The organism is Streptomyces sp. NPDC058086, from assembly GCF_042885015.1.
Lineage (GTDB): Bacteria > Actinomycetota > Actinomycetes > Streptomycetales > Streptomycetaceae > Streptomyces.
This window is the reverse complement of sequence record NZ_JBHVST010000015.1, coordinates 57,672-115,342: the sequence shown is the minus strand read 5'-3', so window position 1 is coordinate 115,342 and position 57,671 is coordinate 57,672. Positions and strand designations below refer to the sequence as shown.

51 protein-coding genes and 1 riboswitch (1 of these 52 only partly in view) are annotated in these 57,671 nt (G+C 68.0%); of the genes, 27 read left to right on the top strand and 24 right to left on the bottom strand.

Annotated features, from left to right (window positions below; translation table 11 throughout):
- From cydD to hisC, 4 genes are all read right to left on the bottom strand, one after another.
- Positions 1-7, bottom strand: partial view of a thiol reductant ABC exporter subunit CydD gene (cydD, locus tag ACFVWD_RS14800; RefSeq protein WP_389596241.1) — the 5' portion only. The gene continues 3,497 nt to the left of window position 1, outside the view; 7 of the gene's 3,504 nt are visible here — the first part of the coding sequence; it begins with the start codon at positions 5-7; its stop codon lies off the left edge, out of view.
- A gap of 98 nt (positions 8-105) precedes the next feature.
- On the bottom strand, positions 106-1,113 hold the full coding sequence (cydB, locus tag ACFVWD_RS14795; protein WP_389596239.1) for a cytochrome d ubiquinol oxidase subunit II: 1,008 nt from the start codon (positions 1,111-1,113) through the stop codon (positions 106-108).
- Positions 1,114-1,133: 20 nt separating this feature from the next.
- Positions 1,134-2,651 carry a cytochrome ubiquinol oxidase subunit I gene (locus ACFVWD_RS14790; RefSeq protein WP_095853723.1) on the bottom strand — a complete coding sequence of 506 codons (1,518 nt, stop codon included), beginning with the start codon at positions 2,649-2,651 and terminating at the stop codon, positions 1,134-1,136.
- A 308-nt stretch (positions 2,652-2,959) separates the two neighbouring features.
- On the bottom strand, positions 2,960-4,036 hold the full coding sequence (gene hisC / locus ACFVWD_RS14785; protein WP_389596237.1) for a histidinol-phosphate transaminase: 1,077 nt from the start codon (positions 4,034-4,036) through the stop codon (positions 2,960-2,962).
- A 489-nt stretch (positions 4,037-4,525) separates the two neighbouring features.
- Here hisC and ACFVWD_RS14780 point away from each other — a divergent pair, with 489 nt between their 5' ends.
- The 3 genes from ACFVWD_RS14780 to ACFVWD_RS14770 all read left to right on the top strand — a co-directional run bounded on the left by ACFVWD_RS14780 (position 4,526) and on the right by ACFVWD_RS14770 (position 8,019).
- On the top strand, positions 4,526-5,638 hold the full coding sequence (locus tag ACFVWD_RS14780; protein ID WP_389596236.1) for a LacI family DNA-binding transcriptional regulator: 1,113 nt from the start codon (positions 4,526-4,528) through the stop codon (positions 5,636-5,638).
- A 259-nt stretch (positions 5,639-5,897) separates the two neighbouring features.
- Positions 5,898-6,968, top strand: a complete 1,071-nt coding sequence (locus ACFVWD_RS14775) for a metallophosphoesterase (protein WP_168493497.1) — start codon at positions 5,898-5,900, stop codon at positions 6,966-6,968.
- 181 nt (positions 6,969-7,149) lie between these two features.
- The gene (locus ACFVWD_RS14770) at positions 7,150-8,019 is read left to right on the top strand and encodes a hypothetical protein (protein WP_389596234.1); all 870 of its coding nucleotides are present in this window, start codon (positions 7,150-7,152) and stop codon (positions 8,017-8,019) included.
- A 133-nt stretch (positions 8,020-8,152) separates the two neighbouring features.
- Here the strand turns inward: ACFVWD_RS14770 and ACFVWD_RS14765 are convergent, their stop codons facing one another.
- Positions 8,153-9,610: a VWA domain-containing protein gene (locus tag ACFVWD_RS14765; protein WP_389596232.1), complete on the bottom strand. Its 1,458-nt coding sequence runs from the start codon at positions 9,608-9,610 to the stop codon at positions 8,153-8,155.
- A gap of 93 nt (positions 9,611-9,703) precedes the next feature.
- Positions 9,704-11,515 (bottom strand): phosphomethylpyrimidine synthase ThiC, encoded by a 1,812-nt coding sequence (gene thiC, locus ACFVWD_RS14760; RefSeq protein ID WP_389596230.1) that lies wholly within the window; start codon positions 11,513-11,515, stop codon positions 9,704-9,706.
- Positions 11,508-11,685, bottom strand: a riboswitch (TPP riboswitch). Its footprint overlaps the gene before it by 8 nt.
- Positions 11,686-11,756: 71 nt before the next feature.
- Here thiC and ACFVWD_RS14755 point away from each other — a divergent pair.
- Positions 11,757-13,307, top strand: a complete 1,551-nt coding sequence (locus ACFVWD_RS14755) for a YibE/F family protein (protein WP_389596229.1) — start codon at positions 11,757-11,759, stop codon at positions 13,305-13,307.
- 62 nt (positions 13,308-13,369) lie between these two features.
- On the opposite strand, the gene ACFVWD_RS14750 is transcribed toward ACFVWD_RS14755, so the two are convergent.
- The 4 genes from ACFVWD_RS14750 to ACFVWD_RS14735 all read right to left on the bottom strand — a co-directional run bounded on the left by ACFVWD_RS14750 (position 13,370) and on the right by ACFVWD_RS14735 (position 15,741).
- Complete coding sequence (locus ACFVWD_RS14750; RefSeq protein ID WP_067376783.1) at positions 13,370-13,807, bottom strand: SsgA family sporulation/cell division regulator; 438 nt, start codon at positions 13,805-13,807, stop codon at positions 13,370-13,372.
- A gap of 100 nt (positions 13,808-13,907) precedes the next feature.
- Positions 13,908-14,672, bottom strand: a complete 765-nt coding sequence (locus ACFVWD_RS14745; protein ID WP_389596227.1) for an IclR family transcriptional regulator — start codon at positions 14,670-14,672, stop codon at positions 13,908-13,910.
- Positions 14,673-15,045: 373 nt separating this feature from the next.
- Positions 15,046-15,258: a DUF5326 family protein gene (locus tag ACFVWD_RS14740; protein WP_101399033.1), complete on the bottom strand. Its 213-nt coding sequence runs from the start codon at positions 15,256-15,258 to the stop codon at positions 15,046-15,048.
- Between the two features lie 165 nt (positions 15,259-15,423).
- Entirely contained in the window at positions 15,424-15,741 is a 318-nt protein-coding gene (locus ACFVWD_RS14735) for a cupin domain-containing protein (protein WP_054236468.1), read from the bottom strand.
- A 99-nt stretch (positions 15,742-15,840) separates the two neighbouring features.
- On the opposite strand from ACFVWD_RS14735, the gene ACFVWD_RS14730 reads away from it, so the two are divergent.
- From ACFVWD_RS14730 to ACFVWD_RS14710, 5 genes are all read left to right on the top strand, one after another.
- On the top strand, positions 15,841-16,221 hold the full coding sequence (locus ACFVWD_RS14730) for a phage holin family protein (RefSeq protein ID WP_054236467.1): 381 nt from the start codon (positions 15,841-15,843) through the stop codon (positions 16,219-16,221).
- A gap of 9 nt (positions 16,222-16,230) precedes the next feature.
- On the top strand, positions 16,231-16,722 hold the full coding sequence (locus ACFVWD_RS14725) for a low molecular weight protein-tyrosine-phosphatase (protein WP_389596225.1): 492 nt from the start codon (positions 16,231-16,233) through the stop codon (positions 16,720-16,722).
- Complete coding sequence (locus ACFVWD_RS14720; protein WP_389596223.1) at positions 16,719-17,864, top strand: cystathionine gamma-lyase; 1,146 nt, start codon at positions 16,719-16,721, stop codon at positions 17,862-17,864. The genes ACFVWD_RS14725 and ACFVWD_RS14720 overlap by 4 nt, the downstream gene beginning before the upstream one ends.
- A 248-nt stretch (positions 17,865-18,112) precedes the next feature.
- Positions 18,113-19,018, top strand: coding sequence for a LysR family transcriptional regulator (locus tag ACFVWD_RS14715; RefSeq protein WP_389596221.1), 906 nt, complete (start codon positions 18,113-18,115; stop codon positions 19,016-19,018).
- 116 nt (positions 19,019-19,134) lie between these two features.
- Positions 19,135-19,617 (top strand): NUDIX domain-containing protein, encoded by a 483-nt coding sequence (locus ACFVWD_RS14710; RefSeq protein ID WP_054236463.1) that lies wholly within the window; start codon positions 19,135-19,137, stop codon positions 19,615-19,617.
- 46 nt (positions 19,618-19,663) lie between these two features.
- Here the strand turns inward: ACFVWD_RS14710 and ACFVWD_RS14705 are convergent, their stop codons facing one another.
- Together ACFVWD_RS14705 and ACFVWD_RS14700 are read right to left on the bottom strand one after the other, a co-directional pair.
- The gene (locus ACFVWD_RS14705) at positions 19,664-21,151 is read right to left on the bottom strand and encodes a globin domain-containing protein (RefSeq protein ID WP_389596219.1); all 1,488 of its coding nucleotides are present in this window, start codon (positions 21,149-21,151) and stop codon (positions 19,664-19,666) included.
- A 772-nt stretch (positions 21,152-21,923) separates the two neighbouring features.
- Complete coding sequence (locus ACFVWD_RS14700; protein ID WP_389596217.1) at positions 21,924-22,556, bottom strand: HAD family hydrolase; 633 nt, start codon at positions 22,554-22,556, stop codon at positions 21,924-21,926.
- A gap of 178 nt (positions 22,557-22,734) precedes the next feature.
- Here ACFVWD_RS14700 and ACFVWD_RS14695 point away from each other — a divergent pair, with 178 nt between their 5' ends.
- Entirely contained in the window at positions 22,735-23,601 is an 867-nt protein-coding gene (locus ACFVWD_RS14695) for a GNAT family N-acetyltransferase (RefSeq protein WP_389596215.1), read from the top strand.
- 108 nt (positions 23,602-23,709) lie between these two features.
- Here ACFVWD_RS14695 and ACFVWD_RS14690 read toward each other — a convergent pair whose 3' ends face one another.
- Entirely contained in the window at positions 23,710-24,135 is a 426-nt protein-coding gene (locus ACFVWD_RS14690) for a heme-binding protein (protein WP_168509629.1), read from the bottom strand.
- Between the two features lie 87 nt (positions 24,136-24,222).
- The gene (locus ACFVWD_RS14685; RefSeq protein ID WP_389596213.1) at positions 24,223-25,431 is read right to left on the bottom strand and encodes an MFS transporter; all 1,209 of its coding nucleotides are present in this window, start codon (positions 25,429-25,431) and stop codon (positions 24,223-24,225) included.
- Between the two features lie 141 nt (positions 25,432-25,572).
- On the opposite strand from ACFVWD_RS14685, the gene ACFVWD_RS14680 reads away from it, so the two are divergent.
- Both ACFVWD_RS14680 and ACFVWD_RS14675 read left to right on the top strand, forming a co-directional pair.
- A complete protein-coding gene (locus ACFVWD_RS14680; RefSeq protein WP_060901667.1) occupies positions 25,573-26,031 on the top strand; it encodes a MarR family winged helix-turn-helix transcriptional regulator in 459 nt (152 codons plus the stop codon).
- A 70-nt stretch (positions 26,032-26,101) separates the two neighbouring features.
- Positions 26,102-26,554 (top strand): GNAT family N-acetyltransferase, encoded by a 453-nt coding sequence (locus tag ACFVWD_RS14675; RefSeq protein ID WP_389596211.1) that lies wholly within the window; start codon positions 26,102-26,104, stop codon positions 26,552-26,554.
- Positions 26,555-26,615: 61 nt separating this feature from the next.
- Here the strand turns inward: ACFVWD_RS14675 and ACFVWD_RS14670 are convergent, their stop codons facing one another.
- Entirely contained in the window at positions 26,616-28,001 is a 1,386-nt protein-coding gene (locus ACFVWD_RS14670; RefSeq protein WP_389596209.1) for a serine hydrolase domain-containing protein, read from the bottom strand.
- A 92-nt stretch (positions 28,002-28,093) separates the two neighbouring features.
- Positions 28,094-29,569, bottom strand: coding sequence for a replicative DNA helicase (gene dnaB / locus ACFVWD_RS14665; RefSeq protein WP_054236456.1), 1,476 nt, complete (start codon positions 29,567-29,569; stop codon positions 28,094-28,096).
- Positions 29,570-30,028: 459 nt separating this feature from the next.
- Here dnaB and ACFVWD_RS14660 point away from each other — a divergent pair, with 459 nt between their 5' ends.
- Positions 30,029-31,366 (top strand): MATE family efflux transporter, encoded by a 1,338-nt coding sequence (locus ACFVWD_RS14660; RefSeq protein WP_389596207.1) that lies wholly within the window; start codon positions 30,029-30,031, stop codon positions 31,364-31,366.
- Positions 31,367-31,601: 235 nt separating this feature from the next.
- Here the strand turns inward: ACFVWD_RS14660 and rplI are convergent, their stop codons facing one another.
- The 4 genes from rplI to rpsF all read right to left on the bottom strand — a co-directional run bounded on the left by rplI (position 31,602) and on the right by rpsF (position 33,328).
- Positions 31,602-32,048 (bottom strand): 50S ribosomal protein L9, encoded by a 447-nt coding sequence (gene rplI, locus ACFVWD_RS14655; protein WP_054236454.1) that lies wholly within the window; start codon positions 32,046-32,048, stop codon positions 31,602-31,604.
- A gap of 18 nt (positions 32,049-32,066) precedes the next feature.
- Complete coding sequence (rpsR, locus tag ACFVWD_RS14650; RefSeq protein ID WP_003949403.1) at positions 32,067-32,303, bottom strand: 30S ribosomal protein S18; 237 nt, start codon at positions 32,301-32,303, stop codon at positions 32,067-32,069.
- 57 nt (positions 32,304-32,360) lie between these two features.
- Complete coding sequence (locus ACFVWD_RS14645) at positions 32,361-32,960, bottom strand: single-stranded DNA-binding protein (protein WP_095853705.1); 600 nt, start codon at positions 32,958-32,960, stop codon at positions 32,361-32,363.
- 77 nt (positions 32,961-33,037) lie between these two features.
- Complete coding sequence (gene rpsF / locus ACFVWD_RS14640; protein WP_004950685.1) at positions 33,038-33,328, bottom strand: 30S ribosomal protein S6; 291 nt, start codon at positions 33,326-33,328, stop codon at positions 33,038-33,040.
- 312 nt (positions 33,329-33,640) lie between these two features.
- On the opposite strand from rpsF, the gene ACFVWD_RS14635 reads away from it, so the two are divergent.
- The 3 genes from ACFVWD_RS14635 (at position 33,641) to ACFVWD_RS14625 (ending at position 36,518) form a co-directional block, all read left to right on the top strand.
- Positions 33,641-33,952, top strand: a complete 312-nt coding sequence (locus ACFVWD_RS14635; protein ID WP_054236452.1) for a hypothetical protein — start codon at positions 33,641-33,643, stop codon at positions 33,950-33,952.
- A 243-nt stretch (positions 33,953-34,195) separates the two neighbouring features.
- A complete protein-coding gene (gene femX / locus ACFVWD_RS14630) occupies positions 34,196-35,317 on the top strand; it encodes a peptidoglycan bridge formation glycyltransferase FemX (protein ID WP_054236451.1) in 1,122 nt (373 codons plus the stop codon).
- 169 nt (positions 35,318-35,486) lie between these two features.
- Positions 35,487-36,518 (top strand): alanine racemase, encoded by a 1,032-nt coding sequence (locus ACFVWD_RS14625; protein ID WP_054236450.1) that lies wholly within the window; start codon positions 35,487-35,489, stop codon positions 36,516-36,518.
- A gap of 119 nt (positions 36,519-36,637) precedes the next feature.
- Here the strand turns inward: ACFVWD_RS14625 and ACFVWD_RS14620 are convergent, their stop codons facing one another.
- Both ACFVWD_RS14620 and ACFVWD_RS14615 read right to left on the bottom strand, forming a co-directional pair.
- Positions 36,638-38,149, bottom strand: a complete 1,512-nt coding sequence (locus ACFVWD_RS14620; protein WP_389596204.1) for a glycosyltransferase family 87 protein — start codon at positions 38,147-38,149, stop codon at positions 36,638-36,640.
- Positions 38,150-38,349: 200 nt separating this feature from the next.
- Entirely contained in the window at positions 38,350-41,025 is a 2,676-nt protein-coding gene (locus tag ACFVWD_RS14615; RefSeq protein ID WP_389596202.1) for a transglycosylase domain-containing protein, read from the bottom strand.
- A 374-nt stretch (positions 41,026-41,399) separates the two neighbouring features.
- On the opposite strand from ACFVWD_RS14615, the gene ACFVWD_RS14610 reads away from it, so the two are divergent.
- From ACFVWD_RS14610 to ACFVWD_RS14595, 4 genes are all read left to right on the top strand, one after another.
- Positions 41,400-42,131, top strand: coding sequence for a helix-turn-helix transcriptional regulator (locus tag ACFVWD_RS14610; RefSeq protein ID WP_389596200.1), 732 nt, complete (start codon positions 41,400-41,402; stop codon positions 42,129-42,131).
- Between the two features lie 44 nt (positions 42,132-42,175).
- On the top strand, positions 42,176-43,258 hold the full coding sequence (locus ACFVWD_RS14605; protein ID WP_101399067.1) for an inositol-3-phosphate synthase: 1,083 nt from the start codon (positions 42,176-42,178) through the stop codon (positions 43,256-43,258).
- Between the two features lie 126 nt (positions 43,259-43,384).
- A complete protein-coding gene (locus ACFVWD_RS14600) occupies positions 43,385-44,647 on the top strand; it encodes an MFS transporter (RefSeq protein WP_389596198.1) in 1,263 nt (420 codons plus the stop codon).
- A gap of 112 nt (positions 44,648-44,759) precedes the next feature.
- Positions 44,760-45,254 carry a hypothetical protein gene (locus ACFVWD_RS14595; protein ID WP_389596196.1) on the top strand — a complete coding sequence of 165 codons (495 nt, stop codon included), beginning with the start codon at positions 44,760-44,762 and terminating at the stop codon, positions 45,252-45,254.
- 123 nt (positions 45,255-45,377) lie between these two features.
- Here ACFVWD_RS14595 and ACFVWD_RS14590 read toward each other — a convergent pair whose 3' ends face one another.
- Positions 45,378-46,844, bottom strand: coding sequence for a CCA tRNA nucleotidyltransferase (locus ACFVWD_RS14590; RefSeq protein WP_389596194.1), 1,467 nt, complete (start codon positions 46,842-46,844; stop codon positions 45,378-45,380).
- Between the two features lie 222 nt (positions 46,845-47,066).
- Here ACFVWD_RS14590 and ACFVWD_RS14585 point away from each other — a divergent pair, with 222 nt between their 5' ends.
- The 7 genes from ACFVWD_RS14585 (at position 47,067) to trxA (ending at position 56,923) form a co-directional block, all read left to right on the top strand.
- Positions 47,067-49,511 carry a DUF6049 family protein gene (locus ACFVWD_RS14585; RefSeq protein ID WP_389596192.1) on the top strand — a complete coding sequence of 815 codons (2,445 nt, stop codon included), beginning with the start codon at positions 47,067-47,069 and terminating at the stop codon, positions 49,509-49,511.
- Positions 49,512-49,557: 46 nt separating this feature from the next.
- Positions 49,558-51,849: a murein biosynthesis integral membrane protein MurJ gene (gene murJ / locus ACFVWD_RS14580; RefSeq protein WP_389596191.1), complete on the top strand. Its 2,292-nt coding sequence runs from the start codon at positions 49,558-49,560 to the stop codon at positions 51,847-51,849.
- Between the two features lie 118 nt (positions 51,850-51,967).
- Positions 51,968-53,683: a protein kinase family protein gene (locus tag ACFVWD_RS14575; protein WP_389596189.1), complete on the top strand. Its 1,716-nt coding sequence runs from the start codon at positions 51,968-51,970 to the stop codon at positions 53,681-53,683.
- Positions 53,684-53,711: 28 nt separating this feature from the next.
- Positions 53,712-54,443, top strand: coding sequence for an RNA polymerase sigma factor SigM (sigM, locus tag ACFVWD_RS14570; protein WP_389596187.1), 732 nt, complete (start codon positions 53,712-53,714; stop codon positions 54,441-54,443).
- Positions 54,440-55,384 carry an anti-sigma factor family protein gene (locus tag ACFVWD_RS14565; protein ID WP_389596186.1) on the top strand — a complete coding sequence of 315 codons (945 nt, stop codon included), beginning with the start codon at positions 54,440-54,442 and terminating at the stop codon, positions 55,382-55,384. The genes sigM and ACFVWD_RS14565 overlap by 4 nt, the downstream gene beginning before the upstream one ends.
- A 184-nt stretch (positions 55,385-55,568) precedes the next feature.
- Entirely contained in the window at positions 55,569-56,531 is a 963-nt protein-coding gene (gene trxB / locus ACFVWD_RS14560; RefSeq protein ID WP_389596184.1) for a thioredoxin-disulfide reductase, read from the top strand.
- Between the two features lie 41 nt (positions 56,532-56,572).
- Complete coding sequence (gene trxA / locus ACFVWD_RS14555) at positions 56,573-56,923, top strand: thioredoxin (RefSeq protein ID WP_054236436.1); 351 nt, start codon at positions 56,573-56,575, stop codon at positions 56,921-56,923.
- A gap of 116 nt (positions 56,924-57,039) precedes the next feature.
- Here the strand turns inward: trxA and ACFVWD_RS14550 are convergent, their stop codons facing one another.
- On the bottom strand, positions 57,040-57,657 hold the full coding sequence (locus tag ACFVWD_RS14550; protein WP_054236435.1) for a GNAT family N-acetyltransferase: 618 nt from the start codon (positions 57,655-57,657) through the stop codon (positions 57,040-57,042).
- Positions 57,658-57,671: the final 14 nt, after the last annotated feature.

Here is a 57,671-nt window from a genome sequence, read left to right as displayed (position 1 = left end):
GTTTCACGTGAAACACACCCTTGGCTCATCCGGCATGTTTCACGTGAAACATGCCCTTGGGTAGGACTTGATCGATGAGGTCGCATTCAGCCCATAAGGTCGGACTCAGTGCGCAACATCCGCGGCGATGTGATGCGTACCGATCCTCTTGCGGAACACCCAGTACGTCCAAGACTGGTAGAGCAGGACCATCGGGGTGGCGATTCCCGCGCACCAGGTCATGATCCTCAGGGTGTACGGAGACGACGAGGCGTTGGTGACCGTCAGGCTCCAGTCCGCATTGAGCGAGGACGGCATGACGTTCGGGAAGAGCGTCAGGAAGAGCATCGCGACGGCCGCCACGATGGTGAGCCCCGACAGCGCGAACGCCCAGCCCTCACGCCCCGTCTGGGCCACCGCGATCGCGGCGACGAGGGCGACCACGGCCACGATCAACGCGACCAGGGACTTCGCGTCGCCATTGTCGGCCTGGGTCCAGATCAGGAAGACGAGTGCCACCACGGCGGCCACCAGCCCGACCCCGAGCGAAAGCTTGCGGGCCCGCTCCCGGATGTCCCCGACGGTCTTGAGCCCCACGAACACGGTCCCGTGGAAGGTGAACAGCGTCAGCGTGACCAGACCGCCCAGGAGCGCGTACGGGTTGAGCAGGTCACCGAAGTTGCCCACGTACTCGAAGTTCTTGTCGATCTTCACTCCGTGCACGATGTTGCCGAAGGCCACGCCCCACATGAACGCGGGGACGAGCGAGGTCCAGAAGATCGCCGCCTCCCAGTTGCGCTGCCAGTGCTCCTCGGGCCTCTTCACCCGGTACTCGAAGGCGACTCCGCGCACGATCAGGCAGACCAGGATGAGCAGCAGCGGCAGATAGAAGCCGGAGAAGAGCGTGGCGTACCACTCCGGGAAGGCGGCGAAGGTCGCGCCGCCCGCCGAGAGCAGCCACACCTCGTTGCCGTCCCAGACGGGTCCGATGGTGTTGATGAGGACCCGCTTCTCGGTGCGGTCGCGGGCCAGCAGCTTGGTGAGGACGCCGACCCCGAAGTCGAAGCCCTCCAGGAAGAAGTAGCCGGTCCACAGGACCGCGATGATGACGAACCAGACGTCGTGGAGTTCCATGACTCAGCAGCTCCCTGGGCCTAGTAGGAGAAGGCCATCGGCTTGTCGGCGTCATGGGGGTCGCCGCCGATCTTGGTGGGCGGGTTGAGGTCGGCCTCGGTGAGCTCCGGCGGCCCCTGCTTCACGTACTTGAGCATCAGCTTCACCTCGATGACGGCGAGGATCGCGTAGATGAGGGTGAACACGATCAGCGAGGTCAGCACCTCCCCCTGGGAGACCCCGGGCGAGACCGCGTCCCTGGTCCTCAACAGGCCGTACACCACCCAGGGCTGACGCCCCGTCTCGGTGAAGATCCAGCCCCAGGAGATGCCGATGAGCGGGAAGATCAACGTCCACTGGGACAGCCGCCACCACCAGATGCCGAGCTTCGGCGTCAGCTCCATGTTCTTGGTGAGCATGAGCTTCGGGACGTCCTCGTCCCCGGTGCGGTGTTCCGGCGCCAGCCAGAACTTCCGCCTGGTCAGCCAGAGGCCGGCGGTACACAGGGCCATCGAGACCCCGCCGAAGCCGATCATCCAGCGGTACGCCCAGTAGGCGGTGGGGATGTTGGGCCGGTAGTCACCGGGCCCGAACTTCTCCTGTTCGGACTTGTTGATGTCGTTGATGCCGGGAATCTTGGCGTTGAAGTCGTTCTTGGCGAGGAAGGAGAGTATCCCCGGGATCTCGATGGCGACGGTGTTGTGGCCCTTGGCGACATCGCCGTACGCGAAGAGCGAGAAGGGCGCGGGTTGCTGCGAGTCCCACAGGGCTTCGGCGGCCGACATCTTCATCGGCTGCTGCTCGTACATCACCTTGCCCAGGGTGTCGGCGCTGACGACGGTGAGGAGCGTGCCGACCAGAGCGGTGACCAGGCCGAGCCGCAGCGACATCCGCATGGTGCGGACGTGCCGCTTCTTGCGCAGGTGGAAGACGGCGATGCCGGTCATGAAGGCGCCGCCGACCAGGATGGACGCGCTGATCACATGCCAGAAGTTGACGAGCGCCGTCTCCTGGAAGAGCACCTTGGGGAAGTCGGTCAGCTCGGCACGCATCGTGCCGTCCGCCTTCTTCACCAGCCGGTAGCCGACCGGATGCTGCATGAAGGAGTTGGCCGCCATGATGAAGTACGCCGACAAGATCGTGCCGATGGAGACCACCCAGATACAGGCGAGGTGCACCTTCTTCGGAAGCTTGTCCCAGCCGAAGATCCACAGCCCGATGAAGGTGGACTCGAAGAAGAAGGCGATCAGGGCCTCGAAGGCCAGCGGGGCACCGAACACGTCACCGACGAAGCGCGAGTAGTCGGACCAGTTCATGCCGAACTGGAACTCCTGCACGATGCCGGTCACGACACCCATGGCGATGTTGATCAGGAACAGCTTTCCCCAGAACTTGGTCGCCCTGAGGTAGTGCTCCTTGCCCGTCCGCACCCAGGCGGTCTCCAGAATCGCCGTGAGAGCGGCGAGCGAGATCGTCAGAGGGACGAAGAGGAAGTGGTAGACGGTGGTGATGCCGAACTGCCACCGAGCCAGAGTCTCCGGTGCCAAAGCCAGTTCCACGTCATCAGTCTCCTTACGCCACCATGGTTACAGCGGCAGTTTGCCCCTTTTGCTACAGGCATCATGGGACAATCGGGACACGCTTGTGAACGCGTTCACATTCACAAGCAATTATGACGCACCGGCTTTCGACCTTCGAAGGGGGGTCCCCTTTTACGTCAACCCCTCGGAAGGTCTCGAACACACCAAGGCGTCCTCCGGACCGCCGACGGCCCCGGTGCTCCGGCGCCCTGAGACACCGGAGTACCGGGGCCGTGAGACACCGGAGACCCGGGAGTGTGGGGCAGCGCAGCCCCCGGAGTGTGACGTCAGAGCTCCTTGTGGAACCCGTCGGCAGCCTTGAGGAAGATGTCGTTCGCCTCGGTCTCGCCGATCGTCACGCGCAATCCTTCCCCGACGAAGGGCCGCACGACGACCCCGGCCTGCTCGCAGTGGGCGGCGAAGTCGAGCGTGCGCTCCCCCAGCCTGAGCCACACGAAGTTGGCCTGCGTCTCGGGCACCGTCCAGCCCTGACCGCGCAACGCCTCGACCACACGGTTGCGCTCACACACCAGAGAGCCGACCCGGCCGAGCAGCTCGTCCTCGGCACGCAACGAGGCGACCGCCGCGTCCTGCGCGAGCTGGCTCACCCCGAAGGGCACCGCCGTCTTGCGCAGAGCCGCTGCCACCGGCTCGTGCGCGATCGCGAAACCGACCCTCAGACCCGCGAGCCCGTACGCCTTGGAGAAGGTGCGCAGCACACAGACGTTGGGCCGGTCACGGTAGATCGAAACGCCGTCCGGCACCTCGACGTCCCGGATGAACTCGCGGTACGCCTCGTCCAGGACCACCAGGACATCTGCGGGCACCCGGTCGAGGAATCGCTCCAGCTCGGCCCGGCGCACCACGGTGCCGGTCGGGTTGTTCGGGTTGCAGACGAAAATCAGCCGCGTCCTGTCGGTGATCGCGTCGGCCATGGCGTCCAGGTCGTGCACCTCGTCCGAGGTCAGCGGCACTCGTACCGAGGTCGCCCCGCTGATCTGCGTGATGATCGGGTACGCCTCGAAGGACCGCCAGGCGTAGATGACCTCGTCGCCGGGTCCGCTGGTCGCCTGCAGCAGCTGCTGGGCCACCCCGACCGAGCCGGTGCCGGTCGCCAGGTGCGAGAGGGGGACCCCGAAGCGGTCCGACAGCTCGCTCATCAGACCCGTGCACGCCATGTCCGGGTAGCGGTTGAACGTACCGCTCGCGGCGATCACGCTCTCCATGACTCCGGGCAGCGGCGGGTAGGGGTTCTCGTTGGAGGACAGCTTGTACGCCACCGCGCCGGCCGCGGCAGGCTTGCCCGGCTTGTAGGTGGGGATACCCTCCAGCTCGGCACGCAGCTTGGGGCTCGTCTCGCTCACCGCAGTCCTCCTCGTGACCACCGCTGGCTCATGACCACCATCGGCTACCAATGCTTCTCACCTTATGAGGATTCGGCGCCGCTGCGAATGGGCCGGGGACAACCACGCGACGCCCCTGGCACAGGCCGACGACCCGTCGCGTACGCCCTGGTGATCATCGTCATACTCCCCGGCGACCGTCGCCGCGCGGACTCTGTGGTCATCCTCGTACGAAGGCGTACGAATGGGGGGGCGCGTTGCCTTCAGAGCTGTGCGCTGGTGGCTCACGCCGTAGCGCGCATCACCCGTGCAGGTGAGTTGAGACCTCTTCGAAACATGACCCACTTGGCAGGCCCATGCGCGCCGACGCGTCACGTACTGCCATTGGATCGTTCAACTGACTTGGTTTCAAAGACAGTAGGGCATTTTTGATCATGCAGAAACGTGCCTGTCAACGCGTGCATATGCGTCCGCACTACCCCACCGCATGAGCCCTACTATCGGCTCGCCATGACAGCAGCAGGGAAGCACCAGGTGAGCCGGGCGGAGACTACCCGCCGAGGCGGTCGACCGGGCCGGGCGGGAATCAGAGACGTCGCCGCGGCCGCAGGCGTCTCCATCACAACCGTCTCTGACGCCCTCAACGGCAAGGGCCGGCTCCCGGACGCCACCCGACGCCACGTCCGTGAAGTCGCCGACCGGCTGGGCTATCGCCCGTCGGCCGCCGCCCGAACCCTCCGTACCGGCAAGTCCGGCCTCATCGGCCTGACCGTGACCACCTACGGGGATGAACCTTTCACCTTCACCGAATTCGCCTACTTCGCCGAGATGGCCAGAGCCGCCACCTCCGCCGCACTCGCCCGCGGCTACGCCCTGGTCATCCTCCCCGCCACCTCACGCCACGACGTCTGGTCCAACGTCGCCCTCGACGGAACCGTCGTCATCGACCCCTCCGACCAGGACCCCGTGGTCAGCGAACTCGTCCGGCAGGGCTTACCCGTCGTCTCCGACGGCCGCCCCGCCGGCACCCTGCCCGTCACCGCCTGGGTCGACAACGACCACGAAGCCGCCGTCCTGGGCATCCTCGACCACCTCGCCGACGCCGGCGCCCGCCGCATCGGCCTCCTCACCGGCACCTCCACCGACACCTATACCCACCTCTCCACCACCGCGTATCTGCACTGGTGCGAGCGGGTCGGACAGGATCCGGTGTACGAGGCCTACCCGGCCCACGACCCGTGCGCGGGCGCCGTCGCCGCGGACCGGCTGCTGGCCCGGCCCGACCGCCCCGACGCGGTCTACGGCCTCTTCGACCCCAACGGCACCGATCTGCTGGCCGCGGCCCGGCGCTACGGACTGCGCGTCCCGGACGACCTGCTGCTGGTCTGCTGCAGCGAGTCCACCGTCTATGCCAGCACCGAGCCGCCCATCACCACCCTCTCGCTCAAACCCCGCCGCATCGGCACCGCCGTCGTCCAGCTCCTCATCGACGCCATCGAGGGAGCAGAAACCGACAAAACCGTCGAACAGGTCATACCGACGGAGTTGATCGTGCGGACCTCCTCCGAGCGGCGTCCACCCCGCACGACGGTCCACCCGCCCCGGTCACCCGAGAAGGGGTAGTCCGGGTCGGCCGGGGAGGAGTGGCCCGGCGTACGCTGAGGTTGACGTCCGTCATGTCTGTGGCGGGGCATCCACCAGGGAAAGCCCCGCCCAATTCGGGCGAAAACCGTGGTGAACAGGGTTCCTGCTCCGATTCACCACCCCTGGGTCATCACATGGCGCGATCCGCATTCCTATGATGGGCCCACGACACCGCGGGCCGCTGCGACCAGGCAGTCCGATCCGGTGCAGATGCGGCGCGATGGTGGTGGAGGGGTCGATGACTCAGGGGGCCGGTCAGGGACCCGAGGCGGTGCGTACGGAGACGTTGCGCGACTTCCGGGTGCCCGCGTACATCCACGAGACCGGTCCGTACCCGCCGAGCGCAGCTCCCGGCGAGGCGGCCGGAGTCGGCGAGGAGCCCGAGGGCTACACGCCCACCCGGCGCGACCTGCCTGTCATCAACCGGGGCGACACGGTGCAGGTCGTCATGGACCCCGCCGCCGTGGCGGCTCCCCAGCCCGCCGACGGGCCGGGTCCGCTGTACGTCGTCGGCGACGTGCACGGCTACCTCGACCAGCTGGTCGCCGCGCTCCAGGAGCAGGGCCTCCTCGACGCCGCGGGCAACTGGTCCGCCGGGACCTCGCGCCTGTGGTTCCTCGGCGACTTCACCGACCGCGGCCCCGACGGCATCGGCGTGATCGACCTCGTGATGCGGCTGTCCGCCGAGGCGGCCGCGGCCGGCGGCTACTGCAAAGCGCTCATGGGCAACCACGAGCTGCTGCTGCTCGGCGCCAAGCGGTTCGGCGACACCCCCGTCAACTCCGGCGCGGGCACCGCCACCTTCCAGGCCGCCTGGCTGCTCAACGGCGGCCAGAAGACCGACATGGACCGCCTCCAGGACCACCACCTGCAGTGGATGGCCCGCCTGGACGCCATGGAGCAGGTCGACGGGCACCTCCTCGTGCACTCCGACACCACCGCCTACCTCGACTACGGCGACTCGATCGAGGCGGTCAACGACACGATCCGCGAAACCCTCACGCGCAACGACGCGGACGAGTGCTGGGACCTCTTCCGGAAGTTCACCAGACGCTTCGCCTTCCGCGACGACGGAGGCGCCGAGGCGGCGCTGTCCCTGCTGGACACATACGGCGGCACCCGCGTCGTCCATGGCCACAGCCCCATCCCGTACCTCCTGGGCGAGGTCGGCTCGGAGGAGGGCGAGGACGCCGCGGGCCCCGTGGTCGAGGGACCACATCTTTACGCCGACGGACTGGCCATCGCGATGGACGGCGGAGTGACCATGGCCGGAAAACTGCTGGTCCAGCAACTGCCCCTGGATAGCTGAGGGTTCTTCGGGCAGGCGTCCCCCACGGAGGACAGCGCTGGCCAGGGGGCAATTTCTGGAAACCCCCTGTCACGGCGTGCCGTCACCGCTCTACCATCGGCTTATCCGTAGCAGGCTCCCCTCCGTTTCTGCCCGACGGCTCGTCAGCGTGCGAGCCACCAGCCCTACGGAGCATCGGGGGATGCACATGAACAGCGTTCCGCAGCACCTGCTGAGCGAGGACCGCCAGGAATACGAGCGGATCCTCGATGAGGCGCTGCGCTCCGCCCCACACCGCCCGGAACTCGCCGCTGTCGGCCAGCGGCTCAACGCCGAACAACTGCGCACCATGGCGCTCAACGCCACCGCACTCATCACGGCGGCCGCGGCGACCGAGTACGCGCACTACGTGAAGGTCCGCGAGGAACTGCGCCGCCCGGCGCCGTCCACCCCAATCGTGATCGAAGGAGCCGGCTCCGCGGAGCCCGGCGCGACCGCGATGGGGCTCGCCGCCACCATGGGCGAGGTCACCGAGACCGCCGGAGCCGGCGCCATTGCCGTCGTCGCGGTGCTCGCCCCCGTCCTCGCCGGAACAGCCGCGGCGATCTTCCTGCTCGTCGGGTTCGTCCTGAAGCTCCTCACCCCCGAGCTGGCGTTCGCCCAGACCCTCCTGACCACCGGGTGGGTCTTCGGCGCGGTCACGGCGGGCGCGATCCTGGTCGCCGCGGTCGGGCTGCTGCTGACCGCTCTGCGCAACGGCTCGTCCTCGCTCCAGGCCGGAGCGCCCGGCGAGCTCGACACGGAGGTGGCCCGGGCCAGGGAAACCTGGCGCGAGGCCCTGCTGGAGCGCGGCATCATGCCGTTCCTCCGGGAGGCCCTCGCCGATCCGGGCGCGGCGGCACTGACCCGTCCGTCACCGACGCCGACCACCGGCCGTATGCCGCACCTCGGCTACAACCGGCCGGGGTTCAGCAGCCCCGACGGCGGCCCCGCGGCGGGTCCGCGCCCGAGCTTCACCAGCCCGGACTTCACCAGCCCGGACTTCGGGGGGCCCGAGCACCAGCCGGAGTGACACCCGGCGGGCCGACACCGGGGTGACGGGAACGAGGGCCTGCGCCGATACGGCGCGGGCCCTTTTGCCGCTGCCCGCCCCTTCACCTGCGCCCGCCCCGCTCGTCCCTCTCGTACGGTCCCGGCGCGGCCCGTCAGATGATGCCGAGCCCCCGGGCCGCCGTCATCCAGGCCGGGAACTGGGAAAGCAGCCGGTCGTACAACTCCGGGTCCGGCAGGCCGCTGATGTCGTCCACCGCGAAGAACCCCACGTTGTCGACGCGCCGACCGGGCAGCGTGTCGAACCGCTCCAGCACTCCGTAGTTCGACCGCCCCAGGCCCACGAACTGCCAGAAGATCGGCTCCTCCACCGCGCCTCTCAGCTCCTGCTCGATCTCCTTGTTCCGATAGACACCTCCGTCGGAGAAGAACAACACCAGCGTGGGATCGACAGCCGGGTGCTCTCGTACATACGTCCGCACCGCGGTGATCGCCTTCTGCTCCTCGTTCTGGATACCGACCGACCGCATGTCCACCTGTCCCGGCAGCAGGCCCTTGCGTGGCTTCTTGCTCCGCCGAAACAGGCTCAGCTCACCGACCCGGACATGGAGCTCCAGCCACTCGGGCAGCTCGCCCAGAGTCAGGTCCGGCAGCCGGGCGGCATGGGAGGCGAACGTCCACGCCTGCATCACCCCGTCGTCGTCCAGCTGCGCCGCCACCGCGGCCATCCGCTCCACCACGTCGGCCACGACGCCCTTCGAGTACAGGAACGACATGGAACCGGAGGCGTCGAGGATCAACACGACGCGTGCCGTGACCCCCTCCGCACCGTGCTTCCGCAGGCTGACCGCCACCTGCTCCTTGCGCAACGAGAGCCGCTTGCGCATGTCCACGGGCAAGCGTTCCTCGCCCTTGCTGAGACGCGAGGGGGCCGACGGCACCGGGGGTACCGGGGGCGCCGGCGGAGCGCCCGCAGCGGTGGAAGCAGCCGTCCGTGAGCCCGTCGGCGGGAGCGCGGGCGACACCGCCGCAGCGCCCCCGGGCGAAACCGCCGGCTCCGGCCCGGGCGCACCGGCCCCGTCGGACTCCACGCTGATACCGAAGTCGGTGGCGAGACCGGCCAGCCCGGACGCATACCCCTGTCCGACCGCCCGGAACTTCCACTGACCGCCCCGCAGATACAGCTCACCCCCGATGAATGCCGTCTCGGTCGTGGCATCCATCTCGAAGCGCGCGAACTCCTGCCCGGTCTCGGCATCGAGCAGCCGCAGCGTCAGTCCGGACAGCTCGCCGAAGGTACCGCCGTCGGCCGAGGCACCCAGGACGACCCGCTCGATCTCCGGTTCCAGGGCACGCAGGTCCACCTCGACGATGTCCGTCGTGGCAGCGCCGTCCCGCTGCTTCCCGAGGTGCCGTACGGCGCCGGAGGCGTGCTGTGGCTGGTTGTAGAAGACGAAGTCCCCGTCGTCCCGCACGCGTCCGCCCGGGCCGAGCAGCAGCGCCGAGGCATCCGCGTCCGGCACACCGGCCCCTCCTCTCCAGCCGAGCACGGCCCGCACCGCCCCGGCGGCGACGGGAAGGTTGGCGCCCTTGCCCATGGATGTCGATGTCATGCGCCCAGTCTGCCGAGAGAACCCGGCCCGGGAACCGTTCGTTGCGCCTGATTACGCCGCGAACGGCTCCCGGCACGACTGCGTGTGTGCGGCTCAGTCCGCGAGCGGCAGATAGACCCGGTTGCCCGCGTCGGCGAACTCCTTGGACTTCTGCGCCATGCCCTCCTCGATCTCGGCCTTCGTGCCTCCGTGCTCACGGCGAATGTCCTGCGAGATCTTCATGCTGCAGAACTTCGGGCCGCACATGGAGCAGAAGTGCGCCGTCTTGGCGGGTTCGGCCGGCAGGGTCTCGTCGTGGAACTCCCGTGCCGTGTCCGGGTCGAGGGCCAGGTTGAACTGGTCCTCCCACCGGAACTCGAAGCGGGCGTCGGACAGCGCGTCGTCCCATTCCTGCGCACCTGGGTGCCCCTTGGCGAGGTCGGCTGCGTGGGCGGCGATCTTGTAGGTGATGACGCCGGTCTTGACGTCGTCACGATTGGGCAGGCCCAAGTGCTCCTTGGGCGTGACATAGCAGAGCATGGCCGTGCCCCACCAGGCGATCATCGCGGCACCGATGCCGGAGGTGATGTGGTCGTACGCCGGCGCGACGTCCGTCGTCAGCGGGCCGAGCGTATAGAACGGAGCTTCATCGCAGATCTCCTGCTGAAGGTCGATGTTCTCCTTGATCTTGTGCATCGGGACATGTCCCGGGCCCTCGATCATCGTCTGTACATGAAAACGCTTCGCGATCGTGTTGAGTTCCCCGAGCGTCCTCAACTCCGCGAACTGAGCCGCGTCGTTGGCGTCCGCGATCGACCCGGGCCGCAGCCCGTCGCCGAGCGAGTACGTGACGTCGTACGCCGCGAGGATCTCGCAGAGTTCCTCGAAGTTCTCGTAGAGGAACGATTCCTTGTGGTGCGCGAGGCACCAGGCCGCCATGATCGAGCCGCCTCGCGAGACGATGCCGGTCTTGCGGTTCGCGGTGAGCGGCACGTACGGCAGCCGCACGCCCGCGTGGACCGTCATGTAGTCCACGCCCTGCTCGGCCTGCTCGATGACCGTGTCCTTGTAGATCTCCCAGGTCAGCTCCTCGGCGCGGCCGTCCACCTTCTCCAGAGCCTGGTAGAGCGGCACCGTACCGATGGGGACGGGGGAGTTGCGCAGGACCCACTCCCGCGTGGTGTGGATATTGCGGCCGGTGGACAGGTCCATGACCGTGTCCGCGCCCCAGCGGGTCGCCCAGGTCATCTTCTCGACCTCCTCCTCGATGGAGGAGGTGACGGCGGAGTTGCCGATGTTGGCGTTGACCTTCACCAGGAACCGCTTGCCGATGATCATCGGCTCGATCTCCGGGTGGTTGACGTTCGCGGGCAGCACCGCGCGACCGGCGGCGATCTCCTCGCGTACGACCTCGGGGTCGACGTTCTCGCGGACCGCCACGAACTCCATCTCGGGCGTGATCTCGCCCCGCCGGGCGTACGCGAGCTGCGTGACCGCCTCTCCTGGACGGCCTCGACGCGGCTGACGCGGCCGCCCCGGGAAGACCGCGTCGAGGTTGCGCAGGCCCCCTCGCGGCGAGGTGTGCTTGATTCCGTCGTCCTCGGGACGGACGGGACGGCCCGCATACTCCTCGGTGTCACCGCGGGCGATGATCCAGTTCTCGCGCAGTGGCGCGAGACCCCTGCGTACGTCGGTGTCGACGATCGGATCGGTGTACGGGCCAGAGGTGTCGTACAGCGTGACGGACTGCCCGTTGGTGAGGTGCACTTGACGGACCGGCACCCGCAGATCGGGGCGCGAACCCCCGACGTATCCCTTGTGCCAGCCGATGGACTTCCCGGCCTCCCGCGGCTGTTCGCCCTCGGGCGCGGCAGGCGCCTCGCCGATCTGGCTGGAGGCAGGCGTGCGTACGTCCTTGTTGGTCATGAGACCTACTCCCTACGCCGGCATTACCCGGTAACAGGTTCGGCGGTCGACGCAGCGGATTCCGTCTGCCGACGTCCCTTGTGAAACATCACTCGTTCCACGTGAAACATCGCTAAGACGGAGGTCAGCGCCCTCTCAGCCCGGTGCTCCGAGCTCCCGCGTGTGCAAAGGTGACTCCACGCTAGCGTCATATCTGGCGCGGTGAACAGAGGGCCCTCGCCGTTCTTGCGATGATCGGTCGGTGACCACAACGCAGCAGCCCCCGTTCCCGCCGTCCGAGCCGCCGCGCCGACGCGGTCCCGGAGACGGCTATGGACCTGGTTCCGGAGACGGCCGCGGACACGGGCCGGGCGGTGGCCCCGGTCCGAGGGGCGGTCATGGGCACGGCTCCGGGGACGGACATGGGTCTGGGTCTGGGTCTGGGGACGGGCCTGGGAAGGGACCCGGGCCGGGGAATGGGCACAGCCCTGGGGACGGGCACGGGTCTGGGCACTCGCACAGTCACAGCCATGGGCCCGCCACGCCCGTCTCCAAGCATCTGCGCAAGGTCATCGCGGCCATTCTGATCCCCTTCGCCGCCGCGGTGGTTGTGGGTCTCGCGGTGCTCTGGCCCGGTGGCGCCCCGTCCCACGAGCGCACCGGCGTCGGCTTCGACCGGCAGACCCAGCAGGCCACGGTCACCAAGGTCGACAAGGTCAGCTGCAAGTCCGTGAACGCGTCGGGGGAGACCCCGACCGGCGACACGTCCACCGCCGAGGGCTCCTCCGCGCAGCAACAGGCAACGGGCGACTGCAAAAAGGCGACGATCCGGATCGACACCGGCAAGGACAAGGGCCGTACGTTCACGGAGATCATCCAGCCCGACCAGTCACGGCAGTTGCACGAGGGCGAGAAGGTCGTGGCCGCGTACGAGCCCTCCGCGCCCAGGGACCTGCAGTACTCGGTCACCGATGTGAACCGGAAGTTCCCGATGGCCCTGCTCGCCGGGATCTTCGCGCTGGCCGTCGTGGTGGTGGGCCGGATGCGTGGTGTCATGGCGCTGGTCGCACTGGCCATCAGCTTCGTGATCCTGACCTTCTTCATCCTGCCCGCGATCCTGCAGGGCTCGAATCCGCTGGTCGTGGCCGTGGTCGGGGCGAGCGCGATCATGCTGATCGCGCTCTACATGTGTCACGGCCTCTCGGCCCGTACGTCGGTGGCGGTGCTCGGCACCCTGCTCTCCCTGGTGCTGATCGGCATCCTCGGCTCGGAGTTCATCGGCTGGGCGGCGCTGACCGGCAACACGGACGACAACACCGGTCTGATCCACGGCCTGTATCCGTCCATCGACATGAGCGGTCTGCTGCTCGCGGGCGTCATCATCGGTTCGCTCGGTGTGCTCGACGATGTGACGGTGACGCAGACCTCGGCGGTCTGGGAGCTGCACGAGGCCAGCCCGACGATGGGCTGGCGCGATCTGTACCGCGCGGGCATCCGGATCGGCCGTGACCACATCGCATCGGTCGTCAACACGCTCGTCCTGGCGTACGCGGGTGCCGCGCTTCCCCTGCTGCTGCTCTTCTCGATCGCGCAGAGCAGTGTGGGCACGGTCGCCAACAGCGAACTGGTCGCCGAAGAGATCGTGCGCACCCTGGTCGGCTCGATCGGCCTGGTCGCCTCGGTGCCGGTGACCACACTGCTGGCCGCCCTGGTGGTCTCCGCGGACCGTCCGGCAGTCCCGGCCGCCGCCACGGAGCCTGTCGAGAGCAGGGCGCCGGCACGCGGCGGGAAGGGCCGTCGCCGCAAGCGCTGAAGCCTCCCCACCCCCGCGTCACCGGTGAGGAAGCACACGCCACTTGTGGGTTGCTGGGGGCTTCAGCCCGCGCTCTGCTCCTCCGCCAGGATGCGGTCCAGCGCCTCGTCGAGGTGGGCGTCGAAGTCCGCGAGGGAACGCTCCTGCCCCAGCGGCACCAGCTTGTCCGTGCGGTCGAGGAAGGCCACGAGCGGCGCCGCCCCGGACCGGAACAGCGCGTGGTCGCCACCCACCTGGAGCCGGATCAGCACCTCGCCGAACGCCTCCGGGTCGGCGGGCGCGATGTGCACATCCCCGTCACCGCACGGCCGTCCCACGCCGTCGATCAGCAACTCCCGCCCGAACGCCCAGGTCACGGGCGCGTCGCCGGGCAAGTGGAAGGTCAGCCGCACGGCGTAGGGATCACAGGTCTCGTATCGCAGCTCCACCGGAATGCGGAAAGAGAGCTCCTCCGAAACGAGGAAGCTCATCATGACCTCTGCCTGTACCGACTCGCGCATCGCCTACCCCGTCGTTTTGCCGTCGACCGGCCAGGAATCATCCCCCTGACTCTGCTGAAATATTGCTCAACGTGCACAAGAGATCACAAGGAGTGAGTTTTCAGATACTGATAGAGATCGCGAGTGTCCCCAGTAGCCTGCCGATCTCACCTTGCAATTGCCGCGCCGCGGGCAGCAGTCGATCGGCCTGGTGAAGTGGGAGAGAAAAGGCCATTGCGGCGGCAGTTGTGCCGACCGTGATGGGAAGGGCCGCACAGACCGTGCCCAGCGCGTACTCCTGGCGCTCAATAACGGGCTCCATCCGCCCCGTCCGCTCCAGCCGCCGCAGCAGACTGGCGTTGTCACGCACCGTATAGGGAGTGATCGACTGCACGGGGTAGCGGTCGAGATGATCCCGGCGGGCCTTCTCGTCGAGCTGCGACAGCAGACACTGGCCGATCGCATGGGCGTGTCCGGTCTCCCGGAAGTCCGCCCACTCCTCCACCGCCGGATTCCCTGGAGTGTCGGCGACGCACATGACCTCGATCTCGCCCTCACGGTAGACCGCGTAGTACACGGGCGCACCGATCGAATCGCGCCACTGGGCAAGCGTCTCGCTCACCGCGCTGCGACGTTTCTGCTGCGCTCCGCTACTGCCCAACCGCTCGGCGGCCTCACCGAGGAAGAACAGCCCCCTGTCGCGGCAGAGATAGCCCTCGTGGACCAGGGTCCGCAGCAGGTGGTAGGCCGTCGGCAGCGCGAGCCCGGCCTCCCGGGCGAGCTGCTTCGCCGGGGCGCCGTGCTGGCGCGCGGCAACGGCCTCCAGGAGACGCATCGCCCGCTGCACGGAGCCGATCAGCGTCGTGGGATGCGGCTCCGACGACACGGCTTCCAGGGGAGGAGTGCGCGCATCCGGCAGGGGGGTGCGCGCCTCGGCAGGTGAGGTGCGCGGTTGGGCGGGCGGGAGACGTGTCCCCGCGGAAGCGCTGGACCGCTGGAGGGGTGGGGCGGGTGATTGTGCGGGTGCGGTGTCAACCGTGGCCAAGGGGCACTCCCGAAGCGCGAGGGGAACCGCCCGTGCGGGGAAACACGGGAGGGGGCTGTGCGCTGCCCGCGGGGGTCGGCCCCGCGTCGAATTCCGGACTGTAACCGCCCATCACCGCATGCAGACGGCCTCGCCGGAAAACTTCCCTCGGCCGAGGGAACCTTGAGTTCCCTTTCCCGACCTGCCCGTTACCCCTCGCTCACCCGGTTGTGTCTCACCAGTCGCTGCGCGACGACGAACTCGACATGAACTTCCGTACTACGTAGATCAATCCGCCGACGAGGGCGACGAAGACCAGGATCTTGAAAAGCAGGCCGATCAACACACTGAGCACGCTGACTATCACCGTGCCGAACACGACCAGAGCGATGACCGGCACCGCGATCCACTTCACCCACCACGGCATCCCGCTGAAGATCTCTCGCATCGCCCTTGTCCTTAGCCTCTCTACGCCCGTCGCCCCAAGTCCGGGACTCTGATTCCGGGTTCTGTGATGTCCTGCATTCGATGCTAGGGCCGCGAAGGGGCCGACGGGAGCCTCGCACCCCTTGTCCTCCCCTGACCGTTCCCCTAGGGAACCCTGAGCTCCCCGTCAGCTCTCGGGCGGAGAGAACACCACCAGCACCCGCAGGTCCTCGGTGATGTGGTGGAACTTGTGGGCGACCCCCGCAGGTACGTAGACGACGCTGCCGCGCGCGACCTGGGTGGTCTCCAGGCCGACCGTGATCGAGGCGCGGCCGCTCACGACGAAGTACACCTCGTCCTGCTGGTGCGGCTTCTGCGGGTCGGGATCGCCCGCGTCGAGCGCATACAGGCCGACCGACATGTTCCGTTCGCGCAGGAACTGCAGGTAGGCACCGTCGTTGGCGGCACGTTCCGCCTCCAGTTCGTCCAGCCGGAATGCCTTCATCGCCCTCGTCCGCTCCCGTGCTCCGAAAGCTGTGTCCACAGCCTTGCTCGCCAGTCGATCTCTTCTGCCACGCCGATCTCTTCTGCCACGATCAGACACATGAAGAATTTCGTAGTCAAGACGATCGCCAACGCGGGGGCCCTGGCCGTCGCGGTGTGGCTGCTCGACAAGATCACCCTGACAGGGACCAGCACCGGCAAGAAGGTCGGCACGCTGCTGGTGGTCGCCCTGGTCTTCGGTCTGGTGAACTTCCTGGTCAAGCCTGTCGTGAAGGTGCTGACCTTCCCGCTGTTCATTCTGACGCTCGGCCTGATCACTCTCGTGGTCAACGCCCTGATGCTGCTGCTCACCTCGTGGCTGGCCGGCAAGCTCGACCTCAGTTTCCATGTGGAGGGCTTCTGGACCGCCGTGGTGGGTGGCCTGATCATCTCGGTCGTGTCCTGGGCGCTCAATGTCGTGCTGCCCGACGGCGAGGACTGAGAGCGTCCGATGTCCTATCGCGTCTGTTTCGTCTGTACCGGCAACATCTGCCGCTCGCCGATGGCCGAGTCCGTCTTCCGTGTCCGCATAGAAGAGGCCGGACTCGACGGCTTGGTAGAGGTCGACAGCGCGGGCACGGGCGGCTGGCACGAGGGCGACGGTGCGGACTCGCGCACCGTCGCCGTCCTGGAGGCGGCGGGCTACGAGAGCGGCCATGCGGCCCGCCAGTTCCACGCCTCGTGGTTCGCCCGCCTCGACCTCGTGATCGCCCTCGACTCCGGCCACCTCAAGTCCCTGCGCCGGCTCGCGCCCACTCCCGAGGACGCGGCGAAGGTCCGGCTGCTGCGGTCGTACGACCCCGCGGCGGGCGACGACCTGGATGTCCCCGATCCGTATTACGGACCCATGGACGGCTTCGAGGAATGTCTTGAGATGGTGGAGGCGGCGAGCCCCGGACTGCTCGCCGCTGTACAGCAAGAACTGGAGGGACGGGCAGCATGACGTCAGGGGATTTCGTCACGGGAAGCGGCGACGGCACACGAGCGGTACGGGCGGGGCTGCCCGACCCCGTCAAATACGAGCCGACGCTTCCGGGCCCGGTCTTCGCCGCGCACTTCCACCTGCCGGGCGATCCGACCGGCCCGTACACCTACGGTCGTGACGAGAACCCGACCTGGACGCTCCTGGAGCGCGCCATCGGCGAGTTGGAGGCGCCCGGACAGGACGGTGTCACGACGCTCGCCTTCCCCTCCGGGATGGCCGCCATCTCGGCGGTGCTCTTCTCCCAGCTGAAGGCCGGAGACGTGGTGGTCCTGCCCGTCGACGGCTACCAGGTGTTGCCGCTGGTGCGCGAGCAGCTCACCGCGTACGGCATTGAGGTACGCACCGCCCCGACCGGCGGCGACGCCCAGCTGGAGGTGCTCGACGGCGCGAAGCTGCTGTGGATCGAGACCCCGTCGAACCCGGGGCTCGACGTCTGCGACGTACGGCGGCTCGTCGCGGCGGCCCACGCGCAGGGCACCCTCGTCGCGGTCGACAACACCCTGGCGACCCCGCTCGGTCAGCGCCCGCTGGAGCTGGGCGCCGACTTCTCGGTCGCCAGCGGCACCAAGATGCTCACCGGGCACGGCGACATCCTCCTCGGATACGTCACCGCGCTCGACGCCGACCTGATGGCGCCCGTGCGGCGCTGGCGGAAGATCGTCGGAGCGATCCCCGGGCCCATGGAGGCCTGGCTGGCCCATCGCTCCCTCGCCACGCTCCAACTGCGCGCCGACCGGCAGAACTCCAACGCCCTGGTGATCGCCGAGGCGCTGCGCGGTCGGCCCGAGGTGACCGGGCTGCGTTATCCGGGACTGCCCGACGATCCCTCGTACAAGATCGCCTCGCAGCAGATGCGTCGCTTCGGATGCGTGGTGTCCTTCACGCTGCCCACACGCGCGCGTGCCGACCGTTTCCTCGACGCGCTGCGTCTGGTGGACGACGCGACGAGTTTCGGCGGGGTGCGGTCCACCGCCGAGCGGCGCGGCCGGTGGGGCGGCGACGCGGTGCCGGAGGGCTTCATCCGTTTCTCGGCCGGCGCCGAGGACCCCGAGGACCTGGTGGCGGACGTACTGCGTGCGCTCGACGAATCCGCGGAGTGACCCGTCCCTGAACGACCGGTGAGCATACTGCGGCATACATCCAGGCTGTCGGCTTAGTACCTCGCTACGTACGACGGACGGTCCGAGCCTCCCCCCTCGTGGCTCGGACCGTCCCGGTTCTGTACGCGAAGAACCGCGCGAACAAGGCTAGTTGACTCTGTGTCAGTGTCCAATCACAGTAGCGACAGAGACCTATCGACTTATTTATAGTTGGGACTCGGTCGGGGTGATGGGAGGGGAGGGGCACCATGGATTTGGCCCTGCTGCGCACATTTCTGACCGTGCACCGGGCCGGCTCCTTCACTCGCGCCGCCGCGCTGCTCGGTCTCTCGCAGCCTGCCGTCACCTCACAGATCCGCACGTTGGAGCGGCAGTTGGGGCGACCGCTCTTTCTTCGCCAGGCCCGCGGGGTGACCCCCACGACGATCGGTGACGAGCTCGCCCACAAGGCCGCGCCTCATCTCGACGCCTTGGTGGAGATCGCCGAGACCGGACTCGACGAGGACTCATCACTGCGCACCCTGCATCTGGCCGGGCCACCCGAGTTCACCGCCGAGCGGGCACTGCCCGCGCTCACGGAGCTGACGGGCGAGGACGGCCAGGGTTTCGCGCTGCGCGCCTCCTTCGGCAACGCCGAGGAGACACTGGAAGGGCTCGCCGCCGGACATCATGATCTGGCCATCACCACGGCCCGTCCCCGCGGCACCCTGCTCACCGCGACTCCGCTCTGCGACGAGGAGCACGTGCTGGTCGCCGCCCCGCGCTGGGCCGCCCGCATAGGCGCCGGAAAGCTCCGCCGAAAGGGCTCGCCGGCACTGGAGAACTTCCCCGTGGTCGAAGTGCACGAGTCGCTGCCGCTCGTCGCCCGCTACTGGGCGTCCGTCTTCGACTCCCACCCGGCCGCTTCGGGCACCGTCGTCGTCCCCGATCTGCGCGCCGTGCTCGCCTGCGCCGCCACGGGCGCGGGCCTCGCGGTGCTGCCCCGGTATCTGTGCGCCCAAGCCCTGGAACGGGGTGACGTGGTCGCGCTTCTCGACCCGGCGGTGCCTCCGCTGCGTACGTACTTCCTGGTGGTCCGCACCGGCACGCTAGCCATGCCGCACATCGCACGAGCGCACGACTGGCTGCTCCACGCCGCGGCCGACTGGTCCTGATGCCCCCTGAGCCTTCGCGGGCTCCCTGGGCCTCCCAGGGGGCTTTCTGAGCCCTTCCTGAGTCCCTCGGGGCTCCGCGATGTTTCACGTGGAACCAGCCGGGCCACATTTCTCCCATGACCGTCCGACCCGTGGTCAAGCGCACCGCCCGCGCCATCCTGCTCGATGGCAACGACCTGATCTTGATCAAGCGCACCAAACCCGGCGTCGATCCCTACTGGCTCACACCGGGTGGAGGGGTCGAACCGGAAGACACGACTGTCGTCGACGCACTCCATCGTGAGGTGCACGAGGAACTCGGCGCCAAGATCACCGATGTGGTGCCCTGCTTCGTCGACACCGTCGAGCACATCGGTGATGACGGCGGCGCGACCGGCGTGAAAGTGCAGCACTTCTTCGTCTGCCGTCTGGAGTCCATGGATCCGTCCCAGCGGCACGGCCCCGAGGTGGACGAGCCCTGCGGCGAGTACGAGATCGTGCGGGTGCCGTTCACCCGGGTCGGTATCGCCTCCGTCCACCTCGTACCGCTGTCCCTGCGGCACTATCTCGACGGGAACATCGAAGGCGTACGGGCGATGCACGCACCGGACCTGGGCTGAGGCTCTTCGGGCCGGGGTCCTGGCCCCCTCTGCCGGGTGAGCCCGGTCAGTCCCCGGCCGCGACGAGTTCCTCGACCGAGTCGTGGCGTATGCGGTCCGACGGGATGCCCGCTTCCCTCAGAGCGTCCACCCCGCTGCGGATCATGCCGGGTGGCCCCGAGAGATAGGCGTCGTACTCGTTCCACGGCCCGTACTCGCGTACGGCGTCGGGCAGATGGAGATGCGCCTGCTGGTCGACGACCGGGCGCACGGCAAGCCATGGGTGGCTCTGCTGCAGCCGCAGCATGGTGTCGATGTCGTACAGGTCGTGATCGGTGCGGGCGCCGTAGAAGACCTCGACCGGCCGCCGCTCCCCATGCTCGGCGACGTCCTCGACCAGTGCCTTGATGGGCGCGATGCCAGTGCCGCCGCCGAGGCAGAGCAGTCCGTTGTCGGTGGTGTGGTCGACGGTCATCGATCCGGCCGGCGGGCCGAGCCGGATGATGTCGCCGGGACGGGCACGGTGCACCAGCGCGTTGGAAACCCAGCCCGCCGGAACGGCCTTCACATGGAATGACAGCAGTCCGTCGTACCGCGGCGCCGAAGCGAAGGAGTAGTGCCGCCATATGCGCGGCCACCACGGCGTCTCCAGGCTCGTGTACTGCCCGGCGAGGAAGGGGTACGGCTGGTCGGGGCGGACCGTGATGACCGCGATGTCCGGCGTCCTGAGGTCGTGCGCGACGACCTCGGCGTACCACCAGGCCGGGGCGCGCAGCTCGTCCGCGGCCGCCGCGTCGATCATCACCTGGGAGATCGTCGTGTACGCGCGCACCCAGGCCGCCTCGGTCTCGGAGTCCCAGATCGCCGAGGCAAACCGGCTGAGCGAGCCGATGAGGCACTCACCGACGGCCGGGTAGTGCTCGGGCCGGGTGCCGTACTTGCGGTGGCCACGGCCGAGGTTCTGCAGGTAGTCGACGAGAACCGGGGTGTTGTCGATGTGTTCGGCGGCGGTCAGCAGCGCCTTGAGCAGTCGGTCTCGCTGAGTGTCCATCGCCGCGGGGAACAGCGGCCGCAGATCCGGGTGGCGCACGAAGAGCAGTGCGTAGAAGTACGAGGTGACCTTGTCGGCGACGGGGCCGGCCTCGGCCATGGTCCGGCGGATGAGCACAGCGTCCGGAGACGGCTGCGGAGTGGGAGCGGCGGACCTCTGGGCGGGCGTCCGCGGCTCCGGGCCGGACGGTCCCGGCGCGGGCAACGGGGGCGTCCGACGGAACGCGGGAGGCTCGGGCGACCGCGGCTTCTGAAAGGGCTCGGGAGGCTCGGGCGACCGCGGCCTGTCAAAGGGAGCGGGAGGTTCAGGCAACCGCGGCCTGTCGAAGGGCTCGGGAGGCTCGCGGAACCGCTGCTCCTGGACCGGGACCCGAGGCTCGGCAAGGCGCTGCTCCTGGGCCGGGACCCGAGGCTCGGCAAGGCGCTGCTCCTGGGCGGGTACACGCGGCTGCGGGCCGGGGCCGGACTGCTCACGCCCGGGATCCGTTCGCTCCCGTCCGAACACGGACTGCTCCGGGCCGGCATCGGACTGCGCAGCGCCGTGGTCTGGCCCGGCCGGACCTGACAACGGCCGAACAGATGCGTGGGCGGGCTCCGGCTCGGGGCGTGGGGCCTCAGTGGGTGCCGCCTGCTGGGAAGTCGCCTCCGTCTCCGCGGCGGAGGATATTCGTTCCTGCTCTGTCGTTCCCCGACCCGCTACGGGTCGGCCGACCGGGCGCATCGCTGCCAGACGGCGGCCATCGGCGGGCTCTCTCTCCCCACCGGACGGAAGTGGTTCCTTGCGCGGCGTGAACCAGCCGCCCCCGCCATTGCCTCCGGAAGTGCCGTTGTCGGCCGACGTGGTGGTCGGAGCGTCCATGGTGTGCCTCGCCTCGAACATCTTTCGGTCGGTCTGCGCACTTCCGCGGTCGGAAGATGCCTACTTTCCCCCGTAGACGACTTGCTTTGCTGCCCCGTTCAGTCCCCACCGGCCAATGCGGCCACATTCAACCCGAATTCCCGTTCTGTACGGACAAGTAAGGCGAGAATGTGACATTGGCCGCACCGCTCTCACCGCAGCATGCCACTCCGAGTCAGCACCCGGCCGCATAACGGAAAATACGGGTCTTCGATCTCTCCGTCCCGTTACGCTGCATTGGCCTGCGTTCGTGCCCCACGAGACGTGCGTGCATCACGACGGACGCGAACCGGACTCGACCATACCGGCAGCTGCCCCACACACAAGTACCCCCTTCCTTCCGCCCGAAGAAGCGACGGCCCGCTCTCAACTGCCGTAATTACAAGGCGCGTCGGACCAATTCATAGGCATCCCACAGGTCCCGTCCCATGTAGGAGTGCGTGGCAAGGCCCGCCAGATGCCGATCCGCATTGACCGCGACGGATACCGGCACCGTCTCGAACAGGTTCTTGTCGGACAGCGAGTCGCCATAGGCGACGCAATCGGCCCGCATCACCCCGAACTCTTCACAGAGCCGGTCCGCGATCTGCACCTTCGCCGCGGCACTGAGAATGCCCGCGAGATCAACGGGCTCGCTGAACGGCAGAGCGGGAAAACGCGAACCGTATGCCGCATGCGCACCCCACGCCGTCAGTCGCTCGACGAAGAACGAGGGCGAGAGGGAGACGACGGCGCAGTAGTCGCCGTTGTCTCTGATCTCCGCCCAGACGTCCTCGATGCCGGACAGCCACGGCGCGCCCTCGAAGGCCGCCGCCACATGTTCCTCCCTGAGATCCGCCCACAAGGCGTGCACCTGTGTGGCGTACTCCGGCGGACCGATCCGTCCTGCCGAGATCGCCTGGTCAAGCGCAACGGTCTCGGCCTCCAGACCGATCTGCCGTGAGATCTCCTGGGGCGCGGAAGTCCCGTACAGCAGCGTTCCATCAAGGTCGAAGAGATGAAGGCGTGGCATGGAAGCCGAGGTTAGCGGTCCGGGCACTCTTCGCCGTTTCACGTGAAACATCTGTCCGTGTGCTGTGGGAAGCGTCGCTGTCCCCATGCCACACCTGGGGCATGACATGGCCAAAAGCGCATAGGTCCCTGGGCAAACAGGTGGACGTCAGGGGTGTATGTCAGACAGCCTGACCTGCGTGTCGACACCTTCCCTCGCCGTTCTGCCCATCCGCCGACTGACGCTTCGCGATCTCACCGCCTGCGCCGATTTGTCAGAGAACCGGGGGTGGCCCCGTGAGGAACACAAGTGGGGTCTGCTCCTCACCGCCGGGACGGGCTACGGCATCGACGACCCCGACGGCGGTCTTGTCACCGCCTGCGTCGTGACCGAGTACGGAACGCCGGAGAGGCTCGAACTGGGAGCGATCGGAATGGTGCTGGTCGCCGAGCAGCATGCCCGCCAGGGTGTCGGCCGACGGCTGATGCGGCACGTCGTGGCAGAGATGGGCACCACCCCGCTGACCCTGCACGCGACTCCTTATGGCCGGCCGCTCTACGAGGAGCTGGGCTTCAAGGTCACGGGCCGCGCCGAGATGGTCCGTGGACACTTCGTCCCTGGCGGGCCGGACCCGAAGGTGGCCACGCGCCCGGCCACAGCCGAGGACCTCACCACGATTCTTCGGCTCGACGCGGAGGTCTTCGGCTCCGACCGCACCCATGTGATCACGCGGCTGCCCGCCTTCTCCGACCAGCTGCGCGTCGCCGTGGAGAACGGCCGGATCATCGGCTACGCGGCGGCCTGGCCCAACATGGACACCCATGTGGTGGGTCCGCTGATCGCCCGTGACACCGAGACGGCGAAGGCACTCATCACTTCGCTCGCCGCCGACACCGACCGCACGCTGCGCACCGACATCGACGTACGGCACGAAGAGCTGCTGTCCTGGGCGAAGGAACACGGCCTGGAGCCCACGAGCTTCAACGCGGTGATGACGTACGGGATCTCGGAGTTGCCCGGGGACTGGACGCGACGCTTCGCTCCGCTCACGGTGGCAGCGGGCTGAGAGCCTCCGGGGTGCAGTCGCGTCCATCGCGCAGAGAGTCGCTCACCGCGTAGAGAAGCGCCGGTCCCGATGTCTGTGGGGGACCGGCGCTTGTCTACGAGGGTGCGGTCAGACGAGCGTCTCCACCGCCGCCGTGGCGAAGTCGTGGTCCTGGTCGGGCGCTCCGCCGCCGACCCCGATCGCCCCGATCAGACGACCGTCGCGACGGACCGGAACACCGCCCGCGATGAACAGGAGCGGACGGTCGAGCGCGGTGGGCAGGGTGTGGAAGAGGCCGCCGGGCTGGACCGCGTCGACCAGTTCCCTGGTGGCGGAGTCCAGCTGGAGGGCCGTGTAGGCCTTGCGCGTGCTGGTCTCGCCTGAAATCAGGACGGCGCGGTCGTCACGCCGGAAGGCGAGCAGATGGCCGCCCGCGTCGAGGACCGTGACGCTGACCGTGACCCCGGCCGCCTCGGCGGCGCGACGGGCCGCCGAGACGAGGACCTCGGCGTCCTGGATGGTCAGCGGAGCAACGGCGACGGTGGTGGTGGTCATGAGGGACTTTCTCCTTGAGGTGCTGTTCGGCCGTGGCCGATCAGGGGGCTGGGCTCATCCGTGAGGGGCCGGCTGCTACTCGGTGGCTCAGTGGTGGACGGCGGTCCGCTGCTCGATGGGCGCGCTCGCGTCCGCGACGGTGCCGGCGGCATCGGCTCGGCGCTCCAGGGCTGCCGAGACGACGGCGAGGACCAGGGCTCCCGCGGCGAGCGCCGCACCGACCCAGTTGGGGGCGGTGTAACCGAGGCCGGCTGCGATGACGAGGCCACCGAGCCAGGCCGAGAGGGCGTTGCCGAGGTTGAAGGCACCGATGTTCACGGCCGAGGCCAGGGTGGGGGCACCATGCGCCTGGTCGAGGACGCGCTTCTGCAGCGGCGGCACAGTCGCGAACCCGAGGGCGCCGATCAGCGCGATCGTGAGGGCCGCCAGGATCTTGTTGTGCGCGGTCACGGTGAACAGGGCGAGCACGATGGCGAGGCCGCCCAGGGACACGTACAGCATCGGCATCAGGGCGCGGTCGGCGAACCTGCCGCCGATGAGGTTTCCGCCGACCATGCCGAGGCCGAAGAGGACCAGCAGCCAGGTGACGGAGGTGTCGGCGAAGCCGGCGACGTGGGTCATCATCGGCGCGATGTAGGTGATGGCCGCGAAGACGCCTCCGAAGCCGAGCACGGTCATCGCCATGGCGAGCAGGACCTGGACGTTCTTGAAGGCGGCGAGCTCGTGGCGGAGATGTACGCCCTCGGGCTTCGGCATCTCGGGGACCAGCTTGGCGACACCGAGCAGACCGATCACTCCGAGCGCGGCGACTCCGGCGAAGGTGACCCGCCAGCCCGCGGACTGCCCGATCAACGTGCCCAGGGGGACACCGACCACATTGGCGATGGTGAGACCGCTGAACATCATGGCGATCGCCCCGGCCTTCTTCTCCGGCGCGACAAGCTCGGCGGCGACGACCGATCCGATACCGAAGAAGGCGCCGTGGGCGAGAGAGGCGACGACTCGGCCCGCCAGCATCAGCCCGAAGGCCGGGGCGACGGCGGAGAGCAGGTTGCCGACGACGAACAGCCCCATCAGCAGCATCAGCATCCGCTTGCGGGACACCTTCGTGCCGAGCGCGGTCATGATCGGGGCGCCGATCACCACGCCGAGGGCGTAGCCGGTCACCAGCAGTCCGGCCACGGGGATGGAGACACCGAAGTCACCGGCGACCTCGGGCAGCACACCCATGATCACGAACTCGGTGGTTCCGATTCCGAAGGCCCCGATCGCGAGGGCCAGAAGCGCGAGAGGCATGGTGGGGACACCTTCCCAAACGATTGCAGGAGCGCTTTGCGTGCGTTCACAATAGTTGCACACGCGGGCTATATGCAAGAGCGGACTATTGCGCTCGTGCTCTACCCTGGTGTCAGCTGCTCCGGGACGGAGGAACACGCCATGACAGCCACGGACCCCGCGCTCACCGCCCTTGCTCAGGGGTGGTGCGCCCTCTCCCTGCTGCACGGGAGGATCGAGGCCCACATCGAGCGCGCCCTGCAGACCAAGCACGACCTCAGCGTGCGGGAGTACTCCCTGCTCGACGTGCTCAGCCGACAGCACGACGGCGAGGGTGGTCACCTGCAGATGAAGCAGGTCGCGGACGCGGTCGTGCTCAGTCAGAGCGCCACCACACGGCTCGTCACCCGGCTCGAGGACCGTGGTCTGCTCGCCCGCTATCTGTGCCCGACCGACCGCCGCGGCATCTACACGAATGTCAGCGAAGCCGGCCTCAAGCTCCTCGAAGAGGCACGGCCCACCAATGACACCGCCCTGCGCGAGGCGCTCGACGAAGCGGCCAAGTCCCCCGAACTGGCCCCACTGGTCCGTGTCGTGGAGTCGGCGAGCGTGTCCGCCTAGGCGGGGGACGACCTCCCGTCCCCTGCCGGGCGCCCACACAGCCCGCACAGCGCCTGGATACGCTGTGGCCATGGGAGATCTTGAGATTCGACCGGCAGCTTCGGACGACGTCCCCGCCATCGTCGCGATGCTCGCCGATGATCCGCTCGGCGCCCAGCGGGAGTCACCCGACGACCTGACCCCCTACCTGGCCGCGCTCGAGCGGCTGAGCGCCGACCCGAATCAGCACCTGGTGGTCGCGGTGCGTGAGGGACGCGTCGTCGGCACCCTGCAGCTCACGGTCATACCCGGGCTGTCCCGCAAGGGCGCGACCCGCTCCCTCATCGAGGGCGTGCGCATCCACTCCGACGAGCGCGGCAGTGGCCTCGGCTCCCGGTTCATCGAGTGGGCGATCGAAGAATCCCGGCGCCAGGGATGCCAGTTGGTCGAGCTGACCTCCGACGCCACCCGCACTGACGCCCACCGCTTCTACGAGCGGCTCGGCTTCACGGCCTCACACGTGGGCTTCAAGCTGGCGCTCTGAGCCACCTGTGTACGCCGGGGTCTGTTTCACGTGAAACAGACCCCCCGCAGCAGGACAGCGGCTACTGAATCCCTCGCCAGCCCTCGGGGTCCACTCCTCCCGGCACAGGAGCGGCCTCGTCGTACGGCTGACGCGTGAAGACGAACGACCCGAGGTCGAGGTGACTCAGGGACCCGTCCGGGCGCCGTACGGCCCGTAGCGGCTCCCCCGTGTAGTAGCCGTCGAGCCCCGTCCAGGTCCCATCACCGTTCGCCCGGAAGCGCGACCCTCGGCCACCACCGGCCAGCGGGCCCAGCTCGACCATGCCGTCGGCCCTCAGCCGCAGCGCGCACGCCTGCGTACCCCAGTACCAGGGGCCGGCCAACTCCAGGACGGACTGATCGACTTCGGCGGCCGGACGCCATGGCTCGGGAATTCGCGGCTCGGCCTCGGCGACGATTCGTACAAGATCGGTGGCCACGGTCAGCGCCCGCGGGCCGGAGGTGCAGTTGGCCAGCACCACCGCCGCCACGTCGTCCTCCACGCCGATCGCGAGCGCCGCAAGGAATCCGGGCAGAGACCCTGAGTGACCCACCAGGATCCGGCCCGACCGATGCAGCACCTGCAGTCCCAGCCCGTAGGAGTCTCCCGAGGCGAGCTGGTCGGCTTCCAAGGGGGCCGCAGGCGTACGCATCTCCCGCAGGGACTCCGCGCTGAGCACCGCCGCGTGCCCCGTGGCCAGGAAGACGGCGAAGCGGGCCAAGTCCCCCGTGGTGGACCACAGTTGCCCGGCCGGAGCCATTCGGCCGAGGTCCTCGGCGGGCTCCGGCATCATGACGTCCGCCCACGGATGCACCGCCCAGCCACCCGCGTAGGGTGCCTGCGGCTGCCCACTCGTGCGGTGCAGGCCGAGCGGGTCGAGCACCTCGCGCCGCAGGGCCTCTTCCCAGGGGACTCCCCGCAGTTCCTCGATCAGTGCGCCCAGCAGGGTGTAGCCGGGGTTCGAATAGTGGTGCAGCCGCCCGGCCGGATGCAGGAAGGGCTGCTCACCGAGCACGTCGGAGAGCTCGGGGCGCAGTGAACCGGGTGTGCGTTCCCACCAGGGCCCAGGCGTCTCGGCCGCAAGCCCGCCGGTGTGCATGAGGAGCTGGGCGATGGTGGCCTCCCCCGCACCGGTGCCCGGCAGATGCTTCTCCAGCGGGTCGCCCAGGTCGAGCAGTCCCTCGTCGCGCAGCCGCAGCACCAGCACGGCCGTGAAGGTCTTGGTGATCGAACCGATCCGGTACTGCACGTTCTCGTCCGGTCCGTGCCCGTCCACCGAGGTGCGCGACCCGTGCCACACCGGCTCCCCGCCCCGGACGACCGCCGCGACCAGCGACGGCGCCTGCCCCTCGGCCTGAGCGGCGGCGATGCGGTGCAACAGAGCCCGGCGCGTGCCGGGAAGGAGCTTTTCCTGAGGTGTCGTCATGCCCTCAGTCCACCTGGCCGGGGCACCGAACGTCGAATGCATTTCCCCGAAGACCGAGCGCATGTCTTCCGGACCGCGCCCAGGAGGGCGGATCAGGTCTGTGCCATGTCCACGAAGCGCGAGTAGTGGCCCTGGAAGGCCACGGTGATCGTGGCCGTCGGGCCGTTACGGTGCTTGCCGACGATGATGTCCGCCTCGCCCGCGCGCGGTGACTCCTTCTCGTAGGCATCCTCACGGTGCAGCAGGATCACCATGTCCGCGTCCTGCTCGATCGATCCGGATTCACGCAGGTCGGAGACCATGGGCTTCTTGTCCGTGCGCTGTTCGGGACCACGGTTGAGCTGCGAGAGCGCGATCACCGGCAGCTCCAGCTCCTTGGCCAGCAGCTTCAGGTTTCGCGACATGTCGGAGACCTCCTGCTGCCGGCTCTCGGACCGCTTGCCGCCCGACTGCATCAGCTGGAGATAGTCGATGACGACGAGCTTCAGATCGGCGCGCTGCTTGAGGCGCCGGCACTTGGCGCGGATCTCCATCATGGACAGGTTCGGGGAGTCGTCGATGTAGAGCGGCGCGGCCGAGACGTCGGGCATCCGGCGCGCGAGCCGCGTCCAGTCCTCGTCGGTCATCGTGCCGGATCGCATGTGGTGCAGGGCCACGCGGGCCTCGGCTGACAGCAGACGCATCGCGATCTCGTTGCGCCCCATTTCGAGCGAGAAGATCACGCTGGGCATGTTGTGCTTGATCGAACAGGCCCGTGCGAAGTCCAGCGCCAGCGTCGACTTACCCATGGCGGGACGAGCCGCGATGATGATCATCTGGCCCGGGTGCAGACCGTTCGTGAGGGAGTCGAGGTCGGTGAAGCCGGTCGGCACACCGGTCATCTCGCCCGACCGTGAACCGATCGCCTCGATCTCGTCGAGCGCGCCCTCCATGATGTCGCCGAGCGGCAGGTAGTCCTCTGTCGTGCGCTGCTCGGTGACCGCGTAGATCTCGGCCTGGGCGGTGTTGACGATCTCGTCCACGTCGCCGTCGGCCGCGTATCCCATCTGTGTGATGCGCGTGCCGGCCTCGACCAGGCGACGCAGGACCGCGCGCTCATGGACGATCTCCGCGTAGTACTCGGCGTTCGCCGCCGTGGGGACCGTCTGGACGAGGGTGTGCAGATACGAGGCACCACCGACCTTGGTGATCTCACCTCGCTTGGTGAGCTCGGCTGCGACCGTGATCGGGTCGGCCGGCTCGCCCTTCGCGTACAGATCGAGGATCGCGGTGTAAATGGTCTCGTGCGCGGGCCGGTAGAAGTCGTGGCCCTTGATGACCTCGACGACGTCGGCGATGGCGTCCTTGGACAGGAGCATGCCACCTAGAACGGACTGCTCGGCGTCGAGGTCCTGGGGAGGTACGCGCTCGAAGGACGAACCTCCGCCCTCCCACGGCCCGTTGTCCCGGTCGCGGTCGTGCTGTTCGTCGCGCCCCCGGCCACCCTCGCGGCCTCGGCGGGAAGCGGGCAGACGATCACTGGGACCGCTGTCGGCCCACGGGTCGTCCAAGGGCTCGGAAATACTCACCGAGCCACCTCCTCCCGTCCGCCGAGCGGACCTAACCGTGCCCTTCATTTCTACGGCACGGCACTGACAAATAAGAGGCCCAACTCCGGTTCTGACACGTCGGTTTTGCGAGGTTTCCGAGGGCAGAGAAGAGAGTGAGCGCCGCACCACGTTAGGCCCGCGGGCACCGTCAGCCAATCTGGTTATCCACAGGCCATGTGGACGACGGCCCGGATGCTGTGGAGAACTCCACAAAACCTGTGCACGACCCGGTGGACAGGCCTGTGAACAAGCCCTCAACCACTCGAGAGAAACCGCCCTGACCTGCTCGTTTACCATCCACCGGCTGTGCAGAAGAAAAACTTTCCCGGTCGGACCAAGATCGCTGCAAACGGTACACGGCGACACGCCCGACGAGAGCGTGGGTAATGGTCACTATCACGTTGCATCTCTTACCTGTGGAAGATTAGATTGGTGCCCATGACACAGGCTCCCCCGGCACCCGAGGCCGCCCGACGCCGGCACGACCGAGAGATCGTCGCGCTGGCCGTTCCGGCCTTCGGCGCACTCGTCGCCGAGCCTCTTTTCGTGATGGCCGACAGCGCCATCGTCGGACACCTCGGCACCGCGCAACTGGCCGGCCTCGGTGTCGCTTCCGCCCTTCTCACGACCGCCGTCAGCGTTTTCGTCTTCCTCGCGTACGCCACCACCGCCGCCGTCGCCCGACGGGTCGGCGCCGGCGATCTGCGGGCCGCGATACGCCAGGGCATGGACGGCATCTGGCTCGCACTGCTGCTCGGCGCGGTCGTGATAGCCGCCGTCCTGCCCACGGCACCCGCTCTTGTGGAACTCTTCGGCGCCTCGCACACCGCGGCCCCGTACGCGACGACCTATCTGCGCATCTCCTCGCTCAGCATCCCCGCGATGCTCATCGTGCTCGCGTCCACCGGGGTCCTGCGCGGGCTGCAGGACACGAAGACCCCTCTCTATGTCGCCGTCGGGGGCTTCGTCGCCAACGCCGCGCTCAACGCGGGCCTCGTCTACGGCGCCGGACTGGGTATCGCCGGCTCCGCCTGGGGCACCGTCATCGCCCAGTTCGGTATGGCCGCGGTGTATCTCTTCGTCGTCGTCCGCGGAGCCCGAAAGCATGGGGCCTCACTACGCCCGGACGCCGCCGGGATACGGGCCTGCGCTCAGGCCGGTGCACCCCTGCTCGTGCGCACGCTGTCGCTGAGGACGATCCTCATGATCGCCACGGCTGTCGCCGCACGGCTCGGGGACGCCGACATGGCCGCACACCAGATCATCCTGTCCCTGTGGAGTCTGCTCGCCTTCGCGCTCGACGCGATCGCCATCGCCGGGCAGGCCATCATCGGACGCTATCTCGGTGCGAACGACGCTCAGGGTGCTCGCGAGGCCTGCCGCCGCATGGTCCAGTGGGGCGTCGCTTCCGGCGTCGTCCTCGGCCTGCTGGTGATCGCCGCCCGCCCGATCTTCCTTCCCCTGTTCACCAGCGACTCGGCCGTCCAGAGCACGGCGCTTCCCGCCCTGGTTCTGGTGGCCGTCTCACAACCGATCAGCGGGGTCGTCTTCGTCCTGGACGGAGTCCTGATGGGCGCGGGAGACGGGCCCTACCTCGCGTGGGCCATGCTGCTCACCCTGGTGCTCTTCACTCCCGTGGCACTGCTGGTGCCCACTCTCGGGGGCGGGCTCACCGCGCTCTGGGGAGCGATGACGTTGATGATGACGGTGAGGATGCTGACCCTGTGGCTGCGCTCCCGCTCGGGACGCTGGATCGTTACGGGCGCGACGCGCTGAACCAGCACACCGGTCGTTTCACGTGAAACGGCCGGTACAGCCGGCCAACCCGACCTGGCCCTGCGCCCCTGCCCCTCGCTCTGGCCGTCGCCCCCCGCCCTACCCCTAGCCCTCAGACCTGTTTCACGTGAAACCCCCGTTTCACGTGAAACACAGGACAGCTCCCCCTGCCGAACGAAGAAGGGCCGTACCCCAACGGGTACGGCCCTTCTCTCAGCTATGCCGAGCGCAGCGGTCAGGCCGCGACGACCTCGATGTTGACCTTGGCGGCAACCTCGGGGTGCAGACGCACGGACGTCTCGTGGGCGCCCAGGGTCTTGATCGGCGAGCCCAGCTCGATGCGGCGCTTGTCGACCTCGGGGCCACCGGAAGCCTTGATCGCCGAAGCGATGTCGGCCGGGGTGACGGAACCGAAGAGACGACCGGCGTCGCCGGAGCGGACGGCCAGACGGACCTTCACGCCTTCGAGGCGGGCCTTGATCTCGTTGGCCTGCTCGATGGTCGCGATCTCGTGGATCTTGCGAGCACGACGGATCTGCTCGACGTCCTTCTCGCCGCCCTTGGTCCAGCGGATCGCAAAGTTCCGCGGGATCAGGTAGTTGCGAGCGTAACCGTCCTTGACGTCGACGACGTCGCCCGCGGCACCGAGGCCGGAGACCTCGTGGGTGAGGATGATCTTCATTAGTCGGTCACCCTTCCCTTATCGCGCGGTGGAGGTGTAGGGCAGCAGCGCCATCTCACGGCTGTTCTTCACGGCCGTGGCGACGTCACGCTGGTGCTGCGTGCAGTTGCCGGTCACGCGGCGGGCACGGATCTTGCCGCGGTCGGAAATGAACTTCCGCAGCATGTTCGTGTCCTTGTAGTCCACGTACGTGACCTTGTCCTTGCAGAAAGCGCAGACCTTCTTCTTCGGCTTGCGCACAGGCGGCTTCGCCATGGTGTATCTCCTGTGTGATCAAGAAGTGGGGGTACGGCCCACCCTCGGCCCGGGGGCCTAGAAGGGGGGCTCGTCCGAGTAGCCGCCGCCAGAGCCGCCGGAGCCGCCGGAGTTTCCACCCCAGCCGCCACCGCCGCCGCCCTGATTGCCACCGGCAGGAGCGCTGGTCGCCCAGGGGTCTTCGGCGGGAGCTCCGCCGCCGCCCTGCTGGCCGCCGCCGGAGCCTCCGCCCCAGCCGCCGCCCTGCTGGCCGCCGCCACCACCGCCGCCGTAACCGCCCTGGCCACCTCGACCGGTGGTCTTGGTGACCTTGGCCGTGGCGCTCTTCAGGCTGGCGCCGACTTCCTCGACGTCCAGCTCGTAGACCGTGCGCTTGACGCCCTCACGGTCCTCGTAGGACCGCTGCTTCAGTCGGCCCTGCACGATGACGCGCATGCCTCGCTGGAGCGACTCGGCGACGTTCTCCGCCGCCTGACGCCAGACCGAGCAGGTCAGGAACAGGCTCTCGCCGTCCTTCCACTCATTGGTCTGACGGTCGAAGGTGCGGGGGGTGGACGCGACACGGAACTTCGCGACCGCCGCACCGGAAGGGGTGAAGCGCAGCTCGGGGTCGTCGACAAGATTGCCGACGACCGTGATGACGGTCTCGCCTGCCATGGGGGAACCTCTCGGCGGGTTTGCTGCTGGCTGCTAGTGCTGCTACTCGATGCCCGAGATCAGCTGAGCTGCAGAGCTCAGTGGGTCTCGGGACGGAGGACCTTGGTCCGGAGGACCGACTCGTTCAGGTTCATCTGGCGGTCGAGCTCCTTGACGACCGCAGGCTCGGCCTGCAGGTCGATGACCGAGTAGATGCCCTCGGGCTTCTTCTTGATCTCGTACGCGAGACGACGACGGCCCCAGGTGTCGACCTTCTCGACCTTTCCGTTGCCCTCACGGACGACGGAGAGGAAGTTCTCGATCAGCGGGGAGACAGCGCGCTCCTCGAGATCGGGGTCGAGGATGACCATCACTTCGTAGTGACGCATGTGGAACCCACCTCCTTTGGACTCAACGGCCACGGCGGTTCCGTGGCAGGAGGGTTGTGATGCGTTCGCAACGGTATCCGCCGCCACTGACAACGCCACTGACAAGAAGAGTCCGTCGATGTACCGAGTGATCGGTGAACCGACGGGGAATCCTTGTCGTGACCTGGCCATGGTCTGGGCAGACACCGGTGCAGAGGGTACAGAGTACCTGCACACCCGCTTCCGGTTGAAATCCGGCCGGGGTCACCGTCAATCTGTACACATCGGGTGTGTATGGCGCTACGATGCGCCGCCTTCCGCAGGAGGTGCCCTATGGCACAGACGCGACCCACCGTTGCCGGCTCTCTGTTCGCGACGGACCACAAGCCCCACCCCCTCCAAGACACGCTGCTCGCGGTGACTCTGGTGCTCGGAGTCACCGCTCTCATCACGGCAGCCTTCAACAGCCTGCATCTCATCAGCTCGTGGGCAGGCCTGATCGGGATCATCACCGGAGCCTCCGGGCAGTTCATCTCGGAGACGACCCGGGAGCGCTTCGGCCTGATCCTGGGTCTCGGTGCCTCGGCCGTCGGCTTCTTCCTCGGCATGGCGCACGGCGGCCTCTTCGGCGGCATCATCGGCTGAGGCACCCGGACCCGTTCTGCGGGCCGGGCAGCCGGACACGGACACAACCTCGTCCGGGCGGCCGGAGACACCACCTCCTGCCGAAACAGGCGGACACATCACCCCAGAACGTCCTGACCACCCTTCGGTCGGGACGCAGGTTCAGTGCGGCCAGTCGGGGCGCTCCCAGGGCGCAGTAGGCTTCGGCGCGAGAGCCGGAGCCCCTGTACCCATGGGGACACACCAGCCCGAGGAGCGCCCCGAATGAGCCTGACCCTGAGGACCATCAGCCGAGAGCAGCATCTGGCCTACATCCAGAGCCTGCCCGCGGCGAGCCACATGCAGGTTCCGGCATGGGCCGATGTCAAGGCGGAGTGGCGCTCCGAGAGCCTCGGCTGGTTCGACGAGCGGACCGGCGGGATGGTGGGCGCCGGGCTGGTGCTGTACCGCCAGCTGCCCAAGATCAAGCGCTACCTCGCCTACCTCCCCGAGGGTCCGGTCATCAACTGGTACGCGCCGAACCTCGACGAGTGGCTGCAGCCGATGCTCGCGCACCTCAAGCAGCAGGGCGCCTTCTCCGTGAAGATGGGCCCGCCGGTGATCATCCGGCGCTGGGAGGCCACGTCCATCAAGGGCGGCATCCAGAACCCGGACGTGAAGCGCCTGCGTGACATCGAGGCGGACTTCATCGAGCCGCGCGCCTTCGAGGTCGCCGACAAGCTGCGCCGCATGGGCTGGCAGCAGGGTGAGGACGGAGGCGCCGGCTTCGGCGACGTACAGCCCCGCTACGTCTTCCAGGTACCGCTGGCCAACCGCTCCCTGGAAGAGGTCCACAAGAACTTCAACCAGCTGTGGCGGCGCAACATCAAGAAGGCCGAGAAGGAGGGCGTCGAGGTCGTCCAGGGCGGCTACCACGACCTCGAGGAGTGGCAGCGGCTGTACGAGATCACGGCGATCCGCGACCACTTCCGGCCGCGCCCGCTGTCGTACTTCCAGCGCATGTGGTCGGCCCTCAACACCGAGGACCCCAACCGGATGCGGCTCTACTTCGCCCGGCGCGGCGGCGTGAACCTGTCCGCGGCCACGATGCTGGTCGTCGGCGGCCACGTCTGGTACTCGTACGGCGCGTCGGACAACATCGGGCGTGAGTTCCGGCCCTCGAACGCGATGCAGTGGCGGATGCTGCGCGACTCATACGCCCTGGGTGCGACCGTCTACGACCTGCGCGGCATCTCCGACTCGCTGGACGAGACGGACCACCTCTTCGGTCTGATCCAGTTCAAGGTGGGCACGGGCGGGCAGGCCGCCGAGTACCTCGGCGAGTGGGACTTCCCGCTCAACAAGCTGCTCCACAAGGCACTCGACATCTACATGTCGCGACGCTGAGCCAGTACATGCCGCGACACTGAGCCTGTACACGTCGCGCCGCTGAGCCAGTCCGGAGCGCATGCCGAGCCCCCATCCGGCCCGGCGTCGCCCCGTCGGTCCGGCGGATCCGCCACAATTTCCCTACCTCTGATTCACCGCAGCCACGAGAAAGGTTCCGGGACCGGCCATGGCGCTCACGCTCTACGTCGACACCGCGCGCTGGCGGGCACACCACAAGCAGGTGTCCGAGCAGTTTCCGGGGCTCGTCCCCGTCTGCAAGGGCAACGGCTACGGCTTCGGCCACGAGCGGCTCGCCGACGAGGCCACCCGTCTCGGCTCGGACATCCTGGCCGTCGGCACCACGTACGAGGCCGCCCGGATCAAGGACTGGTTCGGCGGCGATCTGCTGGTCCTGACGCCGTTCAGGCGGGGCGAGGAGCCCGTACCGCTGCCCGACCGTGTCATCCGCTCGGTGTCGTCCATCGACGGCGTGTACGGCCTCGTGGGCGCCCGTGTCGTCATCGAGGTGATGTCCTCGATGAAGCGGCACGGTGTCAGCGAGCAGGATCTGCCGCATCTGCACTCCGCCATAGAGAACGTCCGGCTGGAGGGCTTCGCCATCCACCTGCCGCTGGACCGCACCGACGGGTCGGACGCCGTCGAGGAGGTCATCGGCTGGATGGACCGTCTGCGCGCGGCCCGTCTGCCGCTGCACACGATGTTCGTCAGCCACCTCAAGGCCGATGAGCTCGCGCGGCTGCAGCAGCAGTTCCCGCAGACCCGCTTCCGCGCCCGTATCGGCACCCGGCTGTGGCTGGGGGACCACGAGGCGACCGAGTACCGCGGAGCCGTCCTGGACGTCACCCGTGTCTCCAAGGGCGACCGCTTCGGCTACCGGCAGCAGAAGACGGCCTCCGACGGCTGGCTGGTCGTCGTGGCGGGCGGTACGTCGCACGGAGTGGGCCTGGAGGCCCCGAAGGCTCTGCACGGCGTCATGCCGCGCGCCAAGGGCGTCGCCCGGGCCGGCCTGGCGACGGTCAACCGGAACCTTTCTCCGTTCGTCTGGGCCGGCAAGCAGCGCTGGTTCGCCGAGCCGCCGCACATGCAGGTGTCGATCCTCTTCGTGCCGTCGGACGCCACGGAGCCGCGGGTCGGCGACGAGCTGGTGGCCCATCTGCGGCACACCACCACGCAGTTCGACCGCATCGTGGAGCGCTGATCCCGGGACACGAGCACCTGCCCGTGCTCCTGCCCCTGGGGACACAACGCGAAAGGCCGTACACACACTGTGTACGGCCTTTCGCGTTGCCCGGCGGATCCGGGCCGAGCTCTGTTCACTCAGAGCGAACTGTCCTCCGGGGCCGGCCCCCCGCCGTTGCCGCCCCATTCCACCTGAGGCCCCTCGAAGTGGGCCGCGTGCCGCGGTGGATGGGCCGCCGCGCCGAGCACGAAGACGTCCTCCGCGCCGTCCAGGACGCCTCCCGAGGGATCGTCCTCGCCCGCCCTGCGCACGACGTCCCGCTCCGGCATGAGGATGTCGCGTACGACCACGGCGCACAGATACAACGTGCCCACGAGGTGGGCGGCGATCGCGAACTGGTACCCGTGGGAGGAGAGGCCCTTGTGGGCTTCCCCGCTGGTCGTGTACGCGAGGTACAGCCAGATCCCCAGGAAGTACGCGACCTCGCACGCCTGCCAGATCAGGAAGTCCCGCCACTTCGGCCGGGCCAGCGCGGCCAGGGGGATCAGCCACAGCACGTACTGGGGCGAGTAGACCTTGTTGGTGAGGATGAAGGCCGCGACGATCAGGAAGGCAAGCTGGGCGAAGCGGGGGCGGCGCGGGGCGGTGAGCGCGAGCGCGGCCATGGCTACGCAGACGAGCAGCATCATGACCAGCGCCCAAGCGTTCGCCGTCTGGTAGCTGATCGGGATCTTCCACCAGGTGGAGATGAACAGGAAGACCGAACCGAAGTCGATCCCCCTGGTCTGGCTGAAGCTGTAGAACTTCGCCCAGCCTTCCGGCGCGAGGTACATCACGGGAAGGTTCACCACGAGCCAGGCTCCGACCGCGCCCATGAGCGCGTTCCCGAACTCCCGCCACTTGCCCGCCCGCCAGCACAGCACGAGCAGCGGTCCCATGAGCAGGAACGGGTAGAACTTGGCGGCCGTGGCGAGCCCGAGCAGGATGCCGAAGGCGAGGGAGCGGCCACGCGACCACATGAGCATCGCGGCGGCCAGCAGGGCCACCGCGAGGAGGTCCCAGTTGATGGTGGCCGTGAGCGCGAAGGCGGGCGCGAGGGCGACCAGGAGGCCGTCCCAGGGGCGCAGGCGGTGGGTGCGCGCGGTGCATACGGCGATGACCGCCGCGCACACCATGAGCATCCCGGCGTTGACCATCCAGTAGATCTGCTCCTGGTGCTGGATGCTGCCGCCGCCCGGCGTGAGCCAGGCCGCGACCTCCATGAACAGACCGGTCAGGACCGGATACTCGAGGTAGTCCATGTCGCCGGGGAGCTTGTCGAAGTACGGCACGAGCCCGTCGGCGAAACCGCGTCCCTGGTAGAGGTGCGGGATGTCCGAGTAGCACGCGTGCGTGTACTGCGTGCTGGCCCCGAAGAACCAGCCGCTGTCGTAGCAGGGCAGTTTCTGCACCATGCCGAGGGCGAACATGCCGATCGCGACGAGCGCGATCACGCGTACCGGGGTCCACCAGGACGCCCCCAGCAGCGCTCTCCGTCCGATGGGGCCGCCGATCAGCTCACTCCCGGCCGCGGCGACCTCGTCGTCCTTGGTCGGCCGCACCGGCTCCGGCTCGCGCACGCTCGTTCGCGTCGTCTCTGCACTGGGCATGGCGCACATCCTGCCGTACGCGTCTGAGAATGGCCGCAGGGGCAGTGAAGCTCTTACCGTCCGGCGCCCACGTTGCCGCCGGGTGAGCGAGGCACGGCTGCGCATTTCGACCCGCACGCGCAGAACGTTCGACCCGCACGCACAGAGCAGGGGCCGCCAGCCACAGCTGACGGCCCCTGCTCTTCGGGCTTCGCGTCTGTCTATCCGCCATTCTGTCCGGCGAAGATGCCGCCGTTGCCATTACCTCTGGTGTTCCCGTTGGTATTGGTCACCGTCGGTGTGGGTGACGTGCTTCCGGTCGGACCGCCGCTGCTCCCGGAGTCCGTCCCACCGTTGTTCCCACAATTCCAGCTGAAGTTGCCGCAGGTGTCGGTCGGCGAGGCCGTGGGCGAGCTGCTGAGGGACGGGCTCGGCGAGGTACTCGCCGATGGGCTCGCCGACGGCGACGGTGTGGTCGACGGGGTCGCGGACGGGCTCGGGGTGTCGTTGAGGACCGTTCCGATGGGCTGAGGCGTCGGGAAGGGCTCCGCCTGCGTGCCCTTGAGCGCCTGCTCCATGTAGTCGTGCCAGATCTGGGCCGGGAACGAGGCACCGTGGATCTTCTTCTCGCCGCCCGTGCCGTACATCTCCAGGAACGTGCGGCTCTTGTTGGACGCGTCGTCGTCCAAGCGGTACATGCCGATCGAGGTCGACAACTGCGGGGTGTATCCGACGAACCACGCCGACTTGTTGCCGTCGGTCGTACCCGTCTTGCCGGCCACCTCGCGGCCGGTCAGCTGGGCGGCGGTGCCGGTTCCCTTGTCGACAACCGTCTTCAGCACGTCGGTGACGTTGTCCGCGACCTGCGAAGAGAAGGCTTCCTTCGCCTTGGCGACACTGCTGTGCTCGAACACCGTGCCGTCCTTGCTGGTGATCCTGTCGACCGAGTACGGATCGTGCTGCTGGCCGCTGTCCGCGAAGGTGGCGTACGCGCCGGCCATACGGATCGCACTGGGGTCGGAGGTACCAATGGAGAACGAGGGAAAGTTGGAGCTCGCCAGACTGGTCTTGAGGATGCCCGCCTTCAGCACGGCCTGCTCGACCTTGTCCAGGCCCACGTCCATACCGAGTTGCACGTAGGCGGAGTTCACGGACTCCCTCATCGCCTCGCGGAGATCGATCTTGTAACTCGGCGGGTTGTACGACTCGTTTCCGTCGTTGGTCTGGAGCCACTCCTTGCCGTCCTTGTCGGTCCAGACGGAGTGGTCGTAGTTCTTGATCTTGAGCTTGTTCTTGCCGCTGTACAGGCTCTTCGGAGAGACCACCGTGCGTTGGCCCTGCGACTGCGACGACCCCAGGTCGGGATTCTTCACACCCCACTGCATGGCGGCCGCGAGTACGAACGGCTTGAACGTCGAACCCACCTGGGCACCGGTCTGGTCGGCGTTGTTCGTGAAGTGCTTGGTCGCGTCCTCGCCGCCGTAGATGGCCCTGATCGCGCCCGTGGACGGGTCGACGGAGGCCCCGCCGAACTGGACGTACGTGTCCGTCTTCGGCCGCAGCTTGGGGTCTATCTTCTTCTTGCGGACTTCCGCCACGGCCTTTTCGAGCGCATTGACCTTCTTCTTGTCGAAGGTCGTTTTGATCGAGTAGCCGCCCTGCTGAAGCTGGTTCGCGGTGATCTTGGTGTTGTTGATGACGTACGCCTTGGCGAGATCGACGAGATAGCCGATCTGGCCGCTTAGTCGAGTGTTCGACCGCGGGTTCTGTGCCTTGGGGAGCGTCCTGTACTTGGCCCGCTCCGTGGCACTCAGGTGGCCGTATTTGACCTCTTTATCCAGAGTGTCCGACCACTGGGCCGTGGCCCGCTTCGTGTTGGCCTCGGGAGTGGCGGCAGCGTCGAGCGATGTCGCACCCGCCGGGTCGTAGTACGTGGCGCCCTTGAGCATCGCCGCCAGGAAGGCGCACTGGCTCGGATCGAGGTACTCGGCGTCCTTGTTGAAGTACGCGCGCGCGGCCGCCTGGATCCCGTAGGCCCCGCGACCGTAGTACGCGGAGTTCAGGTAGCCGGCCATGATCTTCTTCTTGTCGACCGTGGCGCCGACCTTGATCGCGACGAAGATCTCCTTGAACTTCCGGGAGATCGTCTGCGACTGGTCGTTCAGCATCGCGTTCTTGACGTACTGCTGGGTGATGGTGGAGCCACCCTGCGTCTGGCCGCCCTTGGCCATGTTCAAGAAGGCGCGCGCAATACCCCTCGGGTCGACGCCGCTGTCGGTCTCAAAGGTCTTGTTCTCCTGTGAGATGACGGCGTACCGCATCGCCGGGGGAATCTGCTCGTAGTTGATGATCTGGCGGTTCGTCTCACCACCGGTGGCGACCATCTGGGTGCCGTCCGCCCAGTAGTAGACGTTGTTCTGCGCCGTGGCGGTGTCCGCGATGTTCGGGACACTCACCATCGCGTACCCGATACCGGCCACGGCCACCAGGCTCCCGCAGAAGCCGATGAACAGCCCGGTCACCAGCTTCCAGGAGGGCATCCAGCGCCCGGCTCCCGACTTACCCGCGCGGGGGTAGTCGATGAAACGCTTCTTTACAGGCCCAGAGGCCCGCGCGCGCCCGGGTCCGTCAGGACCGCCGCGGCGACCGCCGGGCCCTGTGGCGTCGGCGCCTCGGCGCCGGCCGCCACCGCTGCTTCTCTGGGCTGCACGCCGGGCCTCGGCGCGGCCGGTGTACGGGCGCTCCTCCTCACCTCCCGACTCATAGGAGTCGGAAGGGGACCCGGTGGCGCCTCGCGGTGCCGCACGGCGGCCGGAGGACGGGCCGGTCTGGCCGCGTCGGGCCGCGGCACGTCCGCCGCCCTGTGGCTGCGACGGTTTGCGACGGTGCTCGCTCATCGAACGATTACTCCTCGGGCAGGCGCACCTGTGCGCGCCTGGAAACGGCAGCTGGTTTCCGGTCCCCCCGAAGTACGGATGCGGTCGTTTGCGCATTCACCCGTACTGCACCAGGGACGAGGACGCCCTCAGGCGTCACTCGGTTCCCGGTCGTTTTGCATGGCGCACAGACTACGCACCGTCAAAACCCCCCTAATCTTGAAGTTCACCCCAAATCAGGCAACTTGCTTCGTATGAATCGGTGATGTGACGCCGTTCACCATGGCCCCCCTTGTCGCAGACGGACGGCCGATCTATCGTGCTGATGTATCGAGTCGATACATCAGCTCGGCATAAAGAACGTGCCGGGGAGGCCGCGACAGCGAGGAGGCGATATGAGCCGGCGTTCCGGGATCCTCGAGTTCGCCGTCCTCGGTCTGCTTCGCGAGTCCCCGATGCACGGCTATGAGCTGCGCAAACGACTCAATACGTCACTGGGTGTGTTCCGTGCGTTCAGCTACGGGACGCTCTACCCCTGCCTCAAGACGCTGGTCGCGAGCGGCTGGTTGATCGAGGAATCGGGGAGCACCACCGAGGACGCCCTCGCCGCTCCCCTCGCGGGGCGCCGCGCCAAAATCGTCTATCGGTTGACGGCAGAAGGTAAAGAGCACTTCGAGGAGCTGCTCTCGCAGACGGGACCCGACGCGTACGAGGACGAGCACTTCGCGGCTCGTTTCGCGTTCTTCGGGCAGACGTCACGCGACGTGCGCATGCGCGTACTGGAGGGCCGCCGCAGTCGGCTCGAGGAGCGCCTGGAGAAGATGCGTGCCTCTCTGGCACGTACCAGGGAGCGCCTCGACGACTACACCCTTGAGCTCCAGCGCCACGGAATGGAGTCCGTGGAGCGCGAAGTGCGCTGGCTGAACGAGCTCATCGAGAGCGAGCGAGCGGGACGGGACGTCAAGGATTCCGCCTCCGGAGGCACCTCCCAAGGTGTCTCCGAAGGCAGCTCCCCGGGCGCCTTCGAAGGCTCCGCTCAGCAGAACAGCACATCTGGAGAGACGGGCGGCCTGCCCCGGCACCGGGACCACTCCCGGCCGGATCCGTCCGACGACACCACCACGTGAGGTCCAGTCGGGGCTTCACCTCGTACACACAGGGAGCAACCGGAATGGGTTCGGTTCGCGTAGCCATCGTCGGCGTGGGCAACTGCGCCGCCTCGCTGGTGCAGGGCGTCGAGTACTACAAGGACGCCGACCCGGCGGCCAAGGTCCCGGGTCTGATGCACGTCCAGTTCGGCGACTACCACGTCGGTGACGTCGAGTTCGTCGCCGCCTTCGACGTCGACGCGAAGAAGGTCGGCCTCGACCTCTCCGACGCCATCGGTGCCAGCGAGAACAACACCATCAAGATCTGCGACGTCCCGAACAAGGGCGTCACGGTCCAGCGCGGCCACACCCTCGACGGTCTCGGCAAGTACTACCGCATGACCATCGAGGAGTCCGCCGAGACGCCGGTCGACGTCGTCCAGATCCTCAAGGACAAGCAGGTCGACGTCCTCGTCTGCTACCTGCCCGTCGGTTCCGAGGACGCGGCGAAGTTCTACGCCCAGTGCGCCATCGACGCCAAGGTCGCCTTCGTCAACGCTCTCCCGGTCTTCATCGCCGGTACCAAGGAGTGGGCGGACAAGTTCACCGAGGCGGGCGTCCCGATCGTCGGCGACGACATCAAGTCGCAGGTCGGCGCCACCATCACGCACCGTGTGATGGCGAAGCTGTTCGAGGACCGCGGTGTCCGTCTTGAGCGCACGATGCAGCTCAACGTGGGCGGCAACATGGACTTCAAGAACATGCTGGAGCGCGACCGCCTCGAGTCCAAGAAGATCTCGAAGACGCAGGCCGTCACCTCGCAGATCCCCGACCGCGACCTGGGCGAGAAGAACGTCCACATCGGTCCCTCGGACTACGTGGCCTGGCTGGACGACCGCAAGTGGGCGTACGTGCGTCTCGAGGGCCGCGCCTTCGGTGACGTCCCGCTGAACCTGGAGTACAAGCTCGAGGTCTGGGACTCCCCGAACTCCGCGGGTGTCATCATCGACGCCCTGCGCGCCGCGAAGATCGCCAAGGACCGCGGCATCGGTGGCCCGATCCTGTCGGCGTCCTCGTACTTCATGAAGTCCCCGCCGGTTCAGTACTTCGACGACGAGGCCTTCGCCAACGTCGAGAAGTTCATCAAGGGCGAGGTCGAGCGCTAACGAGACAGAGGCCTCCGAGCGCCGGCGAGACACGGCGCGGAGCGCCGAGGGGCTTTTCGCTCCTGCCCGTCGAGGGTCCCTGGGTCTTTGACTCGGGGACCCTCCTCGTATGTGAGGCTGTGCCCCATGGCTGTCGTGCGTGACCTGCGCGTCCTCCTGCGCTTCCAGGGCTTCAGACGCCTGCTCGGTGTCCGGTTGCTGTCCCAGGGCGCCGACGGCGTCTACCAGGTCGCGCTCGCCACGTACGTCGTCTTCTCACCGGAGAAGCAGACCTCAGCGGCCTCGATCGCCTCCGCGATGGCGGTACTGCTCCTGCCGTACTCCCTGGTCGGCCCGTTCGCCGGGGTCCTGCTGGACCGCTGGCGGCGGCGCCAGGTCCTCCTGTACGGCAATCTGCTGCGGACCGCGCTGGCCTGTGTGACGGCCGTGCTGATGCTGAGCCATGTCCCCGACTGGCTCTTCTACGTCTCCGCGCTGTGTGTCACCGCGGTCAACCGGTTCATCCTCGCAGGGCTCTCGGCCGCCCTGCCCCGCGTCGTCGACTCCCACCGACTGGTCATGGCCAACGCCCTGTCGCCCACCGCCGGAACACTCGCCGCGACCGCGGGCGGCGGTCTCGCGTTCGTCGTACGACTGGTCGCCTCGGACTCGGACGCGGCGGTCGTCCTTCTCGGTGCGGCCCTCTACCTGTGCGCGGCACTCGCCTCACTGCGCATGGCACCGGAACTGCTCGGCCCCGACCAGGAGTTGGTGCAGCCGAGCTTGCGCACGGCGCTCACCGGCACCGCGCGCGGCCTCGCGGCCGGTGTGCGCCATCTCGCCGAGCCCGCGCGGCGGGAGGCGGCCTGGGCGCTCTTGTCGATGACCCTGATGCGCTTCTGCTACGGCGCCCTGACCGTCATGGTGCTGATGCTGTGCCGGTACGCCTGGTCGTCCGGCTCCGACGGCGGGATCGCCCTGCTGGGCCTGGCGGTGGGCATCTCCGGGGCGGGTTTCTTCGTCGCGGCCGTGGTGACGCCCTGGGCGGTGGGACGACTGGGCGCCGGCGGCTGGATCGCCGCGTGCGCGGCCACGGCGGCGGTCCTGGAACCCGCGCTCGGTCTCCCTTTCGAGGCGGCGCCCATGCTGGCCGCCGCCTTCGTTCTCGGCCTGACCACACAGGGCGCGAAGATCGCCACCGACACGATCGTGCAGTCCTCGGTCGACGACGGCTACCGCGGCCGGATCTTCTCCGTCTACGACGTCCTGTTCAACGTCGCCTTCGTCGGCGCGGCCGCAGTAGCCGCCCTGATGCTGCCTCCTGACGGGCGCTCAGCTCTTCTCGTCGTCACACTGGCCGCGGTCTACGCAGCAATTGCTGTTGCTATGGCCCGCTTTGAGATGCAGTAAGTGTCACATCAGGGCCACAGAGCCTCTCTGGGCTACTGCGTTGTCAGTCGGTCCCGATAACTTACGTGCGTCTTATTCACGCCACGCGCTTACGTTCTAGGGGGACCCCTAAGTGACCACTCCGCCGCCCCAGGGCCAGAACCCGTTCGCCCAGGGCCAGCAGCCCTACGGACAGCCGCCCCAGGGCCAGGCTCCGTACGGACCGCCGCCGCAGGGGTATCCCCAGCAGCCCGCCCAGCCGGGCTTCCCGCAGCAGGGACCGATTCCCTACGCTCCGGTCGCACCGCAGCGTCCGAAGCGCGGCGTCAAGTGGTACCTGCGCATCGTCATCGTGGTCTGTGCGCTCATAGCTGCCGGCGTCGGCTACATAACGAGCCGCCACGACCCCGACACCGCCAAGGTCGGTGACTGCATGAGCATCAGCAACCCGAACAACTCCACGGACCCCGGCCTCAAGGTCGTGGACTGCACCAGCTCCAAGGCCAAGTACAAGGTCGCAGAAAAGAAGAGCGACAACTCCGGCTGCGACCGTACCAAGTACGCCGAGTACACCGAGACCGGTAAGGACGACTTCACCCTCTGCCTGTCGGAGTACTCCGCCAAGTAAGGGCGTCGCCGATACACAAGGGGCGGTGTTTCACGTGAAACACCGCCCCTTGGCGTTCTCCGGTACAGACCCGGGGTCATGTTTCACGTGAAACATGACCCCACACGGCCCGTTCTGTGAGCCTCAGCCCTGCTCGGCCCACCACTCCTTGAGTGCCGTCACCGCCGCGTCGTGCTCCATCGGCCCGTTCTCCAGCCTCAGCTCCAGCATGAACTTGTACGCCTGGCCGATCGCCGGGCCGGGGCCGATGCCCAGGATCTCCATGATCTGGTTGCCGTCGAGGTCAGGACGGATCGCGTCCAGCTCCTCCTGCTCCTGGAGCTCGGCGATGCGCTCCTCCAGGCCGTCATACGCCTGAGAGAGCGCCGTCGCCTTGCGCTTGTTGCGCGTAGTGCAGTCGGAGCGGGTCAGCTTGTGGAGGCGGTCGAGGAGCGGCCCCGCGTCACGTACATAGCGACGGACCGCGGAGTCCGTCCACTCGCCGGTGCCGTATCCGTGAAAACGCAGATGAAGCTCGACCAGACGCGAGACGTCCTTCACGAGGTCGTTGGAGTACTTGAGCGCCGTCATCCGCTTCTTGGTCATCTTCGCGCCCACCATCTCGTGGTGGTGGAAGGAGACCCGCCCGTCCTTCTCGAAGCGCCGCGTCCTCGGCTTGCCGATGTCGTGCAGCAGCGCGGCGAGCCGGAGCGTCAGGTCCGGACCATTCTCCTCGAGCGCCATGGCCTGTTCCAGGACGATCAGCGTGTGGTCGTAGACGTCCTTGTGCCGGTGGTGCTCATCACGCTCCAGCCGCAGCGCGGGAAGCTCCGACAGCACATGGTCGGCGAGACCGGTGTCCACGAGCAGCGTCAGACCCTTGCGCGGGTGGGCGGAAAGGATCAGCTTGTTCAGCTCGTCCCGCACCCGCTCCGCCGAGACGATCTCGATGCGCCCGGCCATGTCCGTCATCGCGGCGACGACGTCGGGGGCCACCTCGAAGTCGAGCTGCGCGGCGAACCGCGCGGCCCGCATCATCCGCAGCGGATCGTCGGAGAAGGACTCCTCGGGCGTACCCGGAGTGCGCAGCGCCCGCGTGGACAGGTCGTCCAGACCGCCGTACGGATCGATGAACGCCTTCTCCGGCAGCGCCACGGCCATCGCGTTCACGGTGAAGTCACGGCGCACGAGGTCTTCCTCGATCGAGTCGCCGTAGGACACCTCGGGCTTGCGCGAGGTCCGGTCGTACGCCTCGGAGCGGTACGTCGTGATCTCGATCTGGAAGGACTCCTGTACGTCGTCCACGCGGGCGTCCTTCTGCGCGCCAACGGTGCCGAAGGCGATCCCGACCTCCCAGACGGCGTCCGCCCAGGGCCGCACGATCTTCAGTACGTCATCGGGGCGGGCGTCGGTCGTGAAGTCCAGATCATTGCCGAGCCGGCCAAGGAGCGCGTCCCGGACCGAGCCACCGACCAAAGCGAGTGAGAACCCCGCCTCCTGGAAACGGCGGGCGAGGTCGTCGGCGACAGGGGACACCCGCAGCAGTTCACTCACCGCGCGGCGCTGCACCTGACTCAGGGCACTGGGGTTGTCTTCGTTGGCGTTCGGCACAACAGAAAAGGGTACGTGGCCGAGGCACTCGCGGGCGCCTCCATAAAACGCGCACAGCCATCCCCTTCTCATAGGGGGATCAATACTTACGCATACAGGACACTCGACCCTGTCTCCTGATCTTGTGGAGCGGTCCGCGGCACTTCCCCTCAGCGCGCATCGTTACCATGCGTGGACGCACATTCCGACGACCACTGACAATGACGAGGGACGGACGAGCGCGTGGCCGAGGCGGCAGACTTCCAGGGGATGAGTCCCTCACCTGCCCGCCGGTGGCTGCGGCGCACCGGCACACTGCTGGCCGGTGCGCCCCTGCTGGCCGGCGTGCTCCAGCTGCCCGCTTCCCCGGCCGCACACGCCGCTCAGACGGCCGCTGTGGCCGACGCCACCGGGTCCGGCACGGTGGACATCTCCCTCGACTCGCTGACCCCCAGCGCGCCCACGGACGGCGACACGATCACCGTCTCCGGTTCGGTCACCAACAAGGGCAAGCAGACGGTCACGGGCGCACACGTGGGCCTGCGCGTGGGCCCGACCCTCCAGGGCCGGGTCGCCATCGACGACGCGGAGAAGCGCACCGGGTTCCAGCTGGGCCCGGACCCCCTGGAGGTCGGCGGCAAATACGTCGAGAAGTTCTCCAAGCTCGCCGCGGGCGTCTCGCAGCACTTCAGCATCTCGGTGCCCGTCAAGGACCTGAACCTCGACTCCGACGGCGTGTACCAGCTCGGCGTCTCCCTCACCGGCCAGACCGCCGCGCAGCCGTGGGACCAGGTGCTCGGCATCAAGCGGACGTTCCTGCCCTGGCAGCCCGCCGGCGCCGACACGAAGACGAAGACGACGTATCTCTGGCCGCTGATCTCGACGGTCCACCTGCGGGCGGAGACCGGCTCGGACGCGCAGCAGACGCCCGTCTTCCAGAACGACGACCTGGCCAAGGAGATCTCCCCCGGCGGGCGCCTGGACCAGCTCCTGTCCCTGGGCAGCGACCTCGACGTCACCTGGGTCCTCGACCCGGACCTGCTGGCCTCCGTCGACGCCATGACGCGCAGCTACCAGATCAAGAACGGCGACACCACGACGGCAGGCAAGAACCAGGCAGTCGCCAAGGCGTGGCTCGACAAGCTCGAGAAGACCGTCGCGGACAAGGAAGAGGAAGTCGTCGCTCTCCCCTTCGCCGACCCCGACCTCGCGTCGCTGGCGCACAACGGCAAGGACGTCACGGGCTCCCTGAGCCACCTCAAGGACGCCACGGACGTGGCCTCCAGCACGGTGCAGACGATCCTCCATGTGAAGCCGAACACGGACTTCGCCTGGCCCGCCGAGGGCGCCGTCGATCCGTCGATCGTCAAGGTCGCTACCTCCGCAGGTGCCGACAAGGTGATCGCCCGCAGCGACAGCCTGCGCGAGACCGGCGGGCTGACCTACACGCCCACCGCCGCCCGCCCCATCGGGGGCGGCACGACGGCGGTGGTCGCGGACTCCAGACTGTCGACCGCGTTCGAGGGCGACATGGCGAAGGCCGACAACTCGACGCTCGCCGTGCAGGAATTCCTGGCCCAGAGCCTGATGGTCGATCTGCAGGAGCCGAGCAATCAGCGGAGCATCGTCGTCGCCCCGCAACGCACGCCCTCCGTGAGCCAGGCCCAGACCATGGCGACGGCGGTGAGGGCCCTCCAGGACGGCAACTGGTCCGCCTCCCAGAACCTCTCCGCGGCGGCCAAGGCCAAGCCGGACCCGAGCGCCACCACACAGGTGCCCTCGGCGTCCTCGTACCCCTCCTCGCTGCGCAAGCAGGAGCTGCCGCGGTCGGCCTTCGAGCAGATCCAGCGCACACAGGGCATGCTCGACAACTTCAAGGTCGTCCTCACCGACAAGTCCCGCGTGGTCACCCCCTTCGGTCGGGCCATAGACCGGGGGATGTCGACGTCCTGGCGCGGCCGTGCCGACCAGGCGGCGCCCTTCCGCGAGGGCGTCGAGTCGTACCTCCACGACCTCACCGGTCTCGTCAGGCTCATCGACAAGTCCGACGCGAAACTGTCGGGCCGCAGCGCCACGATCCCCGTGACGGTGCAGAACAACCTCGTGCAGGGCGTCCACCACCTGGTGCTGCGTCTCACCTCACAGCAGCCGACCCGGCTCAAGATCGGCGACGACGCCTTCGACGAGCGGCCGATCCAGGTCGCGGGCGAGCACAGCCAGTCGGTGAAGTTCACCACCTCCGCCAAGGCCAACGGTCCGGTGACGGTCGTCGCGCAGTTGTTCACGGACGACGGCCAGGCGTACGGTCCCCCCGTCAAGTTCGAAGTGAAGGTCACCGAGATCACACCTACGGTGATGCTGGTCATCGGCGGTGGCGTCCTGCTGCTCGTGCTCGCCGGATTCCGGATGTACACCCAGCGCAAGCGCGCGGCAGCCCGCCAGGCCGAGGAGGAGCAGGAGGACACCCCCGACACCGAGGGCGGGGCCGAGGCCCTGAACGGCGTGAACAAGGACGCCGAGGGCGCCGTAGACACTACTGAGGACACCGAGCGCTCCAAGGACGGTCCCGACGGGGAGTCCACGACGGAGTCCGGGGCAGACGCCCCGGAGCACCCGAGTGACCCGACACCGGACACCGCACCGGAAAGCACCGACCCGTCCGGCACGGGTGAGAGAGTGGACCGTTGAGCGATGTCGTGGCCGGTGGGCCCGGGGACGATGAGGTGGGGTAACCATGAACGCGCCGTACGACGGTGACCGCGGCCAGGGCGCGGGCAACTCGGGCTACCCCGAGGGCTACCCGGACCAGGCCGCGGGCGGCTCGGGCTACCCTGACCAGGGCATGGCGGACGCCGGCTACCCCGAGGGGTACCCGGAGGGGCCACCGGCCGACCCCGCCCAGCAGCCGCAGGGGCAGTACCAGGACATGTACTTCCAGGACGCCTACACCCAGGACCCGTACCGGGCGCAGGACCTCGCGGCCCAGGATCCGGTGACCGAGGCGCTCTACGACCGCGCGGCGCACCCCCCGCCGCCCCCGGGCTCCTACTACCCCCAGCAGCCGCTCTACGCCCAGCCGCCCACCACGCAGTACACCCCCGACCCCCGTGTGTGGGCCCAGACGCCCCCGCCGGAGCCCGCGGGCCCGACGCGGCACCTGCCCTTCGGCGAGGACGCCCGCACGACCCAGTTCGTCGGCGTGGACGACCTCGTGACCCAGGCCGGCGATCAGCAGCACGAGCCCGACGCCTTCGCTCACCTCTTCCGCGACCAGGGCCAGGCAGGTACCCGTACATCCGTCGCCGCGCCCGGCGTACCGTCGCCGACCCAGGAACCGTCTCCGGCCGCCCCGCAGGCCCCCGCGCCCGAACCGGCGCCCGCCGCGAAGAAGTCCGGCGGACGCGCGTCGGGCCTGCTGAAGTCGAGCGCGGTGATGGCGGCGGGCACGCTGGTGTCCCGGCTCACCGGCTTCATCCGCTCCGCACTGATCGTCTCGGCCCTGGGTATCGGCTTCCTCGGCGACTCCTTCCAGGTCGCGTACCAGCTGCCGACGATGATCTACATCCTCACCGTGGGCGGCGGTCTCAACTCGGTCTTCGTGCCGCAGCTGGTACGCGCCATGAAGGACGACGAGGACGGCGGCGAGGCCTTCGCCAACCGGCTGCTGACCCTCGTCATGGTGGCGCTCGGCGCACTCACCGCAGCCGCAGTCTTCGCCGCGCCCCTGCTGGTACGTCTGCTGTCGGTGAAGATCGCAGACAACCCGGCAGCCAACGACGTCGCCGTCACCTTCACCCGCTACTTCCTGCCCACGATCTTCTTCATGGGCATCCACGTGGTGATGGGCCAGATCCTCAACGCCCGTGGGAAGTTCGGCGCGATGATGTGGACCCCGGTCCTGAACAACATCGTCATCATCGTGACGCTCGGCATGTTCATCTGGGTGTACGGCACCGCGGCGAACTCCGGCATGGAGGTCACGAACATCCCGCCGGACGGGCAGCGGCTCCTCGGCGTCGGCGTCCTCCTCGGCCTCGTCGTGCAGGCCCTCGCGATGATTCCGTATCTGCGCGAGACCGGATTCCGGATGCGGCTGCGCTTCGACTGGAAGGGCCACGGCCTCGGCAAGGCCGCGATGCTCGCCAAGTGGACCGTGCTCTTCGTCTTCGCCAACCAGGCGGGCGCCCTCGTCGTCACCCAGCTGGCCACCGCCGCCACCAATGACAGCAAGGTCAAGGGTGTCGGCTTCTCCGCCTACGCCAACGCCCAGCTCGTGTGGGGCCTGCCGCAGGCCATCATCACGGTCTCGTTGATGGCGGCGCTGCTTCCGCGTATCGCCCGTTCGGCCCATGAGGGAGACAGCGGAGCCGTCCGTGACGACATCTCTCAGGGCCTGCGCACGACTGCTGTGGCCATCGTGCCGATCGCCTTCGGCTTCGTCGCCCTCGGCATCCCGATGTGCACCCTGATCTTCGGTTCTTCGGGCACCAGCGAAGCCACCAACATGGGCTTCATGCTCATGGCCTTCGGCCTCGGCCTGATCCCGTACTCCGTGCAGTACGTCGTCCTGCGTGCCTTCTACGCGTACGAGGACACGCGCACCCCCTTCTACAACACGGTCATCGTCGCCGCCGTCAACGCCGTGGCATCCGCCGCGTGCTACTTCGTGCTTCCGGCCCGCTGGGCCGTGGTCGGCATGGCCGCCTCCTACGGTCTCGCCTACGCGATCGGCGTGGGTGTCGCCTGGAGCCGGCTGCGCAAGCGGCTCGGCGGGGACCTGGACGGCAATCGCGTCCTGCGGACGTACGCCCGTCTCGGCATCGCCTCGGTGCCCGCGGCCCTGCTGAGCGGCGCGGCCTGCTACGGCATCGGCCACACCCTCGGACAGGGCGTCGGGGGCTCCCTGGCAGCCCTCCTCGCGGGCGGCATCGCCCTGCTCGGTGTCTTCTACGTCGCCGCGCGGAAGATGCGCATCGAAGAACTCAACTCAATGGTCGGAATGGTCCGCGGGCGCCTGGGGCGCTGAGGCGGGGGTACGCGCACAACCATCGTCCGTCGCCGTGTGTCGTGCATAGCGCCGGACTGTGGGCACAATTGGTTTCTGCGTCGGACAGCGCGCAACGAATGGGGAGGCGGGAACGACGGTGGCGGAACGGAGCACGGCTGCCGTCGACGTGGCAGACAACAGCGGCGACGAGCCGCTGACCGCCAAGGCGGGCCAGTCCACGTCCGACGGGGTGGCCCAGAACCGGGAGCGGGAGACGGACAGCGAAGAGGCACAGGGGAGCGGCGGGACCGAGAGTCCCGGAAAGGCCTCACCGCCCGAACTGCACAGTGGTCACAAACTCGCCGGGCGTTACCGCCTCGAAGAGTGTGTCACCCGTCTGGACGGTTTCAGCAGTTGGCGTGCGGTGGACGAGAAACTCCGCCGCGCCGTCGGTGTGCATCTCCTGCCCGCCGACCATCCACGGGCCCGTTCCGTACTGGCGGCGGCCCGTTCCTCGGCCCTGCTGGGCGATCCCCGGTTCGTCCAGGTCCTGGACGCGGTCGAGGAGAACGACCTCGTCTATGTGGTGCACGAGTGGCTGCCGGACGCCACGGAGCTGACCGCGCTGCTGGCCTCGGGCCCGCTGGAGGTGCACGAGGCCTACCAGATGGTCAGCCAGGTCTCCCAGGCCATGGCCGCCGCGCACCGTGAGGGCCTCGCCCATCTGCGGCTGACGCCCAGCGCCGTGCTGCGCACCTCGACCGGCCAGTGGCGCATCCGTGGGCTTGCCGTGAACGCCGCGCTGCGCGGCATCAGCTCGGACACGCCGCAGCGCACCGACACGGAGGCGATCGGGGCGCTCCTCTACGCCACGCTCACCCAGCGCTGGCCCTACGACAACGACGCCTACGGTCTGTCCGGGCTGCCCAAGGGGGTCGGCCTGATCGCCCCCGACCAGGTACGCGCCGGCGTCCACCGCGGCCTGTCGGAGCTCGCCATGCGCGCGCTCGCCAACGACGGCGCGACCGCCTCCCGCCACGAGACTCCGTGCACCACGCCGGAGGAACTGGTGAAGGCGATCGCCGAGATGCCCCGCATCCGCCCGCCGGAGCCCGCGTTCACGGCCCCGCCGGAGTACCAGCGCACCTCGTACCAGCAGGGCTACGGCCGCCCCGCGCCCCACATGGGCGCCACGCAGCCCGTACCGGCCCCGCCGCCCCCGCTGCAGAGCCGCACCGGCAGGGCCCTCAAGTGGGCCGTGTCGGCCCTCCTGATCGCCGCCCTGGGCCTCGGTAGCTGGCAGCTCGCGGACGCCCTGATGAAACACGCCAAGTCCGACGACACACAGCAGACCAAGACGCCGGACGGCAACGGCAAGGACACCGACAAGACCAAGCCGGTCAAGCCGATCGTCATCAAGGGCGCGCAGGAGTACGTCGCGAAGGGTGACGCCCAGGCGCCCGGGGACGTGGACAAGACGTACGACGGCGACAGCTCGACGTATTGGCGGAGCAAGAGCTTCGTGGACGGTCCGGAGATGAAGCCGGCCTTCAAGCCCGGCGTCGGCATCGTCTACGACCTCGGTTCGCAGCAGACCGTCACGGCGGCTTCGATAGGACTCCGGTACCCCGGTGATCACACGACGATCACCCTCTATGGGACGGACTCGATGAGTCCCTCGACGTCGGTGGATTCGATGACGAAGATCGGGACCATGACGACGAGCGGCACCAGCGCGAAGATCACGGTCAGCAAGAAGGCGAAGACCCAGTACGTGCTGCTCTGGATCACGGCAATGCCCTACGCATCCGGTGATCAGTACAGCGGCGCCGGCTACAAGCAAGCCATCACGGACGTGAAGTTCACCGGCTGACGTTCGTCGACGAAGGGGAGGGGGTCCGATGGCCGATGAAACCGAATACGGCGACGCAAGCGATCAGGACCTCCTCACCCGTCACGTAGAGGGCGACCCCGAGGCCTTCGGCGAGATCGTGCGCCGCCATCGCGACCGGCTCTGGGCGGTCGCCCTGCGGACGCTGGGAGACCGCGAGGAGGCCGCTGACGCCGTCCAGGACGCGCTGGTCTCCGCCTACCGGGCCGCTCACACCTTCCGCGGCCAGTCGGCCGTCACAACCTGGCTGCACCGCATCACGGTGAACGCCTGTCTGGACCGCGTCCGCAAAGCCGCATCCAGGAAGACGTCTCCCGTCGATGACACCGAACGCCTGGAACAGCTCCTCGAACCGCACGAGTCCGCCTCCGCCCCGGCCGAGCGCAACGATCTGCACCGCGAGCTGCTGACGGCACTGAGTACGCTCCCGGCCGACCAGCGCGCCGCTCTCGTCCTGGTGGACATGCAGGGCTACCCGGTGGCAGAGGCTGCCCGTGTCCTCGATGTACCCGTCGGCACGGTGAAGAGCCGCTGCGCAAGGGGCAGAGCCAGACTGCTCCCGCTGCTCGCCCATCTCCGTGCGGACAACGCAAGCGGCGGGGGCGGCAACAAGTCGGGCGGCGGAAGGAACCGGACGCAGGGGGCATCCGTCCCACCGGCAGCGGGACCGCACGATGCAGGCCCACGCGATGCAGGACCAAGCGATTCAGCTGCTGTGAAGGGCGGAGGTGGGCGAGCGTGACATCCACGACGGATACGGCCGGGCACCCGGATGTCGCGGAGATCTCCGACCTCTCCGAGGGGCTGCTCCCGCCTTCCCGCACCGCGGACGTACGACGACACCTCGACGAGTGCGTGCTCTGCGCCGACGTGTACGACTCCCTGGAGGAGATCCGGGGGCTGCTCGGCACTCTGCCGGGACCCACGCGCATGCCCGATGATGTGGCCAGCCGTATCGATGCCGCCCTTGCCGCGGAGGCTCTGCTGAGTGCCACGGCGCCCGCCCGCGAAGCGGCCGAGGACGACCGCGCGAGTGTTTCACGTGAAACATCGGTCGCCGGTGTTTCACACACGTCGGGCGAACCGAGCCCTGCTTCCCTCACGGACCGCCCCTCGGGACGTCCCCACGCTGCCACCGGCCCCGGCCGCTCGCGTCGGGGCCGCCGTGGGCGCCGCAGGGTGGTCGTTCTCGGCACGGTGTTCACGGCCGCCGCTCTCGGGCTGGGCGCGATCCTCGTGCAGTCGCTGGGCGACGGCTCCGGCAAGAGCCCACAGACGGTGACGCAGCAGGGGGCGAAGGACACTTTTTCCGAGGGGGAGCTGAAGACTCAGGTGGCGGAGCTCCTCGCGAAGAACAGGAGCGCGAGCACCCCCTCTGCCAGCCCGAAGCGTCCCTGGGGAGTCCAGTCCAACGACGCGGGCAACGGGTCCGCCGGGGTCGACACCTTGATCACACCGACCGTGCAGGTCCCCGACTGCATTCAGAAGGGAACCGGGAGCAACGCAGCGATCCTCGCCGCGCAGCAGGGCACGTACAAGGGGACGACGGTGTATCTCGTGGTAGTGCCCGACGCCTCCGACAGCACGAAGGTCACGGCGTACATCGTCGAAGCCGCGTGCGTAAAGCAGGCTTCGGCGTCCCCTGGCAAGCTCCTCCTGACGCACTCGTACGCCCGCTCCTGAGCACCTCCGCGTCGACCGGCCGCCTCCCCAGTAACCCCATGGCATCTCTGTGCGGTGTCTCGTCTCCGTGTGCCCGGACACACAGGGAATGCAAGCCCCTTAGGATCCGTTGGGTGGGGTGAGAGTTCTGAGAGAGGCTCCCACCGGTAGTACGCAGCAGTCTCCAGAGACGAGGAATCAAGCCGTGAGCGACGTCCGTAACGTGATCATCATCGGATCCGGGCCTGCCGGCTACACGGCAGCGCTCTACACCGCGCGCGCGTCGCTGAAGCCGCTGGTCTTCGAAGGCGCCGTCACCGCCGGTGGTGCGCTGATGAACACCACCGAGGTGGAGAACTTCCCCGGTTTCCAGGACGGCATCATGGGCCCCGAGCTCATGGACAACATGCGCGGCCAGGCCGAGCGCTTCGGTGCCGAGCTGATCCCGGACGACGTCGTCGCCGTCGACCTGACGGGTGAGATCAAGACCGTCACGGACACCGCGGGCACCGTGCACCGTGCCAAGGCCGTCATCGTCACGACGGGCTCGCAGCACCGCAAGCTCGGTCTCCCCAACGAGGACGCTCTCTCCGGACGCGGCGTCTCGTGGTGCGCGACCTGTGACGGCTTCTTCTTCAAGGACCAGGACATCGCCGTGATCGGCGGTGGTGACACCGCGATGGAGGAAGCCACCTTCCTCTCCCGCTTCGCCAAGTCCGTGACGATCGTGCACCGCCGTGACACCCTGCGCGCCTCCAAGGCGATGCAGGAGCGCGCCTTCGCCGACCCGAAGATCAACTTCATCTGGGACAGTGAGATCGCCTCGATCGAGGGCGACCAAAAGCTTGCCGGCCTGAAGCTGCGCAACCTCAAGACCGGTGAGATCTCCGACCTGGCGGTGACCGGCCTGTTCATCGCGATCGGCCACGACCCGCGCACCGAGCTCTTCAAGGGCCAGCTCGATCTGGACGAGGAGGGCTACCTCAAGGTCGAGGCGCCTTCGACCCGGACGAACCTGACCGGTGTCTTCGGCGCCGGTGATGTCGTCGACCACACGTACCGCCAGGCGATCACCGCGGCCGGCACCGGCTGCTCCGCCGCCCTCGACGCCGAGCGCTACCTCGCTGCCCTCGCGGACAGCGAGACCGCCGCGGCTGCCACCGTCTGACCCCGTCCGCCCCACCGCACCAACCAGTTAAGGAGCCCGCCGTGGCCGGCACCCTGAAGAATGTGACCGACGACTCTTTCGAGCAGGACGTCCTCAAGAGCGACAAGCCCGTCCTGGTGGACTTCTGGGCCGCGTGGTGCGGTCCGTGCCGCCAGATCGCGCCGTCCCTCGAGGCGATCGCCGCGGAGTACGGCGACCAGATCGAGGTCGTCAAGCTCAACATCGATGAGAACCCGGGTACTGCTGCCAAGTACGGCGTCATGTCCATCCCGACCCTGAACGTCTACCAGGGTGGCGAGGTCGCCAAGACCATCGTGGGTGCGAAGCCGAAGGCCGCGATCGTCCGCGACCTGGAGGACTTCATCACCGAGGGCGCCGAGAAGACCGTCTGACCGGAAGTGCCGTCCTACAACGGCGGCGATGTTTCACGTGAAACACGAATGGGCCAGCCCGGAAGGGCTGGCCCATTTGCGTGACGGAGGGGTTGCGTCGGCAGGCAGCACCACGGCTACAGAGGACGAAGCGCCGGTTCCTTCTGTACCGCTCCCAGAAGGCGGTCGAGAGCCAACTCCACATCTTCCTTCCAGGAGAGCGTCGTCCGCAGCTCAAGCCTCAGGCGGGGGTACCTGGGGTGGGGGCGCACCGTCTTGAAGCCGACCGCGAGAAGATGGTCGGCGGGGAGCACACAGGCCGGTTCCTTCCACCGTGCGTCCCCGAAAGCTTCGATCGCCTTGAAGCCTCGCCGCAGCAGATCCTTGGCAACCGTCTGGACCATCACCCGGCCGAGTCCCTGTCCCTGATAGCCCGGCATGATGAAGGCGGTCATCAGCTGGACGGCGTCCGGTGAGACCGGGCTCGTGGGGAACGCCGTGGAGCGGGGTACATAGGCAGGGGGTGCGTACAGCACGAAGCCCACCGGTACGTCGTCCACGTAGACGACGCGGCCACAGGATCCCCACTCCAGCAGGACAGCGGAGATCCACGCTTCCTTCTCGAGTTCGGGCCTTCCCGCCTTTACCGCGGCTTCCCCACTGACGGGATCCAGTTCCCAGAAGACACACGCGCGACAGCGCTTGGGAAGGTCCGGAAGGTTGTCCAGCGTGAGCGGTACGAGCCGGCGCCCCATGAAGGATGTTCCTC

Coding starts and splice junctions, on each gene's coding strand:
- cydB (WP_389596239.1), bottom strand. CDS start 1,113: ATGGAACTCCACGACGTCTGGTTCGTCATCATCGCGGTCCTGTGGACC.
- ACFVWD_RS14780 (WP_389596236.1), top strand. CDS start 4,526: ATGACAGCAGCAGGGAAGCACCAGGTGAGCCGGGCGGAGACTACCCGC.
- ACFVWD_RS14775 (WP_168493497.1), top strand. CDS start 5,898: ATGACTCAGGGGGCCGGTCAGGGACCCGAGGCGGTGCGTACGGAGACG.
- ACFVWD_RS14770 (WP_389596234.1), top strand. CDS start 7,150: ATGCACATGAACAGCGTTCCGCAGCACCTGCTGAGCGAGGACCGCCAG.
- ACFVWD_RS14765 (WP_389596232.1), bottom strand. CDS start 9,610: ATGACATCGACATCCATGGGCAAGGGCGCCAACCTTCCCGTCGCCGCC.
- thiC (WP_389596230.1), bottom strand. CDS start 11,515: ATGACCAACAAGGACGTACGCACGCCTGCCTCCAGCCAGATCGGCGAG.
- ACFVWD_RS14750 (WP_067376783.1), bottom strand. CDS start 13,807: ATGCGCGAGTCGGTACAGGCAGAGGTCATGATGAGCTTCCTCGTTTCG.
- ACFVWD_RS14740 (WP_101399033.1), bottom strand. CDS start 15,258: ATGCGAGAGATCTTCAGCGGGATGCCGTGGTGGGTGAAGTGGATCGCG.
- ACFVWD_RS14735 (WP_054236468.1), bottom strand. CDS start 15,741: ATGAAGGCATTCCGGCTGGACGAACTGGAGGCGGAACGTGCCGCCAAC.
- ACFVWD_RS14730 (WP_054236467.1), top strand. CDS start 15,841: ATGAAGAATTTCGTAGTCAAGACGATCGCCAACGCGGGGGCCCTGGCC.
- ACFVWD_RS14725 (WP_389596225.1), top strand. CDS start 16,231: ATGTCCTATCGCGTCTGTTTCGTCTGTACCGGCAACATCTGCCGCTCG.
- ACFVWD_RS14720 (WP_389596223.1), top strand. CDS start 16,719: ATGACGTCAGGGGATTTCGTCACGGGAAGCGGCGACGGCACACGAGCG.
- ACFVWD_RS14715 (WP_389596221.1), top strand. CDS start 18,113: ATGGATTTGGCCCTGCTGCGCACATTTCTGACCGTGCACCGGGCCGGC.
- ACFVWD_RS14710 (WP_054236463.1), top strand. CDS start 19,135: ATGACCGTCCGACCCGTGGTCAAGCGCACCGCCCGCGCCATCCTGCTC.
- ACFVWD_RS14700 (WP_389596217.1), bottom strand. CDS start 22,556: ATGCCACGCCTTCATCTCTTCGACCTTGATGGAACGCTGCTGTACGGG.
- ACFVWD_RS14690 (WP_168509629.1), bottom strand. CDS start 24,135: ATGACCACCACCACCGTCGCCGTTGCTCCGCTGACCATCCAGGACGCC.
- ACFVWD_RS14685 (WP_389596213.1), bottom strand. CDS start 25,431: ATGCCTCTCGCGCTTCTGGCCCTCGCGATCGGGGCCTTCGGAATCGGA.
- ACFVWD_RS14680 (WP_060901667.1), top strand. CDS start 25,573: ATGACAGCCACGGACCCCGCGCTCACCGCCCTTGCTCAGGGGTGGTGC.
- ACFVWD_RS14675 (WP_389596211.1), top strand. CDS start 26,102: ATGGGAGATCTTGAGATTCGACCGGCAGCTTCGGACGACGTCCCCGCC.
- ACFVWD_RS14670 (WP_389596209.1), bottom strand. CDS start 28,001: ATGACGACACCTCAGGAAAAGCTCCTTCCCGGCACGCGCCGGGCTCTG.
- ACFVWD_RS14660 (WP_389596207.1), top strand. CDS start 30,029: ATGACACAGGCTCCCCCGGCACCCGAGGCCGCCCGACGCCGGCACGAC.
- rplI (WP_054236454.1), bottom strand. CDS start 32,048: ATGAAGATCATCCTCACCCACGAGGTCTCCGGCCTCGGTGCCGCGGGC.
- rpsR (WP_003949403.1), bottom strand. CDS start 32,303: ATGGCGAAGCCGCCTGTGCGCAAGCCGAAGAAGAAGGTCTGCGCTTTC.
- ACFVWD_RS14645 (WP_095853705.1), bottom strand. CDS start 32,960: ATGGCAGGCGAGACCGTCATCACGGTCGTCGGCAATCTTGTCGACGAC.
- rpsF (WP_004950685.1), bottom strand. CDS start 33,328: ATGCGTCACTACGAAGTGATGGTCATCCTCGACCCCGATCTCGAGGAG.
- ACFVWD_RS14635 (WP_054236452.1), top strand. CDS start 33,641: ATGGCACAGACGCGACCCACCGTTGCCGGCTCTCTGTTCGCGACGGAC.
- femX (WP_054236451.1), top strand. CDS start 34,196: ATGAGCCTGACCCTGAGGACCATCAGCCGAGAGCAGCATCTGGCCTAC.
- ACFVWD_RS14625 (WP_054236450.1), top strand. CDS start 35,487: ATGGCGCTCACGCTCTACGTCGACACCGCGCGCTGGCGGGCACACCAC.
- ACFVWD_RS14620 (WP_389596204.1), bottom strand. CDS start 38,149: ATGCCCAGTGCAGAGACGACGCGAACGAGCGTGCGCGAGCCGGAGCCG.
- ACFVWD_RS14615 (WP_389596202.1), bottom strand. CDS start 41,025: ATGAGCGAGCACCGTCGCAAACCGTCGCAGCCACAGGGCGGCGGACGT.
- ACFVWD_RS14610 (WP_389596200.1), top strand. CDS start 41,400: ATGAGCCGGCGTTCCGGGATCCTCGAGTTCGCCGTCCTCGGTCTGCTT.
- ACFVWD_RS14605 (WP_101399067.1), top strand. CDS start 42,176: ATGGGTTCGGTTCGCGTAGCCATCGTCGGCGTGGGCAACTGCGCCGCC.
- ACFVWD_RS14600 (WP_389596198.1), top strand. CDS start 43,385: ATGGCTGTCGTGCGTGACCTGCGCGTCCTCCTGCGCTTCCAGGGCTTC.
- murJ (WP_389596191.1), top strand. CDS start 49,558: ATGAACGCGCCGTACGACGGTGACCGCGGCCAGGGCGCGGGCAACTCG.
- sigM (WP_389596187.1), top strand. CDS start 53,712: ATGGCCGATGAAACCGAATACGGCGACGCAAGCGATCAGGACCTCCTC.
- ACFVWD_RS14550 (WP_054236435.1), bottom strand. CDS start 57,657: ATGGGGCGCCGGCTCGTACCGCTCACGCTGGACAACCTTCCGGACCTT.